This is a genomic window from Desulfovibrio litoralis DSM 11393 (assembly GCF_900143255.1).
Classification (GTDB): Bacteria; Desulfobacterota; Desulfovibrionia; order Desulfovibrionales; family Desulfovibrionaceae; genus Frigididesulfovibrio_A; species Frigididesulfovibrio_A litoralis.
In genome coordinates this window covers 1-51,324 of record NZ_FRDI01000005.1, presented here as the reverse complement: position 1 = coordinate 51,324, position 51,324 = coordinate 1, and the positions used below count along the sequence as shown (strand labels likewise).

Here is a 51,324-nt window from a genome sequence, read left to right as displayed (position 1 = left end):
TGAGCATCAAAAACAGGCATACACTCAGGGTAAAACTCTCTGTATTCATAAATCACTCGTCTTTTGCGATTTGGAATACTAAATATATATTTTTTTGCCAACCATTTTGCCGGAACTTCTTTTCCATGCGTAATCCATACGGCACTAAACCAATCTTTTTCGCTTAAAACCGTATTTATCCGCTCTACTGACCAACCTTGAGACCGCTTTTGCGTATTTAATCTAAGGTCTGTGTTCTCTGGTCTTGAAGCAATGGCAAAACGCATACGTTCAAAAGCCGAAAACGCACCGTGTATAATATGAAAGTGTTTAAAAACCAACTCTTTGTCGTTTACATGAGGTATTGCGGTTGTCTTTGGGCTTTCATTCGTTGTTGTTGCAAGAGCTTTTTGTTTAGCGACAGTTTGTGCCGACACTTTACTTGGTGTTGTTTCAGGCTCGCTTAGAGTTACTGAATTTAATTTAGTGGTTTGCCCGTAAATAGAAAAACGCAAATAAAGCGAAGCCACAAACTCTGAATCGTGAATATAAACTGTTTTACGCCCGCTGTTTAATAAAAACATATTTTGCAAACGCACAGCATCAGTTGTCTGCACCGTGTTGTTGTTTGTGGGTTGATCTTTTACGCCAAGCTCAACCTGATCAACATTCTTCGCATTACACCCAACAAGCATAAGCAAAATTGCGGACAATAAAATATGTTTAAACATAAAAAGACCCTTTTTAAAAGTAATACCACACTGACAAGACAGGCTTGGAACATATCGATCGCCATCTTAAGAGCCGTCTTTGCCCTTTTTCCTCAAAAAGCCCATGTATAAAGCAATCACATTGAACGCATCTTTTATGCAGAACAATTTGGTGATTTTTATATTCTGAATACAGGATAAAGAAATCAAACAATTTCAGCAAGCAATAAATATGGAGGCAGAAATTAATTTTATCGGTTTAAAAACCATATAAAACAACAGGATAACAGTATGAAACAAACAACCCTAGAAAAAGCTAAAGCCAGAGTTAATTTATTAGAGCAACATCGCCAACCCATGAATGAGGTTTGGGGTGAGTTGGCAAAATATTTAGCTCCGGGACGTGGGGCAAAAAATTTGACCTCTCAATATGACACTCTAAAAAGCAACAGCAGTTCAAAAAATATTTTTGATGCAACGGCGATTCGAGCCGTACGCATTTTAGCCTCAGGCATGCAAAGTGGCTTAAGTAGCCCGGCTCGCCCTTGGTTTCGCCTACGCAGTTTCGCCAACGAAACTCATAACTCAGGCCCAATAAGACGTTGGCTTGATGAAGTTGAAAATCGTATATATGCCTCACTTGCCCGTTCTAATTTTTATTCTGCAATTCATAGTTTATATACGGAACTGGCGGTTTTTGGTTCTGCCAATCTTTATATGGAAGCTTGTCCTGAATATAATTTTCGTTTTGAATGTTTGAGTGCGGGGGAATACAGTTGGGGTATCGGTGAAAATGGACGTATTACAAGCGTCGCAAGACACATAAAAGTTCCACTTTCTGTTTTGGCTTCTCGCTTTGGAGTCTCTCGCCTTTCAAGCAACGCCCAAAAACTACTTTCTAAAGATGCAAGCCAAAGCATAGAACTTGTTCACTTAGTAGAACCAAGACATCAACGCAAACCAAACTTTATCGATCACGCAAACTTGCCCTATGCGTCTATTCTGTTTGAGGTTGATAACAGTGCCACTGAACTCTTGCATGAGGGAGGTTTTTCCGAGTTTCCACATTTATGTGCAAGGTGGGAAGTTATAAGCGGAGAAATTTATGGACGCTCACCGGGTCTTGATACCTTGCCGGATATTCGCATGTTGCAAGAAATGAATAAAAGCCAACTATTGGCGGTTCATAAAATGGTTAATCCGCCCATGCGTGTTCCACTGGGTTTTAAACAGCGTTTATCTTTAATTCCGGGAGCGGTTAATTTTGTAACCCCCGGACAAAGTGATGCTATCGCTCCTTTGTATCAAATTCACCCTAATTTAAACGCCCTTTCAAGTAAAATAGAAGACGTACGCCAATCAATCAAAGAAGGGTTATTTAACGATTTATTCCTGATGTTTGCTGGTGGAAAGCTCAATAATCTTACTGCGACTGAAGTTTTGGAACGTAGCAACGAAAAATTGCTTTTACTCGGACCTGTGGTGGAAAGGCATCAAAGCGAAATTTTATCGCCATTAATTACGCGGGCGTTTGGAATTTTACAAAGATCCGGAGCTTTACCGGAAATGCCAAAAGAACTGATTGATGTTCCGTTAAAGATTGAATTTGTTTCAAGCCTGGCTCAAGCCCAAAAAATTGGAACAGCCAACAGTATTCGGCGTTTAACCGCTGATGTGGCGAGCCTTGCCGGTCTTTCGCCTACTGTTTTGGAAAAGCTTAATTTTGAACAAGCTATTGACGAATTGGCAAATCTCGCCGGAGTTCCTGCAAGCATGGTCAATTCAAATGACGAATTAAAAAATATTCGCCAAAAACAACAAGAACAAAGCACCAAAGCTATTTTTGAAAAAGAACTCTCAGGTTTATTCAACAAAAAACTCACCCCATTTTTAGATAAAGTTTTAGATAATATGTTTAAAGAAATGAATAATTCAACAAATTCCGAATCTCAAAACAAAGACAAAGATAAAACCAGAGAAGTAAAATGAAACTAATAAAAAATACACTCAACATAAAAGAAAAAACAGACAAAGATAACAGAGACTTAACTCAAGAAAACCATAAAACAAGCCATGATACCTTAGATGCAAAGTTAAAGTCTTTACTGGACGAAGCACAAAATTGGAATCCTGCCAAACTTATGCCCACAAAAGGAACAACTCAAAACACGGGAATCTCTTCTTTGTTTTGGTCAAACCCCGAAGACGCAACAGAAAACAGTAAAACTCAACTGGAATTAATAAGATATTTAGAAGATTTACGCCTCGTTTTAAATATGCCAAACGGAGCGGGTGAAAGAGTTTTAAAGCGTTGGCTTGCTACGGCGTGGAACGGTTATCCGCTCAGTTTAACTCAACATACTTGCCCACAAAATTACACGGAAACAAATTCACAACTCGGGTTATTAAACTATTGTCTTGAACGTCGTGCTGAAATCAGTTTAGCAAACCCATTGGCTTTAGTGCGTTTAAACCTTTTAGAATCAAAAGAACTCAGTCAAGAATTTATGCGTTCTGAATAAAGAGATGAAAGCTAAAAAGTATTATTACTAAAAACATATTCATTAATTAATCATTAAAATACAGCTAAATACCTTTTTATTAAACCTCAAGCCCAAGCCCAACGTTAAAGCACTGCTTTAACATTAAGCACAAAATAAACTGCTTTAAAGTTAACTTTATAAGCAGGTCTAAGCATTCGCCCATAAACAATTGGTTAAGTATTAAAAATTAACCGGTTATACACTTAAAGGAGTTAAAAGAATGGAACAAAAACCATTAACGCAACAAACAGCTCAATCAACAGGCAGTATAGTTCCGCCCGTTGTTTTGACGAAAAATCAAGAGCCAAAAGCTCAAACCTCACAAGATGAAAGCCATACAAGCATGCTTTCATCAACTTTGATGCAAAATATTACAGACAACGAAGCACAACAAGAGGCAAAACGCAAACGTGATGAATATCAACTGCGTTTTAATAATGCTGACTGTTTAAATCAGGTGGATAAGGGAATTTTAGAAAGATATTGCGAGTTTTGTTTTAACAATGGTCTTTCCCCTGAGTTGGCTCAACAGGCTATTGATTTTTATTTAGCCGAACAAAAACTAGCCAATCGTGAGGGTGCTGATCACTGTGAAGCTATTTTACGTCAACTTTGGCAAGGCAATTTTCAAAGGCGTTTAAATCTTGCCAGGCATGCCGCTCATGTCATGGATAAACGCTTAGGCGGAAGACTTGCCGCTCTTTTAGCTGCCGGTCTTGGGAATAACCCCGTGTTTGCAGAACTTATGGCTTTAGTCGGCGAATCATTGTCTGAAGACAGTTTAGGATTAAATAACACAGGTTCAGATTTATTTCGCCCTATGTCAACAGAAGAGTTTTTACGCACAGAAGTATTTAATAATACAAATAAATAATCAACATTTAAAGTAACACTTTAACAAAAAAGAGGACATTTTCATGGGAGAAACTTTAAAAAATTTAGCGACCCGTTTTGCTCGCAAACAACCACAACAAGTAGATCAATTAACCGAAGAAGCCCCTATTTTGGGTGTTATTCCTTTTGAACCCGCAAGTCATGATCTTTGGAATATGTATGAAGATGTGGAAGATATTACGGGTGCTGGCTGGGTAGAAATGAACGCCCCTTTACCCGAACTTGAACTTTCCAGCACGTTGAAAAAGGTTGATTTAGCTATTTTAGGCGGAGAAATCGAATGTCCCGAAGATACTGCAAATTTATTTGGCGGAAAAGAAGCTTATTTTTCAAAAAAACTGCCAAAAATTATTCGCAAATCTGGCATGAGTGCGGAACAACGTATTATTTATGATAATTTCCGTGCTTTTGCCGTGCAAAACAAAAAAGCTTTTTCTGCCGGCGGTACAGGTCTTGGAAACTCTATATTGGCAGTACGCTTTGTTTCCGGTGAAACTTGCGGGCTATATGGTCCACAATGTTTTAATCAAGGAACTTTGTTAAATACCCAATCTTTAAATGGCGGAGATTTATATAAAAGTACGAATCCTGCCAGAAACGGTGTTTTGGTCTACGGCTTACGTTTAAAGTCTTATTTGGGCATACAAATTGGCAATAAAAATTCTGTTTCCGCTTTGGTAAACATAACTGCAAGCAGTATCCCAACCGCTACCATGATTGACGATATGTTAGCCGAAGTTAGAGCCACCCCGGGGTCAACTTATTTGTTTATGCATGAAAAAACAAGAAATATGCTCTGCAAATATAAAGCAGATTCCTTGCATATCAGCTCAGGAAGCAAAGATGTTGATCGTATGATTACACATTGGAACGGCATTGAAATCGTTACTTCTTACAACTTTTTGGATAATGCGGAAAAAGCCGTTACTCTATAAAACAAGATAACCATCTTAATTTTAATAAAAAACAAACCTTAAAGTAAAATATTAAAAGGAAAAAATATGTACGGACACACTTTACGAGTACATGATGAATATTTAGCAAAAAATCAAGCCGTTCCTAAAAACACAGAAAGCGTCGGAAATCAAGGTGTAAGTAAAAATGCGTCTGCCCTTGGCTCTGCCGAAATAATGATGAGTGCGGCTCAAAACGTTGTTTTAAACGCCAATAAAAGTATTTCAATACGCGTGGAAGACAGTGCTGATGGAATTAGTTTTACCGCATTACCAGTCAGCTTTAAACGCACTATGGGGGCAAGCAGCAGAACATGGAATATTGGTGAAGAAATAGCCAGACTTCCTATCCCCAGTGATGCACGCACTTATATTAAGGTTTTTATCAGCACAGATGACACAGCCGCAACCGGAAATGTTGACATTGCCTTTAACTATCTACCTTAATTTTAATACTATTATATAAAATAAGGTTAAGATTAAAGTTAATATTTAATAACGCTGAACTAAAAAACTAAAGTTATAAGCAGGTGAATAAACGCACCTGCTTATAACCAAAAGGTATCTTAATTATGTCTACCACACAAGAAACTTTACCCGCACTCGGATATGAAGCAGGAGTTGTTGAACTTTGCAATAAAGCCCTACGCTATCTTGGAGCCGGAGAAATCTCAGACTTAAAACAAGATTTGAGAGAAGCCGAACTTTGTTCCACTCATTATTTCGGAACAAAAAGCGAGTTACTTGAACTCTATCCTTGGTCTTTTGCCACAAAAATTCAAAATTTAGCTCTAATAGCCGAAAACAAAGATGCTCTTGATGAACGTCCCGAGAGCCTGAAATATGCCTATCAGCTCCCTGCTGATTGTTTAAAAATTAGATATGTCTTTGGAAATCCACTATATTTAATTTCAGGACGTTATTTATATAGTGATACACAGCCCTTAAAAATTGTATTTACAGCTAATATTGATAATACGACGTTGTTTTCAGCCCTGTTTACTGAAGCTCTCGCCAGGCGTTTAGCCGCCGCCTTGGCTGTTCCTTTAGTCAATAACTCACGCTTGGAGCAAATGATGCAACAGCGTTTTTTTGAATCGTTTGAACAAGCCAAGCTTGCCGATGCAATGGAAGACGGTTGCAAATTTGGGTTTGAACATAGCTTCGGAACCGCCTCAGACAACGCAGGCAACAACCAAGACCATCTTGATACATGGATTCATGCGAGGTCTTAAATGAGTAAATTTACTGTTTCTCAGACTAGCTTTAATGCCGGAGAACTTTCTCCTTATATGAGTGCCAGACTCGATCAAGCCAGACGCAGCTCAGGTTGTAAAAGCCTGAAAAACATGCTGATTACGCCTCATGGAGCTGTTTTTAGACGTTCGGGTTTTCGTTTTATGGGCGAAGCCCTTGATCATAACCCTATAGAAAAAAATTCAAACAATAATACACTTTCAAGTATTTATAACATAAAAGTTAGACTGATTCCTTTCGTTTTTAACGAAGACCAAGCCTATTTGTTAGAATTTAGTGCGGGAAAATTGCGTATTTGGCATAAAGATGCTTTATTAAAAAATCCGACAACAAACCAAGAAATTGTAATAACAACCCCGTTCACCGACAGTGTTTTACCATATTTACGTTGCTGTCAATCCGGAAATACGATGTATTTGGTTAACCCTAAAGTCGCCCCTCAAAAACTTTTAAGGCTCTCAGAGACTGATTGGCAACTATCAGGCATGACTTTTTCCGGTACAATTCCTATTCCGCAAAACGTAAAAATAGTTAAAGTTGGCTCCGGTAGCGTAAAGCATGCTTATGTTGTAACAGCCGTCAATATATATGGTGAGGAAAGTTTACCTTCTGTTGAAATTTCAGGATTATGTGCCTCCCCTTTAACAGCTACAGCCTATATGACCTTAACGTGGAACACAGTTGCGGAAGCTACAACTTATAATGTCTATAAACAAGGCGGAGGAGCTGGCGTTTATGGTTTAATCTCGTCGGGAATTGTTGGATTGTCTTTTTCTGATAAAGGGCAAAGTGTTAATTTTAACAGTAAACCACCTAGGTCAAGTATTTTATTTAACGCCCCTGATTCTTATCCCTCTTGTGTTCAGTTTTATCAACAACGCTTGTGCTTTGCCGCCAGCAATAAAGAGCCACAAACTATTTGGATGAGTAAAGCCGGAACAGCCGAAAACTTTAATATCTCAAACCCGCTTCGAGATGATGATGCAATTACCCTTACCTTAGCATCAGAAAAGGCAAATGCGATTCGCTGGCTTATGTCCGGGAAAAGATTGTTAGTCGGAACAGTTGATAGCGAATGGGCTGTTTCCGGACGCGGAGGAACGCCTATTTCTCCGATGTCGTGTGAAGCAGAACGCCAAAGTGCAAGAGGTTCATCAGAGCTTCAACCACAAACGGTTGGAGACTCTGTTCTCTTTGTACAAAGAGGTGGCAATCTCGTACGTGAGTTAAGATATAACTTGGAAATAGACGGTTATGCCGGAGCCGATATAACTATTTTGGCAGAACATTTATTTCGCAATCGAGTAATCACGGATTGGGCATTTCAACAACACCCCTATTCCGTTGTCTGGTGTATCTTAGACGATGGTTCGCTAGTCGGTTTGACTATTATCAGCGAACATCAAATCGCAGGTTGGCACACACACACAAGCCAAGGACGCTTTGAAGGTCTTTGTACTATTCCGGGAGTTAACGGAGATGAGCTGTGGGTTGTAATTATGCGAGAAATTAAAGATAAAACAACGGGAAACACAATACAACGCAGGTATATAGAAAAACTTGAAACCCCTTTTAATTCTAATCATAGCCAAACAGGCTTTTTTGTAGATAGCGGAATTACCTATTTGGGAGAAGCAACAGACAGCGTAAACGGATTAGAACATTTAGAAGGCTTAGAAGTCTCAATTTTGGCCGACGGTTGGGTTCACCCAAATGTAACAGTAACACAAGGTAAAGTAAGCTTAAAACACAAAGCTCAAAAAATTCATATAGGTTTAGGTTATAAAAGCGATTTGCAACTTATGCCGATAGAAGCCTCAAATTCTTCCGGAATTTGTTTAAATACACCAAAGCGAGCCGTTAAAGCCTTTGTAAGAATCTTGGATTCAGCAGGTTTTTTAATTGGAACCAATGAAGAAACTTTAAAAGAAATACAGCTCAGAAAAGTACAAAATCGCTTGGGAGTTACTCTTCCCTTATTTTCCGGCGATTGTTCCGCATATTTAAAATCTTCAGTCAACAACACAAGCAGTTTGTTGTTAAGACAGGAAGAACCTTTACCTTTTACTGTTTTGGCAACGTCGTTAGAAATAGAACTTGGTGTTGATACTTAATTTAACCATAACCACAAAAGATATGAACATACTCAATAAGATTTTGGATATAAATAACAAACTCAGCAAAAACGATACAAAGATCAGGTTTGCAGATAAAAATGACTTAAAAGAACTATTAAAAGAAGGGTTACGCCCCGAAGACAAAGATGAATTTAATATTATCGAAGAAAAATTTGGAAACAACTTAAATGCAGAAGATTCTTTAGTTCAAGTCTTTAATTCGAGCGAAACAGTATTTACTTATTGTTCCCCTAAAAAAATCTTTGCTCTTTTCGGAGTAAAACAAACAAATCAACAGATTACAGAACAAATATCTTCGGTAATCAACTTAAAAAACAATAAAACAGCAAGTCCGTGGCTTGTTGGAACAAAAGACTTCAGCAGAAAGAAACAAGATATTTTATATCTTGGACCCAAAATAATTGAGCTTTTTTTAAACGAGTTTGAAATATTGTTTAACCTTACTGCCTTTAATATTGATAATATTTCTGAAACACAAAAGTTGTTTATAAAAAACAGATTACTTTGGTTGGAAAAATGTGGCTTTGTTATTGGAAAAGCGTTTACGGAACGCTCAGCTCGCAACAACAAAAAATATATTTTTTACCCATTTATAACCATTAAAAAGGAGTTTAAAAAATGTGTACAGAACTAATGAATATTCCTTTTGGAATTTTACAAGGCTATGGAAATATTAAACAACATCAAATTCAAGACAGGCGTACAAAAGAGCTAAGATCGCTAGAGCTTGAACGTGAACTTTCTCAAGAAAGAGATCAACTTAAACAAATAACAGATAAAGCCACCGAAACGGAATATGAAGCCTCAAAACAAAAAGAAAATCTAAAACGAAACGCCAGTCGTCAAGAAGGTGCGGCTCGTTCCCTGCTCTCTGCTTCCGGTGTTGTGATGAATACGGGTTCAGCCAAAGATCTTTTGGCTGATAACGAAAATGAATTAACCAGAACTCTAGCAGATTTGGATTATGAAAATCAAAAAAAACAAAAAGAATATCAATATCAAGCCAATAAAGTTAGGGAACAAAGTAACTATTTCAAACAACGCTTTGATATAACAGCTCCAACAAGCACAGAACAAAACCTAAGCTTTATAAATACCTTGGCAACAAGTGCCAATTCGTTTTCAAAATCAATCGGTGGAATAAACAGCCTGCTTTAAATTGATTACAAGCTTAAATAAAAAGATAACGAGAACAAAGCCACATTATAAAAAGGTAAAGTATTATGACTATAAATGCTAATGAACAAATATTAAGCGAATATACAGGTAACGGAACGCAAAAAAAATTTCCCATACCTTTCAGTTATATCAACACAACCGACCTTAAAGTTTCAAAAATTGACGCTCAAGGTAAAAACACACTGCTAAGTTTTGGACTTGATTACAGCGTTTATCCCGAAAAAGGTTTAAATGGCGGAGAACTTACAACTGCTCTTGCACCAAGCTTAAACACAACGCTTAAAATTGAACTTGATCCGATTATAGAACAAGAAATGGATTTAAAGAATAACGGAATTTTAGATGCCGAAGCCTTGGAAACCGCTTTGGATAAATTAACTCTTATTTGTAAAACTTTAAAAGCTAAGTTAAGTAATTTATAAAGATAATGTTGTGATCATTTTAAAATAAAAAAACAAAAGCCCTCTCTTGCAAATAAGAAAGGGCTTTTATATTATTATAAAACACTCTTTAAAACAAAAAAAACAGCCAAACTATTAAGTCTGGCTGTTTACTTTTTTCTTGAAATGGTCGGGGCGACATGATTCGAACATGCGACCCCCTGCTCCCAAGGCAGGTGCGCTACCAAGCTGCGCTACACCCCGATCAAGAAATTTGTTTTTAATCAAAATTAAAATAATATGCAAGCAAAAAAATCACTTTTTTTTATATTTTGTCTAAACTTATACATAACACATTGTTTTTAAATAATAATATTTTTTCGGTCATATTTTTGATAATTGTTTATATCGACAGTAATAATAAGACAAACTACTTTAAACTATTGCTGTTTTCGTAACCACCCAATCACCCTATTGTTATCTATAATCCATTGTTGACAATAAATTTATACTCGAGTCTTTTCCATAAAGATAATTTTTTTTTTACAAAATGAGTTAAGAACTTAGCTATAATAAAAAAACGGGTAAAACCTTTTTAAAATTTTACCCGTTTTTGTTATAAGCTCATTTGCTATAAGCTTTCCTGACTATTATTCCGGTTCACCGTGCCAGAGGTCAGTATTGTTAAGTCCAATGTTTTTAGCCAGAAAAACAGGGTTCTTTCCTTCTTTTTTCTGTTTTTGATAATCTTGTAAAACCTTATAAGCCGTACTGCTTAAACATAAAATTGTAATAATATTGATAATTGTCATTATCCCCATAAGTACGTCTGCTAAATTCCAAGCTAAATCATAACTCGCCAAAGACCCTAAGAATACGGTTAAAACAGCGGTACTGCGAAAAATTACAAGCGAAGTTTGTTTTTTCTGAATAAAAAACATATTTGATTCAGTATAATAATAGTTTCCTATAATTGAGCTGAATGCAAAAAAGAATACAGAAATAGTAACAACCAAAATACCAATGTCGCCAAATTGAGAATATAAAGCTTTCTGCACTAAAGGCATTGCTTTTAAACCTGCGGTTTCCACGCCTGATAACAAAATAATAAATGCTGACGTGCTACAAATAATGATTGTATCAATAAAAACAGAAAGCATCTGAACAAGCCCCTGTTTTACGGGGTGAGAAACGTGAGCCGCCGCCGCCGCATTAGGTGCACTTCCCATTCCTGCTTCGTTTGAAAACAAGCCGCGCTTAATACCATACATAATAGCAGAACCACTAAATCCACCAAAGATAGCTTCAAAATCAAAAGCCTGAGAAAAAATCATCTGCAAGACGCTTGGAAATTCACTTATATTTTTTACAAAAACAACCAAACCAAGGCTTAAGTAAATAAAAGCCATTAAAGGAACTATTACGGAAGTTAAAAAAGCAATCTTCTTTTGACCGCCAAAAATAACATACGCAGTTAGAGCCGCTAAAATAGCACCAAGTCCGGCATGCGTATTTTGATCTTCACCAAAATAATATGATAAAGCCGAAACAATGGTGTTCGCTTGTAAGGTGTTAAAGCCATAAGCAAAACACGCAATAAGACAAACAGAAAATAATACGCCGAGCCAACGCATTCCTAAAGCTTTTTCAATATAATAAGCAGGACCACCACGAAAACCATTTCCATCAGGCACTTTATAAACCTGTGCCAAAGTACTTTCAACAAAAGCCGAAGCCGATCCGATTATGGCAATAAGCCACATCCAGAAAACAGCACCCGCCCCGCCCAAAGCAATCGCTGTGGCAACTCCGGCGATATTACCTATTCCAACACGAGAAGCCGTTGAAATCATTAACGCCTGAAAAGAGGAAACCGCATGTTCGTTAGTATTTTTTTCTTTAACAAGGCGTATTGCTTCTCCCAAATACCTCAACTGGACAAAACCACACAGCACAGAAAAATAAAGCCCCGCAGCTATCAATAAGGCAATTAATATATAGCTGTAAAAATAAGTATTTATAACATCTAGCCATTGATTCACATAATTACTGACTTCGACAAACAACTCCACAAGCTCCCCTCTCTTTTTTTATTGTTACAAAAAATAAGCGCCACAACCAAGCAACCGAAATAAAATACAATAAATTAATAAAAAAGTAAAATTAAACCCAACCCGATTAAAGAACAACAAATAAAAATTATAGACAACATTGATAAGCATTCCAGACGTTTATAAAATAAGCATAGTATAAATTATATTTAAGCTAAAAAAAACTATAAAAATGTTCTATAGACCGTTTATTTAAAAAAAATAAAAAACTTTCACCCAAAACACACTAATAATATTGACACCTTTAAAAAATATGTTAAATAAATAGTAACCATAACTACTAGGGACAGTTATGATTAGATTTAAAAAAAATCAACAATTATAGAATGATAGGAGAGAATCATGGCTACTACACAATTACGCAATCCAAAGGGACAAATCGTAAGTATTTCCGTTATACCAAATATGGAGTTGGCGTTCGGTTTTGAAACAGGAACAGCTCTTTATTCACACGAAGATAATAATCTTGTTATCAGCTTCGCTGATGGCGGACAAATCATATTGGAAAATTTTTACGTTCAACCAGCAGACGCTATGCCTAAATTCGTTGTCGAAGAAGGCACAGATATGCCGGCAGAACAATTTTTAGCTCAATTTAACGACGAAACTTTATTGCCTGCCGCCGGTCCTACTGCAAATGCACAGCCCGCAACAGGAGCTGACGGAAGTGGTCTTAACGCATATCTTGACAATGCCGGCAATTTAATAGATGGCGTTGATCGTTTAAACGGTCTTGGTAATGACCAATGGTCAAGAAATACAGAAGTCAGTGAAAGCACAATAGCTAATGTTAGTTATGACGATAGTGGTTCTGAACCAACTGGACCTGAACAAACTCCTTATGATGCTCGTGCTGTTATGTATACTCAAGACACCACAACTCCGGCAGGAATTTCATTTTTTGGAATAAAAGTAAACAGTCCTCAAGATATTGAGTGGAAAGACCCTGCTTTTAAAAATTATTTTGATATAAATATAGATGCCAACGGTTTGCTTACACTTACCTTAAATCAAGCAGGTCTTGATTATGTAGCGGCAAACGGCACAGAAAATATTTATGGTTACATTACTCTTAAAAACGACAAGGGTTCTTTTAACGTACAAGTTATTTTAAATCAAAACGATGACATTTCTTCAAAAGATCTTAACGCAGAAGATCCTTCCAAGAACGGTGGTTACTCTCTTGATAAAGGTGGTCTAAAACACGGCGAATGGCACCAAGGTCAAGAGTTTAAAAACGGCACTTTAGAATCAAGCGATAAAGATGACTATATCCGCTTTAATAATACTGTTTCTGGTAGCACAATCAATGCCGGTTCAGGTAAAGATTCTGTATATCTTGGTGGACTTGATGGGAAAAATACCGTTATAGCCGATGACGGACAAGTTACTGTAGAAAAAAATCTTACCACAGGTACAGCTTATGCCATTAAGACAGTTGGAGAAGAAAATAGTGTTTCTGCCAATAAAGCTAACGTAGATATTAAAGCCGGTGGTGATGCAGGATATGGTATGTATGCCAATGCTGGAAGTAACACCGTTAACACAGGACAAGGCGATATTGCTCTTACTGTAAGTTCAAAAGACTATAGTGTGGGCATGGAAGCTTCTAATGGTGGGGCAAACACTCTCCAAGCTAACAACGGCAATGTAAAGATTGATATAGACAGTCTCAATGGTACTGGCAGGGGTATTAACTCTGATACCAACGCTGATAGCCGAAACACTATTACTGCTAAAAATATTGATATTGACGTTGACGCTGAAAAGTATGCTTATGGCGTAACAGGACAAGCTACACTTAAGGCAGATGGAGATATCACCATTGATGCCAATGCTAACCAATTAGGTGCCGGTGGCGTAAATAACACAGGTGACAGCTTTATTGATGCCGGTGGCAAGATTGTTATTAACGCTAAAAATCAAGACGCACAAACTCAATTTATGAGTAATAATTCTTCCACATATGGTGTTTCTAGTGTCAACGGTACATTAGATATAAAATCAGGCTCAACAATAGATATTACGGCTAGCACCACAGGCGACGGTTCTGCGGCTAGTGGTATTATCCAAAATTATGGTGGTTCAACAACCATAAATGCCAAAGACGATATTACTATAAGTGCTACAAAAACCAGTGCTAACGTTAATGAAACAAAGGCTGCGGCAAGCGGTATATATACATATGGAAATTCAAATAAAAACTCTATTTCTATAACCAGCGAAACAGGCAATATAACTATTAATGCAAACGACAATGCTAAATTTACCACAGGTCTCGGCGGTAGTGGTAGAAACAGCGGTGCTAACGGCATTAATATGGTTATGGGGAATGTTGATGTAAACCTAAACGCAAAAGAAACTGCTTATATTAATGTAAACCAAGAAACAGCTACTCCCGGTTCTTATGCTTGGGGTGTTAATAACCAAAGTATAGGAGACTTTAATCTTAACGCAAAACAAGCAGATATTAATATTAAGGCTGAGTTGGGTGCAAAAGGCTTATTTGTTCAAAAAGAGGCGGCTACAAACACAGTTACGGCTGAAACAGTCAATATGAATATCAACGTCAATAACGGTACTGCTACCGCTATGGACTCTTATGTCTCCGGATCTAGCGAACTAGCCGGTAAAAATATAATAAATGCACGCAAGGATGATGGCACAGGTAAAGTTGATATTCAGTTAAACTCCAATAATGGTGAAGTTTCTGGTATGAACGCTGCTCGTAGTGGTCAAAATATCATTGACACTGATAACGTAATCCTAAATATGACTGGTAACACCGCTACTGGCTTGGGTGCGAGTGGTCTTGGTGCTAGCAATACTATCAAGGGTAATGATATTAGCATTAACACAACAGGTAAAACAGGTGTAGCAACCGGTATTGGAGCCTCAAGCGGTGGCATTAACACCATAACTGGTGATACTGGTACTACTGACAAGCTTATTATTAGCACTACTAGCGGCACTGGTGGTAACGCTACTGGTATGTGGGCTTCAGGTGCAAGTACAGGCACAAACCCAACCGCCTCTCGTAACACCATTAACGGAATTGAAAATGTTACAATCGAGGCTTCGGGTGGCAAAAGTGCTTATGGTATTAATGCGACAGAAGGTGGCGTAAACGAAATTCTTAACGCTAATGATGTTAAAATAAATGCAAAAGGCGGTACGAGTAATGCTTATGGTGTTAACTCAACCATCAGTGGTCAAAACATCATTGAATCAACAGGGAATGTAGATATATCTGCCAACCATACCCGTACTTTTGTCAATAGTTATGGCATGTATGCTCAAGATGCAGACAGTAAGAACAGTGTTAATGCAGATGGAAATGTTAAAATTAACGCAACAAGCACAGGTGGTAACGCCTTTGGTCTTTTCTCAACAGTTGGTGGTACAAACACAGTTACAGCTGATGGGAATGTAGATATTCATGCTAAAGCGAAAGAAACTGGCTCTGGCGTTCACGTAGTAGGTAAGGATAGCAAGGTCATTATAGATGCTGGCGGAGATGTTAAAATTAGCGGTAGTGCTAATTCTATCTCTTATGCTCGAGGCATTGCGGCAGAGAATAAGGGAGATATTTCCATCAGCGGTAAAAATGTAACCATTGAGGCTACAAACACTGGTACTGGTTATGCCATATCTGTTGGAGCAATCGGCGGAACAACGGATATCAATGCAGATGAGAAACTTATTATTAATGCCACCAGTACAAAAGGCACTAGTTTTGGAGTACAGGCTAAAGACAGTGGTCAAAATACCATAACCGCTACTGATGTAGAAATTAACGTTAAAGGTAGAGAAGAAAGCTCTGGTTTGTCTGCTTCTTATGGTACAAACATAATTGACAGCGAAAAGGTTAAGATTAATGTTGATCAAACTGCAACAGGTAATAAAGTCAATACTTCTATAATCTCTGGAATGGATATTTCGAGCAATTATCTTAACCCTGACTACAAAAACGAAATCAAGGCTAAAGATATTGAGATAAAAGTTAATAGCCATGACTATAATTATGCTGCTGTTGGTATGAATAATACGGGTGGTAAAAACGTTATTACCGGTACAGGTGAGACAGATAAACTTCTTCTTGAAGTAACCGGAAATTCTTCTACAGGTATGAGCCCTTCTGTTGGTATGAAGGCATCAGGTAAAGCAGCTATTAACACCATTGATGGCGTTGAAGATATTACTATTGATGTTAAAGACAAGAGTAAAGGTGGAGCTGCCGGTTTATACGCCAACACAACAGGTACAAACCAAATTCTTAACGCTGAAAAAGTTAATATTATGGTTGAGGCACAAGAAGGACATACTCGTGGTCTTCATAGCGTTATCAGCGGTAGTAGCAATATTGTTGCGGGTACTGATCAAGATACGGATAGACTTGACATTAACGTTAAGTTGCAAGCTGCAGGCTCTGCTTATGGTGTAGAAGCACAAGGTGGTACAAACACTATTCGTGATATTGAAACTGTTAACATTGATGTTGAGAGATCCCATACTGAAAACAACTTTATCGCTTCTGGTCTATATGCTTGGTCAAAAGGTAAAAATGAAATTATCAATGCTAAAAATGTTAATATTGATGTAGACACTAACGGTTTTGCGTATGGTCTATACGCTTCTGAGAGCGATAACACTATCAGTAACGTAGAAAATATAAATATTAATACTACTAGCGGAAAAAATACGGCAACTGGCATGCATACAACAGCCGGTGGCAAAAACACTATTACAGGTAGTGCTAAAGATACTGATAAGATTGCAATTATCACTGAAGGTAATAGTACAGGTACAAACGTTGTTTCTGGTATGTATGCAACTAATACAGGTTCTACATTAATGTCATCTACTAACACCATTAGTGGTATTGAAGATGTAAAAATAAAAACAACCAACAATAATACCGGTGATACTTATGGTATTTACTCTTCTGCCGGTGGTAAAAACACTATTGAAGACGCCGTCCTTACAGATGTCAAAGCATATGGCAAGGGTACAACTAGGGGCGTTCATTCTGATAATAAGGGTAAAACTGAAATTATTTCCGATAATATTAACGTATTAGCTCAAAATACAGGAGCAGGCTTAGCTGTAGGTGTTTCTGCAAAAGATGCTCAAACTATCTTAACGGCTACTGGTGGAACTATCAATGTAGAAGCCAATGCTAATTCTAATGCTAATATTGCTTACGGTTTGGCAACAAATACTGATGGTCAAAACATCTTGACTGCCAAAGACGTTAACATAGATGCTACCAACACAAATGGTGGTGCTTATGGTCTAAGCGGATCAGGAACTAATGGAATCAATACTATTAACGCTACAGGTAATGTAGATATTGACGCTAAAGGTACAGGCGTAACTTATGGAGCGTCAGCTTATAGTAATGGCGGTAAAAACGTAATTACAGCTGATAGCGTTAATATTTCTGCGGAAAGCAGTAGTAATAACGCTTATGGTTTGCATGCTGTCTATGGCACAAACACCATTCAAGCACATGAAAACGCTACTACAGGTATAGAAGTTCGCATTACCGTTACTGCCGGAGCAGGGAAAGAAGCTCTAGCGATGTATGCAGGTGGAACTGCTGCTATCAACAAAATCACTGGTACAGAACATAGTGACTATGTGAATATCAAAGGTAACATTTACGCTGAAAACGGAGGTAAAAATATCATTAGCACTGGTGCTGGTGATGATACTGTTGTACTTGATGGTAAAGTATATTCTTCTGGTACGGGTTCTCCTACTGGCTTAACACTAGAAATGGGTGATGGGTACGACATTCTAACCCTTAAGGCAACAAGCTTCAACGACTTTGAAACTAAGTTCAGTGCATGGTTATTACAAATGGCGGCTAATCCTAAGTTTGGTGTTGAATCTATCGAAGTTACCAACTGGAGCAACTGGTCCCAGGCAGATCAAGCAAGCTTATTGGACTTCTTCAGTAGCAACTCTCAATTTGCAGGCATTGATGTTCCGAAGACCGTAACTGATGATTTTGTTGCAGGAACCGTTGACCACACTAACCCTACATTTATTGACAGACAATCAAGCTTTGATGGAATTAAAGACGGAGCTGATAGCGTTCATAACTTTAACTCTGATAAGAACGATACAATTCGTGTAGACGGAGATGTTAGCCATACAGATTTAACCTTTGCAGACGCAGGGCACGACAGCTTAAATATAAGCGGTGCGTTACATGATTCATCAGTAAACACTGACGTTTCCTACAACGGCACTCTTAATCTTGAAGCCGGAAGTTTAGATAACAGCAACCTTGACTTGCTTGGTGGAATAAACAACATCAATATTCATGGTGAAATAGACAACTTCTCTTCTGTAACTCTTGGTAGCGGAAACGATACCCTTAATGTTCAAGGAGACTTCACCGGAACTATTAATATGGGTGCCGGAGATGACACTGTTATGTTACACGGAAACGCAGATGGCGGAACTGTTCATGGCGGAGACGGAAATGACACCATTATCGGTGATGCCGGAAACAACACACTTTATGGTGATGCCGGAAACGACATCTTAAACGGTGGCGACGGAAACGACGTTCTTTACGGAGGATTCGGTGCTGATACCTTTGTTTGGGAAGGTCCACACCTTGGCGGAACAGATACTATCATGGATTTTAATATCGCTGGTGGTGATAAGATTGAACTAGAACATTTGTTCTCTGACACCTCAGACCTAAGTCAACTTTTACATGATCATCGTCTTGACCTTAAGGTTAATCAAGGTAATAACTCTGCTTTAGAACTGACTATTAAGTCTTCTGGTGGTGAAACTGAACAAACTATTATTATTCACGGTTCTACACAAGACGGTTCAAGCCTTGGCGTAGCTTATGCTGATATTGGTAGCGACCAAACTGAACAGTTGGCTCTTTTACAACAAATTATTATCTTGCAAAACCAGTAAACAATAAACAATAAACTAAGCCCCGATCTGTAATGGTCGGGGCTTTACTATTTATAAAAGAATAAAAAAATGAATAACAAGTGCCTAATCATATTGCTGGTAATGCTTCTTGTTCCGATAACTAACACATTTAGTTGGACTAAAGTAAACGCTCAAATGGTTCAAGCTGATAATATACACATACAAGCCAAAATACTTTCTTATATCTCAGAACACAACGGCGAAGAATTTGATTACGCCTTTGTTTCAAAACATTTTAACCTATCAAAAAAGCAAATTTACAAAATTTTATTGAATTTAGAAAATGAGAAAAAAATTGTCGCTAAACAACATCGCCTGCGTAAACCTATACTTCTTTTCAACAATGATTACGAAAATTATTACTGGAAAGTATATATCCGTTCAGAAGCACATCCACGTTCGGAACTGGGCAATTAAACAATTTTTATTATTAATACTTTTTTACAACAGTAAAGCAAAGACCGTAAATTGAAGAAATTATAGCATTATTAAACAAGTTAACTCTTCAGAATTTGTGGTTCAATTCTCGTTTTTTGTTGCTTCTTTAATCTTACTTTTAGCAGAACGAAAGATAAGCCCCAAAAACCAAAGACCAAGTATAATAGCAACTACAACAAAAAACAAAAGAGCAAAAATAGCTGTTGTTATTACTTCATATTCAGTTCCCCCGCCGTCTCCGAGAAAAATTCCAAGTATAAAAGCTAAAAAAAGACAGGACAAGACGGCTTTACCGAATAAACCCCAACCACTCGAGTTATTAGAGTGATTGGGGTTTTCGTTTTTTTGATTATCCATTGTGGTGGTAGTTCCGGAATATTTTTTAAATAGAAAGATTAAACACCCTGCCCGAACCTGAATACATAGCAATCATTTTATCATCATTACCTTGGATCAACGAATCGCTGGGGTTACTTTTACCTGAATGTAGTCCGTCAATATTATATACGGATAGAGTTCGCCCTGAAAAATCATCAACTCTGGTGTTTAAACCTGAACGATCCATACGATCAAAAGAACGCATAAAAATGCCCTCTGACCCACTATTTTCAGCATTTAAAACAACAGTATTCAAAAAAGTATCAGATAAATTTACAATAGAAACAAAAGATAATGTATTCATGAGCTACCCCCTACCTACAACAAATCATTCGTGAATTTAAACAACTTCTGCTTTAATATAAAGTAAATTATTTTTATAAAAAGTCAAATAAAAGCTTATTAAAATAAAAGACATTGGTTTTAAATAAACAAAGTTACCGACTCAAAAGCTTTTTGGCTTAAATTATCATGAATTTCACCATGATCAAGCCCACCGGCTTTTAATTGTTCCGGCGAACCAAGATGTGCTAAACCATGGGCTAAAAGCCATAAAAAGTGTTCTCTTTCATCTTGTCCGTATAAAAAACTTTCACGCTTGACCGTATCAACAGACAAAACTAATTCTCCAATCAATTTAACATATTGCAACTTTTCTAAACTATCTTGCTCCCCGGCGGGAAACGATAAAACATTGGTTGGACCAGACAATGCAAACAAACTGTTATTATATTCTTCTATTGTGTTATCATCAACTAAGCACACATTTAAGACCCAACCATGAGCATCTTTATAACCCAAGGCGTTTAACATTACGCTTAAAATTTGTTTTAACTCTGATAAATCTAAAGGAGTAAGTAAAAGCACAGCTCTTTGGGCATTAATATTAATTTTCATAATCTGTAATCAATCAATGCAAAGTCAATCTGTCGGGTTTGTGTTGCTCCGCTTCCGTTTTGTTATCACCAAGACTTAAAGGAGCACTTGAACCGACTTGAGTTTTATTTTGAATATTATCATATTGTTTGATTGTTTTTTCCGCTGTTTTTTCTTCAGCAACTTTTTTGTTTTTATCAGGATATTCAATACGTTGATGGAAAATTCCCGTTAAAATACGTACAAAAGTTTCAGAAAGCTTATGAATATCTTTTAAAGTTAGCTCCGCCTCATCAAGTTGACCCTCTGAAAAAAGATTTTTTACTATCGTATTTATATGATTGGTAATTCTACTTGGTGTCGGATCAGAAAGCGTCCTACTCGAAGCTTCTACGACATCAGCCAACATAACAATAGCCGCTTCTCTGGTTTGTGGTCTTGGTCCGGGATAACGATAATCGCTTTCTCTGGGGTTTTCACCCAAGTTTACTGCTTTTTGATAAAAATATTTTATTAAGCTAGTTCCGTGGTGTTGTGCTATAATATCAATTATTTCCTCGCCCAATTTATGCTTTTGTGTAAGTTCAATTCCCTGTTTGACATGAGAAATCAAAACTAACGCACTCATCGACGGAGTAATTTTATCATGGCGATTTTCTCCACCAAACTGGTTTTCTATAAAATACTCGGGCTTATTGATTTTACCCACATCATGATACAAGGCGGCAACCTTACAAAGCAAACTATTAGCACCAATAGCCTTAGCACCAGCCTCAACCATATTGGCAACAATAACAGAGTGATGATAGGTTCCGGGAGCAGTCATCATCAACTCTTGGATTAAAGGCTGTTCCAAGCTCATCAGCTCCATCAATCCAAAACGAGTCGTATGTCCAAAAGCCATTTCCACAATCGGAGATAAGGCAAAGATCAATAACAAAGACAAGATACCGTGCGTTATTACCGCAATCAATTCAGCCATATAGTTTGGGCGAATTTCAATACTAATAAAAGTTGTACTAAGCCATATGGCTATAAGCCCTAAAGTTAAAGGAATAACAGACCAAACAACATCATGCCGATTTTGGGCTCTCATAATCAGCCAAGTATTCCACATTGAACCTATAAAATAAAATAGAAATAGCTCTAAACTTCCTCCTGCTGCCATTGAACACAAAAAAGCAAGCAAAAGCCCAACAACAAAATAGCGTCTGGTTGAAAAAATTAAAGCCGCTAAACCCGCCGCACCAACAACAGGCACTCCGTAAGCAAGAGAGTTTGACGTAACAAAAGAATTTGCTTCAACCATATTAGATGAAACAATAGCCACACTCTTGGCAATTAAAACAAAAAAACCAATTAATGTTGCGATAAATAAAATATCTCTTTCCTGCACAGTACCTGATTTACGTCCGCTTGGTGAAAAAAAGATACCAACACTCAAAAGAACCGTTAATAAAAAGATACCAACCGTTAATTGAAAATTAAAACTATTCTTTTCTTTTTTTAATAAGAGCTGTATTTTTTGTTGTTGTTCAAGGGTAACTCTTTCACCTTGACGCACTATTAACTCCCCTGTTTCTATTTGAGAATAAACAGGTTCAAGGGCATTTACAAGTTCGGTATTGCGTTTTTTTGTTGCTTCTAAGTTTGGAAACACAGTCGGGCTAATTAAGGAATTAATCAACACACCAAGCACTCGCCGACTCAAACTTGAAAGTTGTGTTTCAGATTTAAGGCGATCTATAACCTCTGTTTTAAGCGTATACAAATCAGGAATATCTAAAGCGTTTGGCAAAGTGCTTTCACTTCCGTTATCCAAATTACGGATTAAAACACCGCCTTTATATTGAGCAAAAATATTAGTATCGGCAACAACACCTTGCAACAATCTTTGTTCCACCAAAGGAACAATTGTTTGCAAACTAAGTTTTTGAACCTCTTTATTGGCTAAAGACGATAAACCTCGAACAGTTAATTCTTCACCTATATCTAAAGCCAAACTGTCATTTAAGGCCATTAAAGTTACGCTGTCCGACTCGTTAATTGCTGAAAATATTTCTTGCATACGTTTTTTTAAATTGGAAATATGACTTGCTTCAAAATCACAAACCAAAGGCTGTATGGCAATAATAGAGTCGTTTCTTGTTTTTGTTCCTATCGGATCGGGAATAAACAAATTTTGTTTGGCGATAACATCATGCGGAGCGACCTCTCCGGCAACCAAAATTTTGGTTTGCGAAACAAGCTTTCCGCCCAATAAAAAAGCTACCAATACAAACACAGAATACAAAGTAATTGTCGCAAAATTTGTTTTAGAGCGAATATAACGAACATATTTTTTAAAGGGCTGTTCTTTCGCAGGAAGTTTATTAATCATACTCATATGTTATAACCTTTCAGGGTGTATTACTCGCCTGAAAATTTTTCATAAGCTAAAATTATTTTAGAAACTAACGAATGCCTGACAACATCAGTACTATCAAAATGGATAATTTTAATTTCATTTATATCTTTTAAAATTTTTAAAGACTGAACCAACCCGGATCTTTCAAACATATTATTGTTTTTAGGCAAATCAATTTGAGTTATGTCTCCGGTAACAACCATTTTTGAACCAAACCCCATACGCGTTAAAAACATTTTCATTTGTTCAGGAGTTGTATTTTGAGCTTCGTCTAAAATAATGAACGCATCATGTAAAGTTCGCCCCCGCATAAACGCCAAAGGTGCAATCTCGATAACACCACTCTCAAACAAAGCGGTTACCTTATCAGCTTCAAGCATGTCATAAAGGGCATCATATAACGGACGCAGATAAGGATTGACCTTTTCTACCAAATCGCCGGGTAAAAAACCAAGCTTTTCTCCGGCTTCAACAGCCGGTCTTGTCAGTATAATACGCTTTACACGTTTGGCAAGGAGGTAAGAAACAGCAAAAGCCACAGCCAGATAAGTTTTGCCCGTTCCGGCCGGACCTACTCCAAACACGATATCATTTTCTTTTAAAGCTTCAAGATAGGCTCGTTGATTTAGCGTTTTGGGCGAAATATTGCGTTTTGGCGAAACGATAAAAGAGCTATCTTTAAAAAAGCTATATAAATCAAGACCTGGGTTTGTTTTTAATGCAGAAACAGAATAGACAATATCATTAAATTCTAAAGGAAAACCACTACGAATAACTGTATATAATTGAGATAAAAGACGCATTGTCAACATGACGAGGTCTTTATCGTTCCCGCTTATATGAATACTGTTCCCGCGCGTAGCCAGCTTAACTTTATTTTGTTTAGATATTTCTTTTAAATTTTTTTCTTGAGGGCCAAAAAGTAAATTGCTTGCTTTATGGTCATCAAAATCAATCGTTTGGCTAAAATTGAGTGTTGTTATAGTGTTCTCCATTTAATAAACAAACTTTTTTCATTAAAAAAGCTATTGAGTTACTCAGTGCAAAAGAGTTTTTATTCGCTCCAAGACTAATTTAACTTTGTCTATAGCTACCTGATTTTTTTTATTATGACAAGCCTAATAAGCCTAAAAACACTAACTCACTCTGAAAAAAACGGAACATTAATTGCATTAATAATTTTATATAATATTTTTCTTAAAAACAAGACTTTTTTTCCGCCATAATTTTTAACTTTAAGGAGCGTCTTATGAGCTTACAAGTAAACCCGTATCTTTCAACCGGTTCAAATTATACAATGAATTTTGGAGCAAATAAAAATAACGCCAACAACTCAACCTCAACCGGCAACAGCCTTGGTTCTTATATGCCCGAGGGGTTAGAACTTGCTTTAACGAAAGCATTGGAAGAAATTTCCGAGTTAAAAGACGGATCACCTGTTACTATTACTGATATTATTGCCTACCTCAAAAACTTGGAAAATGCTTTTACCGAAAAAGTAGAAAAAGATCTTAAAGCCCTTGGTCTTACTGATTTTGATTTTCAGATTGCTTTAGACCCTAAAAAAGAAAACGAACAAGCAATTACGGTTTCAGCCAAAAACGAAGAAACAAAAAAACTTGTTGAAAGTTACTTTAAACAAAACCCCGGAATTGTTGAAGAGTTTAGAAAGATTCAAGCTTTAAAAAATCTTGAAAAAAATCTAAGCCCTGAAAATGAAGTAGATAAACTTAAAGGAACAAATATCCGCACAATAAAAGCAAACTATCAAGCCCAAGCTCTGGATATATTTTTTAATTCAACAACAGATACAGGTACTTCATTGTTAGCAGATTTCAGCGGAGGACAAACAACTTTTTCTTCCGGCATTGATTATTTTGTTTAACAATTAAAATAAACAACCATAAGGCTTAGATAAAACTTGCAACAAGCGATTTTATCTAAGCCTTTCTTGTTCTTTACAAGATTATTGGGCTGTATTAATAAAAGCTATATTTTATAAAAAAGTGGTACTTTATGAATAACACAATTACAGCCGAAATCTATGAGACCAGACGCGAAAAACTTAGAAAAAAAATGCATTCAAAAGGCTTAGACGCTTTAATAATAAACTATGATGCCAATAGATTTTATCTTTCAGGTTTTGAGCTGAAAGATTCTCAAAAAAATGAAAGCTCCGGTTTATTAATTATAACAAGCTCCGGCAAAGATTGGCTGTGTACTGATTCAAGATTTTATGAAGCTGCCAAAAGACTTTGGGACGAAAAATATATTTTTATATATAAAACAAATCCTGCGGAACAAATTGGCGAATTAATCAAAAATAACATTACAGGAAAAATCGGCTTTGAAGCCAACACAACAAGCGTTAACTTTTATCATAAACTGCTCTCTTTTTTCAACACCAATCAAACCCTTGTCCCCTCTGACGGACTGGTTGAAGAATTAAGAATAATTAAAGATAACCATGAAATTGAGTTATTAAGTAGGGCTTGTAAATTAAATCATGAACTAATGAACGCCGTTCCTCAAATGTTAAAAAACGGTGCTAGTGAAATACAAATTGCATGGGACATTGAACAGTTTTTTAGAAACAAAGGGGCAAGTGGACTATCTTTTGAAAGTATTGTCGCAATAGGAAAAAACGCCGCCCTTCCTCACGCTATACCTAGCAATGAAAAAACAATTGACAACTGCCCTGTCCTTGTTGATGTCGGTTGTCGTTTAAACGACTATTGTTCTGATCAAACTCGCACTTTTTGGGTTGGAGATAAACCAACTAAAAGTTTTAAAGAGACTTTTTCACAAGTTCAAGAAGCTCAAATGGCGGCAATAGAAATTTTACGCCCGGGTTTATCCGTTAATGAAGCATATTCCACAGCCCTGAATATTTTTAAAAAATATAAAGTTGAACAATATTTTACCCACGGTCTTGGACACGGAATCGGATTGGAAACCCACGAAACCCCTAGTTTAAACGCTACAAGAACTACAATTCTCGAAGCGGGAATGGTGATTACCGTAGAGCCCGGTTTATATTACTCTGATTGGGGCGGCGTTCGTTTGGAATTTATGGTATTAATCACAGAAAATGGATATAAAATACTATAAATATAAACCTTAGATATTTTTAATAGGCTATTTACTTTTTTTTAAAAAAAGTTTAAAAGACAAATAGAAACCTATATACGTTTTTTTGGTTAGTTAAACTTTACCTACAACATTAGGAGATTGCTATGAAGGTATCAGTCGGTCTTGCAAGAGAAAACCCTGAAGAAAGACTTGCTAAAAGAGGGGTTAACCGCAGAGATTTCTTAAAATTTTGTACAGCTGTAGCTGTTACTATGGGAATGGGACCAGGCTTTGCAGCGGAAGTTGCTCTAGCTTTAACTGCTAAACGCAGACCCTCTGTAGTATACTTACATTTTGCCGAATGTACTGGCTGCACAGAATCAGTATTAAGAACAACAAACCCATTTCTTGATGAATTAATCTTTGATACTATTTCGCTAGATTATCAAGAAACCATTATGGCGGCTGCCGGTCATGCCGCTGAAGAAGCCTTAGAAAAAGCCGTTTCTTCAAAAGATGGATTTATCTGCATAGTCGAAGGAGCTATTCCAACCGCTGAAAATGGTATCTTCGGAAAAGTTGGCAACCACACAATGCTAGATATTGCCAACAGAATTCCTACAAAAGCACTCCACAACATAGCCTACGGAACTTGTGCCGCCTATGGTGGTATTCAAGCTGCCAAACCAAACCCAACCGGTGCTAAAGGTTTGGAAGATGCCGTTCCTTCTTTAAAAGGAAAGGTTATCAATATCCCAGGTTGTCCGCCTAACCCAATTAACCTTGTCGGAACAATCGTTCATGTACTTCAAAACAAAGCTGTTCCCCCTCTGGATAAACTTGGTCGTCCAAATATGTTTTTTGGTGAAAGCGTACACGATAACTGTGAACGCAGAGAACACTTTGAAGCCGGAAACTTTGCCCCTTCTTTTGAATCAGAAGAAGCACGTAAGGGATATTGTTTATATAATCTTGGCTGTAAAGGTCCTGATACTTACAACAACTGTCCAAAGGCTAAATTTAATGGCGTAAGCTGGCCAGTACAAGCCGGTCACCCATGCATTGGCTGTAGTGAACCAAATTTCTGGGATAAAATGACTCCATTCTTCGAAAACTAAGAGTTCTTTTAATCTAAGATTTTTTTACTTTTAGCCATAACAAGGAGATGACCATGGCAACACAAAAAATAGTAGTTGACCCGTTAACCAGAATTGAAGGGCACTTACGAATTGAAGTTGAAGTTGAAAACAATAAAATTAAAAATGCTTACAGCGTTTCTACCCTTTATCGCGGAATAGAAACAATATTAAAAGGCAGAGACCCAAGAGATGCCGCCATGTTTACCCAACGTGTCTGCGGTGTTTGTACATATACACACTCTTTGGCTTCTACTCGTTCATTGGAAAATGCAACTAAATTTGATATTCCAACAAATGCCAACTATATTCGTAACTTGGTACTTGGTATTCAGTTTTTGCATGACCACTTAGTTCACTTCTATCATTTACACGCTTTAGATTTCGTTGATGTTACTGCTGCCCTTAAGGCTGACCCAGTGAAAGCATCGAAGCTTGGAGTGTCTACTCCTGAAGGTTTAAAAGCTGTTCAAGCTAAATTACAAGCTTTCGTTAAAGGTGAACAACTTGGTATCTTTACTAATGCTTATTTTATCGGCGGACACCCTGCTTATAAGCTAACGCCTGAACAAAACTTGCTTTTAACCTCTCACTACCTTGATGCTCTACGCATGCAAGTAGAAATTGCCCGCGGAATGGCGTTATTTGGTGGTAAAAACCCTCACCCTCAATTCCTTATTCCTGGCGGCGTAACCTGCTATGAAGGTCTTGAGCCTCAAATAATTAAACATTACGAAGAAATATTCCAAAAAGCTAAAAAGTTCATTAATGATTACTACTTAGCAGACGTATTGCTCGTTGCTTCCGTATATGGTGATTGTGCTACTTATGGTGGAACAAAGAACTTAATGGCCTTTGGAGAATTCCCAATCAATGGTAAAATTGACAGCGAAACTGCTTTTAAAAGCGGTATAATTCTAAACCAAGACTTAAGCAAAGTTCACCCATTTGATAAGGGAAAAATTGAAGAGCATGTGCGTCATAGCTGGTATGTTGGAAAAGAACCTCATGGTCCTTTTGATAGCGACGGCGGACCTAAATTTACCGACTTACACGGTGAAGATCGTTATTCTTGGTGTAAAGCCCCTAGATATGACAATCTAGTGATGGAAACAGGACCTTTGGCAACTGTTGTTTCAAACTATGCACAAGGTAATGAAATCATCAAAAAGCTTGTAGGCGCAGTTCTCAAAGCAACAGGCTTAAAGCCAGAACAACTCTTCTCTACCCTCGGTCGTACTGCCGCTCGTTGTATAGAAACAGTTGCAATTTCTGAAATGATTCAAGACTGGATAGACGGCTATAGAGATAATATTGCTAAAGGCGATAAAGTTATTAACTTCCCTTGGACAAACCCGGGTAACGCTAAAGGCGTTGGCTTAGTTAACGCTCCTCGTGGTGGTTTAAGCCACTGGATAAATATCGAAGAGAAAAAAATTGCCAATATGCAATTGATTGTTCCGACAACTTGGAACTGTGGTCCTCGTGATGCAAAAGGTTTAGTAGGACCAGTTGAGGAAGCTTTAATTGGTGCTCCGGTCGTAGATGCTGCACGTCCTGTTGAAATATTACGTGTCGTTCACTCTTTTGACCCTTGTATCGCTTGTGCTGTTCACGTTATTGACCTTGAAAATAATAAAACACGCGAGTTTAAAGTTTTATAAATCCTAAATAAAAAAACTGAAAAGAGGTGAGTTTGACTAACAAATTCACCTCTTTTTATATATTAATACAATCTTAATTAATAAAGAATAATATATTGAACTATTCTAAAAAATAAACTAAGATAAAGACGTTATCTCAATAATTGTTTATGAATTATATGTAATAAAATATATAATATAATAAGGTTAGAATATAATTTATGAAAAAAGTTCTTGTTCTTGGTGTTGGCAACATTATTTGTAAAGACGAAGGTCTTGGCGTTCATGCCGTTAAAGAGTTAATGAATGAATACGATTTCCCTAACAATGTTGAATTAATGGACGGCGGAACGTTGGGCGTAAGCTTAATGGGAAAATTAACAGACTGCGACCTGCTTATCGTTGTTGATGCCGTACTTGGTGGACATGAACCAGGTAGCGTATATCATTTAATCAATAATGACCTTAGAAAAAGTAAGGCCTTTAGAGACTCAATGCACCAAACAGATTTGGTTGATACTCTCTTACTTTGCGAGTTGGCAGGAAAAAGACCTGAATGTATTGTCATCGGAATGGAGCCTTATAACTGGCAAGATTTAGGGTCTGAGTTAAGCCCTAAAATTAAAGAGCGTCTACCTCTTTTAAAACAGATGATTATTGAAGAGTTGAATACTCAAAAAATTAAAGTAGTAAAACGCTAAGTTAGACATCTTAATCTAATAGAAAAATGAACGATCCTGTTATATCTTGTTTTAAAGACGATTTTAAACGTTTTTTCAATCTGTTGGAAACACAAATTATCATTATTCCTGATTCCCTTTGGAATAAAACACTCGGAGGCTACCCTCTTTGGCAGCAATTTTTTCATACCCTTGCCTGCATAGAGCTTTATGCCTTACCGGATAATCAACCTTCTGAACAAACTTTTCATACTAAAGAAATAGTAATGCTTTCTGGTATTACAAATGATATTATTAATAAAGAAGATATGTTGATTTTTGCTCAAAAAATGAAAAAACAAGCTCTCAATTTTATAGAAGATATGAGCCTTGAAAAACTCACCAAAAAACACAACAGAACCTCTACCGCCCTCAAAAAAGAATGTACAAATCAATACGCATTAATTGGATTGATTCGTCATATTTGTTATCACCTTGGCTGTTGTGATGCTCTTTTAAGAGAAAACGGAATAAAAGGTGTATATTAAAAAATCTCGCTCTTACCCTTAGAAACTTCATAGTGAAAAAAACATTACTATTGAAATAACTTTTGGGTTTAAAGTATTTAAGAGAACTATTTATTTAAAATTTGAGTTTTTTAACCTTACCTCTAAAATCTAAAAATTAAACGCCAACTAAGTTGATATTGTGTTGAACCTTATATAATTTCACACAGCCTCAAAAAAGCAAACTTATTTTATAAATAAACTTTTTATAAGCTTTGTTGCCTACTAAGTTTATTTTTTACTTGAAAAAAAATGATTTTAGGGTAACTATCATAAGCTAAATATAGCAAAGTAAGATTAGACTTAAAGCCCGTTTGCAATAAAAAATAAAAGTGCAGAGAACTGGCTATTTTTTTCTTATTTATAAATTTGTAAATTTTGATCTTAACACTAAAATAATACTATTTAATTTGTTTAAATATAGTATTGAAACGGACACAACAATGAAAATTCGGAACAAGCTTTTGTTGATAACGATCATTCCTATTGTATTTTTGCTAGGTATTATAATGTTCTTAAATCAACAAACCCAACGCCGACAGGCTGTTGACTTAGCCAAAGCTTTTGCCGAAAACCTCGCAAGATCAGAATCTTTGTCTTTTATTGATATGCTTAACAGCGGATACACTATTAGTCGACAGATCGCAACGACCGCTGCCACATTTAAAGAAATTGGTAACACCGAACGAGGACAATTAGTTGAAGTCGCAAGAAATACTCAACGCGATAATCCTGATTTTTTAGGCTCATGGATAATGTTTGACCCTGATGCTTTTGATGTTAACGATTCTAAATATATGCCCAGCCAGTTTGAAGCTATAAAAGATAATCCTGAGGCGTTGGCAGAAAGCATGAAAAAACTATATGGTCCGCTGGCAGATTATACCCCCGGAGACGTAGCCTCTAGCGAAGGAACTTTTAGCTCCTTCTGGGTTACAGATGAAAATGGACAAATAGTGGCTTCTCCTGCCGGTGAAAATGATAGTTTTGAGGAGCCTTATTATGCCCTACCCAAACAAACAAAAAAGACTTCCTTTCCTGATATATACATGGAGGAAGATGTTAAGGAATTGGTAAGCACGATTGCTAGTCCGATTATTGTTAACAAAGAGGCCATTGGTGTTGCCGGAGTTGATATTAATCTGGTTGCTCTACAAAAGCGTGTGGAACAAATTCGCCCTATGCAAAGTGGCTTTATGACTGTTTATGCTCAAAATGGGACAGTTATTGGGTCAATAGACAAATCAAAACTTGGCGAAAATGCTTTTGAATCAATGCCCAAAGAATTAAAAGATGCTATTATGAATAGCCAAAAATATTCCTTTATAAGCCAAGTAAATGGTGAAGACTTTTTGCACTTTTCCTTACCCTTATCATATGGAGATGGTAGCATAAGTTGGAGCTTTGTAATGAGCCTGCCTATGGATAAAGTAATGGCCGAAAGCAACGCTGCTATATTAAAAGAACTTTTAATTGCTATAATAGGTCTTTTGGCAGTTATTACTCTTATTGTTCTACTTATGCGCCGTATTACTCAATCAATAACTATTGGTATTGAATATGCCGAAGCGATAGCCTCAGGCAACCTACAGGCGGAAATTTCCATAAAGAGTAATGACGAAGTTGGAAAGCTTGTAAGCTCTTTACGAAAAATGACAGAATGGATGCGTAATACCCTTTCTGAATCAAAAGCACTCGCAGAATCAAACGCCATAGCACACAAGCAAACAGAAGAATCGTTAACTGTTCTTGCTGTTAAGGCGGAAGAAGATGACAAAAGACATCAACAAGTAAATATGCTTGCTGAAAACCTTGATGCTATTTCTCAGCAATTACAAACATCTACGATTGCTCTTGAGCAACAAGTTAGTCAAGCTCAAAAGGATTCTACTAAAACACGAGAAGAGTCTGAAAAAAACAAAGAGGCTGTTGGAACACTTGAAAATATCACGATGCAAGTACAGTGGCAAATAGATGAAGCAACAAAACATGCGGAAGAGGCGAAAACTCAAGCTGTTCAAAGCACAATTATGATGCAATCCGTACATACCCTTGTAGAACGGACAGCAAATAATAGTCAAAACTTACAAGATACTTTAACAGAACTAGCTCAAAAAACCGCCGGAGTAGGAAATATAATTGTTGTTATTTCAGAAATAGCAGATCAAGTTAACCTTTTAGCCTTAAATGCCGCTATTGAAGCCGCTAGAGCCGGAGAAGCCGGACGTGGCTTTGCTGTTGTAGCAGACGAAGTACGCAAACTTGCAGAAAAAACCATGCGTTCGGCACAAGAAGTTAAAGATGTAACAACAGCCATACAAACAGGCACTCAAGATGCTGTTGCAGTAATGTCTCACTCACTGGTAGAAATTACAGAAAGTGTAATACAGTCAGAGCAGGCACATGCCTCTATTAACAAAATCATGCAACTAGTTGAACAAAGCGTAAGCGAGGTTCATAAGATAAAAGATGCCTGCCAAGCACAAACAGAAGCTAACCAGTCTATCGTTACAGTATCATCTTCTGTTGAACATATCGCTATAACTACAGCCGAAGAAATGCAGGCAGCGATTGAAAGACTCCATCTTTTGGCACCAATATTAAGCCAACTAGGTGAAAATACAAGTTCGTTGCGGGCTATCTATAAAGATAAATAAGATGATTAAGCATAATTCGTAATACTCCCACCTTTCATAATTACAATGTTATAGCTTGAAGTTGTTTCAACGCCAACTAGCCCAATAATCCTTCAACTATAAGTAAATTATAAACATTCTTGATACTGCCATCTATTATATTAACTTTGTTATAATTTGATTCATCATATTTGTTATCACCTTGGCTGTTGTAAGGCTCTTTTAAGAGAAGAGATATAAAAGGTGTATATTAAAATCTAGCTCTTACCCTTAGAAACTTCATAATGAAAAAGGCTTACTATTGAAATAACGTTTTTTGTTTAAAGTATTCAATAAAATATTTATTTAAAATTTGAGTTTTTTAACCTTACCTCTAAAATCTAAAAATTAAACGTCATAACCAAGTTGATATTGTGTTATGACGTTTAATTTTTTTGCTTAATAAGTTATGAATTAAAAATTCATATCTCACTTGTAAACTCCCACCAATACCTTTTCTTTCACCCGTATAAGCTTGTAATCCAAGATCAACACTAAAATAATGGTTAAGCATAGGTTTAAGAATACTACCAAAATCTCCAACGCCTGTTCCACTCTTTAAACCTGGGGCGTTGACAGCTGTGAGGTGGATATGAGGCGTGTTGACAGTAACGGCGATAATTCCTGATATAAAGTCGGATATGCCCTATGGTGCAGAACAATTACCAGCAAAACTTAATCAATACTACTTGTTAACTACTCCTACCCCTCGAAGGTGGAGTTATGCAAAATGGCTAAGACGACAAAATTTGATCATTGCATAAGATTTATGGGGTACGTTATTGACGATACCCCATAAGATTCTTCCAACTAATTAAATCGTTAAAACTCTTCATAAGAAATCATAACAACGGCACAACGGCTGAACTATCGTATTTTCAATAACAACAGGTTGTTTTACTGCATCGGCAACATATATACCAAAAACTGAATAAATAAGTTATTTTTTATGAAAGAACCACCTCAACCGTATGTTCCTGCTTGTCATTCACCATTGTGATTGTTGGAATTTCCTGTAATACTCCGTCCACCGTTACATGCACGGTGCCTATCTTTTCAGGTCGTTGTACCACTGTAATATGATACATTGTTGCCTGATACCTGTAATGTGTGGTAAAACCATTCCAGTTGGTCGGCAGGCAAGGGTTGCAGTGCAACTGGTCGCCCTCACGCGTAAGCCCCAACAACGATTCTGTCATCAAGCGATATGTCCAGGCGGCTGCCCCTGTGTACCATGTCCATCCGCCACGCCCAACGTGCAACGGTGCAGCATACACGTCCGCAGCCATGACATAAGGCTCCACTTTATACACCGCCACTTCTTCAGGCGTTCTGCCGTGGTTAATCGGATTGATTATGTTCAACACTTCCCATGCCCGTTCAGCATCGCCTAATTGAGCAAAGGCCATGGCCGCCCATACGGCAGCATGGGTATATTGCCCGCCGTTTTCCCTTACGCCGGGGGCGTAGCCCTTAATATAACCAGGGTTCATGGCCGAGGAATCAAAAGGTGGCTCAAAAAGCTGCACAAGCTTGTGCTTTCGGTCAACAAGGTGCTTATCCAGTGAATCCATGGCCTTGAGTGACCGTTCTCTATCCCCTGCCCCAGAAAGTACAGACCAGCTTTGTGCGATAGAATCTATGCGACATTCCGGATTCAGGATCGAACCAAGCGGTGAACCATCGTCAAAATAGGCACGGCGGTACCAATATCCACCCCACTCGCCATCCCAAGCATGTAAAGAGATATTGCGTCGCAACGTGGCGGCTTCTTCCAGACAAAGTGCTGCAAAATCCATATCGCCACGCTTGGCGGCAACGCTACTAAAGGCAGTAAGTACCGTATGTAGGAAAAAAGCCAACCACACACTTTCGCCCTGACCATTCCTACCCACAAGGTCCATGCCGTCGTTCCAGTCTCCAGAGCCCATAAGAGGTAAACCGTGCACCCCAAAGCTAAGTCCGTTATTTATGGCTCTGGTACAATGTTCATATAGGCTGGCGGATTGTTCGGAGCGTCCAGGCAGGTCATAGTATGATTCTTCATCCGCCTTCAAAGGACGCCCATCGATAAAGTAGACGGGTTCATCTAACACCCCGGTGTCTCCAGTGGTCAAGATATAGCGACAGACAGCCAACGGCAACCAAAGGTAGTCGTCAGAACAATGGGTACGCACCCCTCGGTCTAAGGGCGGGTGCCACCAGTGCTGCACGTCGCCCTTGGGAAATTGATGGGCTGCACAAAGGAGCAGGTGTTCCCGCACAATATCAGGTCTAGCATGGATAAGTGCCATCGCATCCTGCAATTGGTCACGAAAGCCAATAGCCCCACCAGATTGATAGGTTGCACTGCGTCCCCAAAAACGGCATGCCAGGGTTTGGTAAACCAGCCAGCCATTGGCCATCAGGTTGAAGGACTCGTCTGGCGTTTCCACATGAATAGCCCCCAAAGTATACGCCCAGTGTTGCCATACTTTGTCCTGGGCAGTGCGTGCTGCTTCTGCCCCAGCGTATCGGTGAAGCAACGCTCTGGCATCGTCTAGGTTTTTCCCCACACCCAGTTTGAAAATAATCTCTTTTTCCTCACCTTTTCCCAGCGTAAACACAACCTGAATGGCGGCACAGGGATCCATTGCGGCTCCCACTCTACCAGAAAGCTTTGTGCGAGACATGGCAATCGGAGTGCTCAAACTGCCGTTACGTCCAATAAATTCCGTCCGATCGCCGGAAACACTTGTTATGGGAGAATCCACCCCAAAAAACGCCGTGCGGTGAGGAAATTCCGTATTATACGGATTGTGAGCCAATATCGAACGTGAATCTGGGTCTATTTCTGTAACTACATGCATGCAAGAACGTGCACGCAAATCACCAAGCACCCATTCCACATAGCCAGTGGCAGAAAGATTGCGGGAACGCCCTGAAGCGTTGCGTATTTTCAATGAAGAAAACTTCACCGCCCCATCAAGGGCCACATAAATACGCAGTTCAGAATAAATGCCGTCCTCCGTATGTTCAAAAACACTGTAACCAAAACCGTGTCTGGTCACATAGGGGCTGGTTCCAGGGCATGGTGCGGGCGTAGGCGACCAATAGTGCCCACTGTTTTCATCACGCAGGTAAAAGGCTTCTCCTCGCCCATCAGTTACAGAATCGTTGCCCCATGGCGTCAGGCGAAATTCGTGGGCGTTTTCACTCCATGTGTAGGCTGGACCACTTTCCGAAACAACTGTCCCAAAATGCGGATTGGCCAGCACATTCACCCAAGGTGCTGGGGGCAACTGCCCCGGTGCGTTTTTTGAACCCACAGATGTGGTTATGACATATTCCCGTCCATCTGGGGTAAAGCCCCCCAACCCATTATAAAACAACAGGTCTGGGCGGACTGCTGACAGTGTTGCTGGCAATGTTGCTGGCTGTTCTGCAACATATCGTTCAGAAATAGCCAAGGCGGGGATAACGGGTGTTTTTAATCGAAATCCTTGAATTTGCTCAGACAAAGTACCCATCGCGTCGCTTAGTATAACCCTGGCAACGGTCTGAAAAAGAATACGGTCTTCGTCCACTATCCTATCCGCAGCTCGCACGAAAATCCCCCCTGGCCTATCTATCAAATTCTCGCCGTTTCCTGCGGTAATGAGTCCCATAATCTGATCATGCAGCAACTGGCGGTAACCAGCCTGGTCTTCATTCCATATCACCAAGTCCACGGCTAAACCTTTGAGTCGCCAATATTCATGGGCTTGCAGGAGTTGACGCACAAGGTCGATATTTTCAAGGTCTTCAATTTTCACAAGTACTATGGGTAAATCACCAGAAATGGCATATCCCCACAGACCAGATTGCCCCCGTCTGTTTTTGATAAGCACACTTTCAGGTGCCCGAAGTGAGGAGTTTGCATAGATGATAGAGCTTGCCAGACGGTTGTACAAATTGGCGTCGGCTTCCGATGCCCCCAATTGGCGCAGGAGAACCTGCCCGTGTGTCCAGGTCATATCAAATGCCCTGTCGGCAATATTCCTGTCGCGGTAGGTATTAATAAGGTTCACCGCCTTTTCACGAGTTTCACCAATACCGGTAATTATATCTATGGTAACAGATTGTTCCGCATTCAACGTTACACGGGCACGGATGGCAACAATGGGGTCAAGCACAGAACCTTCGCGGCCGGATAGAGCGGAACCAATACCCGTCTGCGAAGGTGCACCTTGGTATGTGGGGTCCATGGCCTGCGGGTTTGCCGTACTACGCCCCCGCCCAATAAACTCCTGTCTATCCGTTTCATAACTCATTGCGTCGGCTTCAACACCATGCACAGCCATTGTGTGCAACATCCATGGTGTTTTTTCGTTTGCCGACCTTGGGCGACGGGCACACAAAATAGCTTGTTGTTCTGGCACTATTTGGGTTTGCACAAAAAGCTTGCTGAATGCGGGGTGTAACTCATCTGCCAGGGGCAGGGACAAAACAACCTCCGCAAAGCTTGTCACCTCTATGCTGCGAGAATGCGAAGAACGGTTGGTAATGCGAATTCGCCTTAATTCTATATCGTCTTCCGAAGAAACAACAACTTCCATATGGGTGTCATAATCACAATCCATACGATTAAATTCTACCCGCCCTTCTGAGAATATGGCCTGAAACTTGGTGGAAGTTTTGCACAACGGCTGGTAAGCGGTAGACCAAAACTCACCACTTTCCAAATCCTTGATATAACAAAACGTACCCCAATTATCACGGGTGCTGTCTTCGCACCAACGAGTTACCGCCATATCCCGCCAACGACTATACCCACCCCCAGCCTGAGTGAGCATAACATGGTAACTTCCGTTGGAAAGCAACTGCACTTCAGGATGCGGAGTATCAGGGGTTTCAAAAATACGCAAAGGCGTTGCCTGTGGGCCGGAAACCCGTATACGTTCGGGGTGCGTGCTAGTGTGAGCGTAAGAGTTGGAAACCTCCGGCACCCGTTCTTGTAGTAGCAGCATTGTTGCCTGGAATAATGGTTCTGCGGTAAAGCGTTTGAGCATAGGGGCACCCAGCAACAGGTGGCCAAAGGCCAGCAGGCTCATGCCCTGATGGTGAGCCATAAAAGAACGGACTACACTAAATGTTTGACCCCGTGGCACACGTGAAGGCGTGTAATCTATGGCTTCATACATGCCAAACTGTCCTTCAAAATTTTCCGCTGCTAAGCGTTGTAAATTCATGCAGGCCTCGCTAGGGGCTACCAACAATGCTAGGGCTGAAGCATAGGGAGCAACAACCAATTCTGCGGCCAAGCCACGCTTTAAACCAAGGCCAGGAACACCAAATGCCCGATACTGGTAATTCAAAGAGGCATCAAAAGCGTTGTAACCGCATTCAGAAATTCCCCATGGTACGCCTTGCAGCTTACCGTAGGCAATTTGCTGAGAAACAGCCACCTTGCATGTTTCATTTAAAAGCGTGTTCTGAAATCCAGGCATAACAAGAAGAGGCATCAAGTATTCAAACATAGACCCGCTCCAGGAAAGCAGAATAGGCTCACCGGAAGAGTTGGTAAGGAGACGCCCTAAGGCAAACCAGCTTTCCTGTGGCAACATTCCTTGGGCAATGGCCACAAAGTTAGTGAGTCTGGCTTCGGAGGCCAACAGGTCATAGAATCCGGCATCCTGCCTGAGTTCATTGACATTGTAGCCAATACTCAAAAGGCGGCGTTCAACACTATACAAAAAATCATAGTCCATTTGGCTGAACGACACGCATTGCTGGCATACATTGGCTAACCGTACTAGCCTGTCATTGGCTTGCATACTGCCTGTGTTTATTAACCCTTGCAGTGCAATTGCCGCATTGGCATTTTCCCCTAGCGTGGTATGCCATTCCGCAAACCTTGGGGCCAGTTTGACTTCAAGTTCTACCAATTCACGCAAGGTAAGCAGCCTATCAAGTTCTGGGAAAATATCAACAAAACGCTGTGCTATAGGTAAATGAACCCACGGGCAAAGCAATCCAAGCTCATCTTGGGCGTTGCGACATTGCCGTTCAAAAGCTAGCACCCACCAGAAGAACTCATCATTCGAACTCTCACCTAATTCCACCTGTAAAGAAAGAACTTCTGCCACAAGGGTGCCAAGTTGGCTAAGGGCAAGCTGTGTGGCACTCAGTGTGGAAGGTGGGTCTTGCACAATTGTGCTCATCTGATGCCGTAACATAACGAATGCAGAAAGTTTTGTATCTATCTGAAGTGTCGGTTCGTGCATTTCAGAAGTGAGACAATCATGGGCAATGTCCAGAGTATCACAAAGGTTTGTGAATATTTGACCTTCAAAAATAGATCGGTCGGGAATTTCCGCCAAACCAGAATGCAAGGTTAAAAGGTGCCCAGCAAGGTTGCCACTATCCACCGAAGAAACATATAAAGGGGTTAAGGGCAAAAGAGATTGAGTGTCATACCAGTTATAAAAATGTCCGCGAAACCGTTCCAGGCGGTTCATTGTTTGAAGTGCTTTTTCTGTACGTTCCACAAGCTCACCTACCGTGAGCGTCCCAAAGTCGTAAGCACAAAGGTTGGCCAAAAGTGCAAGCCCCATGTTGGTTGGCGAGGTACGATGGGCTATTCTGGCAACAGGCTGTTCTTGATAGTTATCTGGAGGCAGCCAATTATCTGCCGAACCAACAAATGTTTCAAAAAAACGCCAGGTTTTTCTGGCAAGTTTTCGAAGAAAAACGAGTTGCTCCGCTGTCAATCCTTCCTGTTGTGGCAACAATGGCAAGCTTACCCACCACATAACGGCAGGGGAAACAAGCCAAAGCACCAATAATGGCAAAACGGCAAGCACGGAGAGCACCCCACCCGGGTTTACAAAAAACAGAAGTAGTGCTCCGACTATTGCAATCACTGGGCCAATCCACATAAACCTGAAAGCACCACGCAGGCTAGTGTCGTCGTGGCGGTTGGCCACAGCGGAATGGTTCCACTCTAACAAATGCTTATGGGAAACAAGCACACGCCATGCAGTGCGACTTATGGCCTCCATACTGTAAATGGCTTCATGTGGCAAACAAATAAGGGAAATCAACGCCTGAATACAATGTCGTCCCACCAGATGCACTGTGGTGCTTATGTGCTGGCGCAAACTCATGTCTGCCGATTTATGGAACAGGCTCAGGGAAGAAGAAAACACAAAGGGCAGGAAAATAAGGGCCACCACCGCCATAGACCATAACAGGGGTGAGGAAGACACGCTCCAACCAATAATCAATAAACATATCAATGCTGGGGCTGTTAAGCTACGACGTAGGTTATCAAGAATTTTCCAGCGGGATAAAGCAGATAGCGGGTTTTGGCATAGTTGCCCAGCAGGAGCTGGCACCATTGGCAAGATCCAACTGGCTATCTGCCAGTCTCCACGAATCCAGCGATACCGCCTACTTACATCCATGCTGTACCGAGCGGGATATGCTTCATACAGTTGCACATCACTAAGCAGCCCAGACCGGGCGTAGCACCCTTCCAAAAGGTCATGACTCAAAATTCTGTTGGCTGGCAAACGCCCACCCAAGGCCTGTTCAAAAATGGTAACGTCGTAAATACCCTTGCCAATAAACGAACCTTCTGCGAATAGGTCTTGGTAGGTGTCCGACGATGCCCTAGTATAGGGGTCGATTCCTGTTTCGTTTGAACACAGTTGTGCATAACGTGAACGGGTGCTACCCGGTAGGCTGGCTGTTACCCTGGGCTGGAGAATACCATATCCCGCCACAACACGTTTCAGACTTTGGTCGTAGCAAGGCAGATTCAGCGGGTGTGCCATGGCACCTATAAACTTCCGTGCCGAATCACGAGCTAATTGGGTGTCAGTATCAAGGGTGATGACATACTTTACCCCAGAAAGTACCGCTGTGTCGCCTGTGATATGGGAAAAATTATCCCGCTTTCCGCTAAGTAAAAATCTGTTTAAATCGGCTAACTTCCCGCGTTTTCTCTCGTATCCCATCCACAATGATTCCTGGGGATTCCAAAGACGCGGGCGCTGAAAAAGGAAAAACGAATCACCATATTCCCCATTATATTTGCGATTCAAGATCTCAATCTTGGTTTGAGCGGCTTCTAGCAAGGGTGCGTCTGTCGGGGTGTTTTCGGTGAGTGCATCGGCAAAATCCGTGAGCAAAGCAAAATGCAGATGCTTATCGCGGTTGGCTAGAAAGTGAACTTCTAGGTTCGTTACCAAATCTTCCACATTTTGGGCACTCACCAACATGGTAGGAACAACCACAAGAGTTCGCATTTTTTCTGGTATTCCTTGCGAAAAATCAAGACGCGGCAAGGGGCACGGCGTAATCAACATGGCTGTTAGCCAGTTCACCAAAGCACATGCTACATGCCCCCCACCCATCCAAGAAAACAGCCCAATGGCATACAGCTGCCACCCATTTACGCCTTCGCGTGCGGCTAGGGCAACAAAACCTGCCGCCACAAGACTGGTAAGTAATAAAAGTCCCCCACTATACAACAGCAAAGGGAAGGATTGGCAAGATCGCAGAAAATGAGTGCCAAACGGCAAAGCAACCTCTGCACTTTGCTCCAGCAGAGGCAAACCTTCACCAATAATATAATAGCCCACATGCCAGGTGCGTTTATCACATTCCCGCACAGGCACGTGCAAACTGTTCTGACGCATTGCGGCTGCCTGAGCCAGATCAATTGCCTTACGGGCAATATCGTTTTCAGAATAAGGGCTTGTTTTCGCCAATTTTTCCAGCACATGGCGGTAATGGTCACGGGTGGCAAAATCCATATCGCCGTAAGCACCGTCTGGGTCTTCCTTCAGAGTTTGTTCAACATAGCTCAGGGTTTCAACAAAATCCTGCCAATTCATGGAATCCAGAATGCGCAGACTACCTATGCAATTACTCATGGAAACCTGGTTGGCAGACTGGTTTTGGTTTTCCTGACGCACCAGTTGTTCAGTAGTAAGCCCTTTTTCCGCAAGGCGCTGTTCAACCCAGGTTAGCGGAAGAGCAAGGGCTGGTCCAAGCCCACGTAAACGGCGTACAAGTTCAGCAACAAACGAACTTGAAAGCGAAGGAGTGGAACGAGCCATATCGGCAATGGAAAGAATGAGGTTCTTCGGTTTTTTATCGGCTACTGTTATCATTTGATCAGCCCATGCATTGGCACTGATACGTTCCAGCCTGCTTTCGGCTATTCTACTGGCCACTTTCCGCAGTTTATCAACCAATGATAATCGCAACATAATGGGAATCGCCCAAAGTTCACCCAGGTTCAGTATAGTTACCGACTGGTATGCGGCCACCATATTCCGCAGGCTGTCTGGGTCCATACGACCATCACCATGTGATATAGCCGCAAGGCTAATTGCGTAAACACGAGGAAGACCAGCCGAAAATGTGTTTAAAAGATGTGGCAATTCCTGACTATACCCTTTGGGCAAGTGCCGTCTGGCTGTGCGAATTTGTTCTTCAATCACATAAAAATTATCAAGTAACCATTCCCCGGCAGGCGTAATGCGCTGCCCAGCATCAATATCTGTAACCAGCAGAGCATGAACGTCAAAAAGCACGCGTTCGTTTTCATCAAGTCGAGCAAGAAGACGGCTACGAGAACGCCCAGGCTTTAGTATGTGTGTGGCGGCAAGGGTTTTGCTGTGCTGTGCTTGTTGTTCGGCATTCAGCAGTTCCAAACGGAACGGTGGTTCACTTAGTGCGACATCGCCTTGGTCAGCCGATGTGGAAAACATGGCCATGATACGGGAAGGTATTGTGCTAAAATATGCAAGAGTAAAATTCATAACGGAGACCTCCTTGTTCTGTGTAATTCGAATTTCACAACGAAAATGCTGGAATTCTGATGAAACGGACGCACCTTAGAACAACACTGATTGTGTTGGATGCAATCCGGAAAGGCCAGTTGTATACGCGTTTCTGGCTACTAATGAATTTTTGCGTAGACCAAAGCACATGAGGATCGCTAAGGTACCCATAGTTCTTGTGGCTTTCGCTGTAATGCGATTTTTCGGAACGATTTTAATTCTTCTGCCATGAATAATTCGCAGAAGAGTAATCACAACTGCACTACCAAAAGCACGTGAATGAATCCGCTTATGGTGTAGTATGTACCTCTTTATTCCGCTAAAGAATGACCAGTTAAAGTAACAATAGTCGCATTCATAAAACCTGTCTGTACGCTGAAGCACTTAGCAATAAATACGTTTATAAAAGTGATTGATAAAAGTACGTCAAACGCAATATAGGAATGAATAATAACAAATTGCCTTGTAAAACTATTGTGCATTTTCTCAAATTATTTATCCAAAGGTTGCCATAAACAAAAATACAATGCCTTTGAAAAATGAACTACTGACTGCTTTGCCACACCTATTTGGGAGCAAATACTGAGTTAGTGTTGAAAAAACGTATCCCATAAGTCATAATATGAATCACTGTTTATAGTCATGAAACTTATGGTGCAAAACGTATTCATGCAGAATTAAAGTCTAAATCTATTTTTGTTGAACTATCTAGAACCAGACAATTACGCACACTGCATCAATAAAAAATAAACAATATTATTATTTATTGAGCAAAGCAGTTATATAAAATATCTTTACCTGCCTTGTGTAGAGGAACTAATTCAATTTGGGCGGTTCTACCAGTGAAAATCATAAAAGCAACATGATTTTTATTTCTTAAGAACAAATAACTACGGCCTACCTTGCCAAAATGTGGTTTACTTTGTCCTGTCCCATCGCTTTTTTTATTCATATCTTCTATTTGTGTTGCACATTTTTCAGTCGTGGAAAACACAACTAAAACTACCACATGAGGAAAGGAAGAACTGCTTAATTCATACATGTTGACTGATTTTATATTCTTAAAAAGGCATGTGTTATTAAAGGTTTTTTTAGTAAGTTGTTAAAACCATCAACACGATCAAGGCCTATTTTTTTTAAATCTATGTTTTGCATAAGCTCTGGATTTGCAGAAGAGTAGCTTTGTATAGTGTTATCTATCTCTATATCAAAGTCAAAAGTATCTATGTCTTTAGCGACGCCACATTTATAGGTGAATATTAATAAAAACAATAAGGTGCAGGTGATGCATCTGAAAAAACGTAGTTGTTTCAGGTTCTTACCTTATAATTTTGTGTGATTGTAAAAGCGAAACACTCGCCAGATTGCTGAACTAGTGGTCTTATATTAGTTTTTTAAGATTTTTCAGTATTTTCTAGTCTGGCAATAATTTTATCAAGCTGTTGTGTCTGTGATATAACTTCATCTACGATGTTTGCAGATTTTTTCATGCCATTCATTGTGTTCATTGCTATACCATTTACCTGCTCAAGGCTTTTGGTTATATAAGCACTATCTTCTTTGAGACTGGATACAGCACTTGCTATGCTTTCAACTTGTTGAGAATTTTCATCTGAAAGTTGCATAATATTTTGCAAAGCTTCACCCGAGGTGTTGGCAATTTTTGTGGCTTCTTCTACAGCAGCCACAGTGTTTTGTGTACCTACAAAATTTTCATGACTGGTACTTTGTATACAAGTCAGTGCATAGTTTACATCTTTGGTGGCTAACATGGTTTTTTCTGCAAGCTTTCTTACTTCATCTGCCACCACAGCAAAACCTCTTCCTGCCTCACCCGCTCTGGCAGCCTCTATGGCAGCATTTAAAGCCAATAAGTTTGTTTGGTCTGCAATATCACTTATAGTATTAAGGATTTTTGTAATACTTTCTGTCTGCTGAGTCATGGTTTCCATAGAAGAACTCATTTTTCCGGCAATATTATTAACCTTGTTTATAGCTCCAATAACATTGTCAACGCTGTTGGCACCTTCTTTTGCCATTTTGCTAGCATCTATTACACTTTGTGAAGTTTTTGCTGTATTGTTTGATACTTCTGCTAACAAAGCCACCATGCGAGTTATGGCATCATTGGTTTTTTGCAGTTGTTTGTATTGGGTATCTGCTCCCTGGCTGGTTTTTTCAATATCTTCAACAAGATTTTGTGCCACATGGTTTAAAGCCACAGATACGCCAGCCGCATTATTGGCTTCTTTCAGAGTCTGTTGTAAGATTGTTGTTATTTTTTCTTGTTGTTCAGCGCTTTCTTGCATGGCTTTTTCAGCCAGATGCATTTGTTTTACGGCTTTTTCTTCTTGCTCTTTAGCAGTATTAATCTGTATTTTTAGTGAATCCACCATCTTCCGCAGGGCGTTTGCTAGTGTGCCTATTTCATCACCACGTTCTATAGTTAATTTTTCATCTAGTTTACCTTGGCTTAATTTTTCTGCAAAATTTGCAGTTTCCTTAAGTGGCAAAACTAATGAACGAACCATAAACATGCCAACAATAACACCGGATATAACAAGAATAACAGAAAAGCCTATGCTCATATAAATAGAGTGCCATATATTCTGTAAAATTTCATTACCACTGGCTTCAGTAAATAAAATCCAATTAAGTACCGGGATATGTCTTGTTATGACAAACCTTGTATCTCCATTATGCTTATATCTAAACGAATAAGTTTCGTTTGTTAGAATATTTTTCCATTCATTTGAATAAGCAGGCAACATATCTTTTAAAGGGGTGTTAATGCGTTCCTGACTGTTGAAAAATCGTAACACACCCTCTCTGTCTGTTACAAAAGTAAGACCATTTTTGCCTATGGTCATAGAGTTAAGCTCGCGGGCAAAATTTTGCAAATCAAGAGAAATAGATATTAGACCGGCATATTTGCCATCAACTTCCACTCGTCTGTTTATAAAAGCTTTCGTTCCCCATTTAGGATCATTTACATACACCGTAATGCTAATTTCTGCATTGCTGTCTCTAAATGATGAAAACCACTTATCTTTTTCTGATATTTTATAGCTATAGTCCCTTTTGTCGCCAATAAGGTCTGTATATTGTCCTGTTTGCTGCGAGACAAAGTTTGCCCCAAGTGTACCATAATTTTTTTTGATGTTTGTAAGCAAACGATAAATGGTTTCTAATCCTTCTTCGTTTGATTCTCCGCTTTTTATCCAATCAATTAATACAGGGCTTTGTGCGGCTAAGGTAAGGGCTCTACTGGGCTCCATTATTTTGCGGTCAATAACACTTAATATATTATTTGAATATTCAGGCAATTGTTGATCAATAAGCTGCTTTTGCATATCTTTTTTATAATAATGCGATGTTAAGGCTATTATTGGAACAGATACACACACCAATAAAAATACAATTAGAATGTTTATTTTATTGGCTATGGTTATGTTTTTCATATTTTCTCCAGAAAAAAGATACAACAAAAGATATAAGGGCTTTTCGGATAAACTTTTATTTCCTTTAATCTATTCTATTGATAAGACCCATCACTACCCAGTTTTTTATCTGTTTCATAAAACCCTAACTCCCGCTCAATCACCCTACTCACTTGCCTTTCTTCTCTGGCTTTTTCTAGTTACTTTTTTGTTGGTAAAAATGCTGTTCCAGTGCGTTAATAGAGGTACGATTGCGTGTAGATATTGTTCAAGTTTTCCAATTGTTTATTAATGAGCTTTGAGTGTTTTGTAAAGTGAGGCTATTGCACAATAGGATCAAAGCGCCTTCCTTCAGAAAGACACTCAAAAAAACACGAATTCTGTTAATTTATAAACCTGCATTTTGTAAAACTATAAGTATTTTCGATACTCATGCGTTGACAAATCAACATTAACAGGCTAGTTGTTATCAGTTATTTGACCGATAACATATCACTCACACAAGTAGGTGCTATGCCCACACCCTCAGGTACATTTGTTTTTTATGAGCGTCCTGCACTTTCTAGTCTTATCTTTGTGGCCTTGATAGCAGTAATCAGCCTCTATGTACTGGTTTCCACACCAATAAATGCTGATAACATGATTGGCTTTTTATTACTGGGGTGTTGTGTTATGGCTATTGCATGGTCTCCTATGCAAGCATATCTGTCCCCTCTTTTCACATTAAACCAGCAAGCTTTTATTTGTCATGATCTGGGAAGGGTCATCCCTTGGGCTGATATAGAAAAATGGGAAGTACACACTATCTGGATTGGTGCCAGAGGAAACACCATGGCGTTTGAATTGACGATTGTCCTACAGGGCAAAAGTCGTGAGCTACTACCCTGTAAATACTCACGCACACGCATAGAAAGTAAGTTAGGTTATAATGCGGAAAGGAACCCTAAAACCTTAAAAAATTCTAGGATTCCCATACAACGAACAAAAATAATACTCCGTTTTGAACGCTTTCCCAAAGACATGGATAGAAATACTCTTACATCAATGTTGGCAACGTATAAACCCACTTACAGTAAAGACTCATAGCTAAGTAAATATCGCCAACCATGGTTATTATATTTTGTTATGACGTTTGTTTTTTTTTGCTTAATAAGTTATGAACTTATAGCCCCATTAAAGCATATTTTGTTACTTGATAATCTTCTAGGCCACCAGTGCTTCCTTCTTTACCCATTCCGCTTTCTTTCATGCCACCAAAAGGGGCTTCGGGAGTAGTAAGAGCAACTTCATTAACGCCAACAAGTCCAAATTCTAAGGCTTCAGCAATTAACCATGAACGTCTTAAATTTTGAGTAAAGACATAAGCAGCTAAGCCTACAGGCACTGCATTAGCTAATTTTATGACTTCTTCTTCTGTTTCAAACGTATAAATTGGAGCAATAGGACCAAAAATTTCTTCTTGGAATAAGATATTTTCAGGAGTTACATTTGATAACACGGTTGGTTCAAAAAAAGTACCGCCAAGTTCAGATCTCTTACCGCCGATTACTAATTTAGCCCCTTGTTCCAAAGCTTTTTTAAGCAACGTTTCGATATCCTTAACGGCTTGTTCATGAATCAAAGGACCACAAGTCGTTTGAGGGTCAACGCCGTTGCCAAGTTTGAGTGTTTTTACTTTTTCAACAAATTTTTTTGTAAATTCAGCAACTACGCTTTTTTCTACAAAAATACGGTTAGCACTAATACAAGTTTGTCCTGCATTACGGAACTTACAAGCAATAGCATAACTAGCCGCTCTTTCTAAATCAGCATCAGCAAACACAATATAAGGAGCATTTCCGCCAAGTTCCATTGAAGTACGTTTGACTGTGCCTGCACACTGTGCAAGCAAGGTTTTACCTACGGCTGTTGAACCTGTAAAAGTTACCTTTCTGATTAAAGGGTGAGTAGTAAAAACATCACCAACAACTCTTGAATCACCGGTAACAATATTTAAAACGCCTTTTGGAATACCTGCTTCTACGGCAAGATAACCAAGAGCCAACGCCGAAAAAGGAGTTTCTTTGGCCGGCTTGGCGATAACAGTACAACCCGCCGCTAAAGCAGGAGCAAGTTTACGCATCAATAAAGAACTTGGAAAATTCCAAGGAGTAATCGCTGCAACAACTCCAACAGGTTGATGATAACTAATAGGGCGTTTGTTAGGCCAAGGAGAAGGAATAACTTCGCCACAAGCTCGTCTTGCCTGTTCTGAAAACCAAGGCAAATAAGAAACACCGTTTAAAATTTCACCTTTTGCCTCAGCGAGAGGTTTTCCTTGTTCACTAGTCATTATTAATGCCAAATCATCAATATTATCCAAAATCAATTGATGCCAACGCATTAAAACAGCTGACCTTTCAAGAGGCATTAACTTACTCCAAGTTTTAAATGCTTCTTGTGCTTTTTCTACCGCAAGATTGAGAGTTGCTTTATCAAGCTTAGGCACAGTACCGATTTTACTGTTATCAAAAGGGTTTACAATTTCAAGAACACTATCTTGAGCTTTAACCCATTCACCGTTAATCAAACATTCTTGACGTAACAAATTTTGGTTTTTTAACTTAATCATTTGCAATGTTTTCCTCTTCTTTATTCTAATGATATTAAGCTTTCACTGTTCAGAATTAAAAAAATATGACAAATAAAACATTATGCTTGAATTAACATAATATCAAATAAAACATTTTTTCGCAATAAAAGTTCACTCTAAAAAAACTATATTGATCTTATTTGATATTTGATTTACCAGAAATATCTTCAACTACAATCTTTAAAATTAAAACAGAGTTTAAATTATATTCGCTTTTTTCCTCTTTATGAAATCCATGTTTTTTCATAAATACATCTAAAGCATTTTTTTTATCTTGGTCATTATCCAAAATAAATATTTTCCCTTCGCCGACTACACTTTTAAATTTTGCAGTCCACTCGCAAGCCTGTTCGGCAGGAATTTTTTTATACGCACAATCGACCTCAAAACAAACATTGTTATTTTGTTTAATTATATCTATTTTTCTACCTTCAAGGGCAGAATGTAAATAAAAATAAAACTGTGAGCCTATTAATTCATAAGCAAAATTCATCGGCACTAGATAAGGCTTATTTTCTAAACATAGCCCTAAACGTAGAACCTCGCATTCATCTAAAATAGCTGTAATATCTTTATATTCTTTAAGCTCTCTGTCTTTTCTTCTCATTATTTTATCCTTTTTTAAACATTTTGATATGTTATTACAAGCTAAGGCAAAACTCCAAGTTTCTTTAAACAATTTTTTCCTAAACTTATACGCCTTTCAAAATATGTATTATCTAACATATCAATATTTAATGCAAAAATATAAACACGCCCTTCTTTTTCTACCCAACCGACCCACCAACCAAGAGAGGGATTATATTTATCAACGGCTCCTGTTTTTCCAAATAAAGCCCAATTCTCACCCTGCTCAAGTTTAAGAATTTCTCTTACGCTTTGTTGAATCTCTTTATCAACTGGCAATTCTCCCAAGGCAAGACGCTTTAAAAATTCAACTTGTTCAACAGCACTGATTTTTAAAGGTCCGTCAAGCCAAAAACGATCAATAGCCACAACACCCAGACCTTTTCTGCGATGCATCAATGGCTTTAGCACTTCATCATTGCCAAAGTTTAACTTATCAAGTAGCTTCCACATATTTATTAACCCAATACGCCTTGCTAACTCTTGATATATAGGTACATTAGACATTTTAATGGCATCACGCAAGCTCATATCGTGTTCCCAAGCTTTTATCGGTTGGGGCTGTCCGCCATATGGCAAAACTTCATCAACATTTTTTACAGCTCCAACAGACAAGCCAATTAGAGCGTTTGGAATTTTATATGTTGAACCGGGAATAAAACGAGTTTCAGCACGCTTTTTATTGTATCCCTTTAATATATTTTCATTTACGTCATACAAAACAAAAGTGCCTTCTTTAATACCAAGTTCCGTAAAAAGAGGTTTAAGCTCCGGAGATTCTTGCCAACTTAAAGCAAAAACCAAACTCGGCGACAAAACAAAAAAAGTAATAAAAATCAAACTAAACAAAAAACGCATAAAACGCCTCCTCAGACCAAAACATATTATAAAAACTGTAGATTAATGTTAAAATGAATCTGTTACAAGCTTGCTTGCCACTATTTTTTTTATGCTCTATTATAAGAAACAAACAAAAATAAAGGAAGATATTTTGGATTTAAAAAAAAATTTATCTTATATTGCCATTGATTTTGAAACCGCCGATTATAAGACTGATAGTGCTTGTGCCATTGGTATGGCAAAAATTCAAGATGGTAAAATTATCAATACATTTTACAGTCTTATCCGCCCGCCTCGGAAAAAAATCTATTTTACAAATATTCATGGTTTAAGTTGGGATATGCTTAAAAACAGCCCTGTATTTTCGGAATTATGGAATAATATTTATGAATATATTCAAGGTACTACATATTTTATTGCACACAATGCTCCGTTTGACCGCAGAGTATTACATGGTTGTTGTCAAAGTTCAAATATACAAATCCCTACCCAAGAATTTATCTGTACTTTAAGTATCGCAAGAAGCAGTTTAAAATTGCCTTCAAACAGTTTAGATAATGTTTGTAAACATTTAGGTATTGAATTTAAACATCACCATGCCGAAGATGACGCAATCGCAGCAGCTAAAGTTTTTTTATCATTACAAGAAAAAAACACTTCATTATAACATATTGTTATAACAATAAAAGACAATGCTCATAACTAGAACTGAGGTTTATTTTTGAGCATTTTAAGAATGAGTTTATAGGCGTCTTCTTGTCTATAATTAAACCTAAATTCACATTTTTTGTAGCTCTTCCCCCCCCACCAAATAAAAAATTAAAAACGACGCAAAAAAGCCCCCAAAGTTTTAATAACTAAGGGGGCTTTAGAAGAAAGTGCAGGCATCGTCCTACTTTCCCACGCATGAATACGCAGTATCATCGGCGAATCAGGTCTTAACTGCCAGGTTCGGAATGGGGCTGGGTGTGTCACCTGATCTATGGACACCAACACAAATT

34 protein-coding genes, 1 tRNA gene, 1 rRNA gene and 1 pseudogene are annotated in these 51,324 nt (G+C 38.7%); 21 read left to right on the top strand and 16 right to left on the bottom strand.

The window, feature by feature from the left end:
- Positions 1-710: hypothetical protein (locus tag BT999_RS12515; protein ID WP_178139326.1), on the bottom strand; the 710-nt coding region annotated here is incomplete at its 3' end.
- A 270-nt stretch (positions 711-980) separates the two neighbouring features.
- On the opposite strand from BT999_RS12515, the gene BT999_RS06675 reads away from it, so the two are divergent.
- The 10 genes from BT999_RS06675 (at position 981) to BT999_RS06630 (ending at position 10,075) form a co-directional block, all read left to right on the top strand.
- Positions 981-2,678, top strand: a complete 1,698-nt coding sequence (locus tag BT999_RS06675) for a portal protein (RefSeq protein ID WP_072697009.1) — start codon at positions 981-983, stop codon at positions 2,676-2,678.
- Positions 2,675-3,211 carry a hypothetical protein gene (locus BT999_RS06670; protein ID WP_072697008.1) on the top strand — a complete coding sequence of 179 codons (537 nt, stop codon included), beginning with the start codon at positions 2,675-2,677 and terminating at the stop codon, positions 3,209-3,211. The genes BT999_RS06675 and BT999_RS06670 overlap by 4 nt, the downstream gene beginning before the upstream one ends.
- Before the next feature lie 241 nt (positions 3,212-3,452).
- Positions 3,453-4,106 (top strand): hypothetical protein, encoded by a 654-nt coding sequence (locus BT999_RS06665; RefSeq protein WP_072697007.1) that lies wholly within the window; start codon positions 3,453-3,455, stop codon positions 4,104-4,106.
- A gap of 43 nt (positions 4,107-4,149) precedes the next feature.
- A complete protein-coding gene (locus tag BT999_RS06660; RefSeq protein WP_072697006.1) occupies positions 4,150-5,061 on the top strand; it encodes a major capsid protein in 912 nt (303 codons plus the stop codon).
- A 66-nt stretch (positions 5,062-5,127) separates the two neighbouring features.
- Positions 5,128-5,526, top strand: coding sequence for a hypothetical protein (locus tag BT999_RS06655; protein WP_072697005.1), 399 nt, complete (start codon positions 5,128-5,130; stop codon positions 5,524-5,526).
- Between the two features lie 125 nt (positions 5,527-5,651).
- Positions 5,652-6,314, top strand: coding sequence for a phage connector family protein (locus BT999_RS06650; protein WP_072697004.1), 663 nt, complete (start codon positions 5,652-5,654; stop codon positions 6,312-6,314).
- Positions 6,315-8,450 (top strand): phage tail protein, encoded by a 2,136-nt coding sequence (locus tag BT999_RS06645; protein WP_072697003.1) that lies wholly within the window; start codon positions 6,315-6,317, stop codon positions 8,448-8,450. It abuts the gene before it with no gap.
- Between the two features lie 22 nt (positions 8,451-8,472).
- Entirely contained in the window at positions 8,473-9,108 is a 636-nt protein-coding gene (locus BT999_RS06640) for a hypothetical protein (RefSeq protein WP_143145508.1), read from the top strand.
- Positions 9,093-9,632, top strand: coding sequence for a virion core protein, T7 gp14 family (locus tag BT999_RS06635; protein WP_072697001.1), 540 nt, complete (start codon positions 9,093-9,095; stop codon positions 9,630-9,632). The genes BT999_RS06640 and BT999_RS06635 overlap by 16 nt, the downstream gene beginning before the upstream one ends.
- 65 nt (positions 9,633-9,697) lie before the next feature.
- Positions 9,698-10,075, top strand: coding sequence for a hypothetical protein (locus BT999_RS06630; protein WP_072697000.1), 378 nt, complete (start codon positions 9,698-9,700; stop codon positions 10,073-10,075).
- A 145-nt stretch (positions 10,076-10,220) separates the two neighbouring features.
- Here BT999_RS06630 and BT999_RS06625 read toward each other — a convergent pair.
- Together BT999_RS06625 and BT999_RS06620 are read right to left on the bottom strand one after the other, a co-directional pair.
- Positions 10,221-10,297: transfer RNA gene (locus BT999_RS06625), tRNA-Pro, on the bottom strand.
- A gap of 386 nt (positions 10,298-10,683) precedes the next feature.
- Complete coding sequence (locus BT999_RS06620; RefSeq protein ID WP_218587507.1) at positions 10,684-12,105, bottom strand: alanine/glycine:cation symporter family protein; 1,422 nt, start codon at positions 12,103-12,105, stop codon at positions 10,684-10,686.
- A 381-nt stretch (positions 12,106-12,486) separates the two neighbouring features.
- On the opposite strand from BT999_RS06620, the gene BT999_RS06615 reads away from it, so the two are divergent.
- On the top strand, positions 12,487-19,095 hold the full coding sequence (locus tag BT999_RS06615; RefSeq protein ID WP_072696999.1) for a type I secretion C-terminal target domain-containing protein: 6,609 nt from the start codon (positions 12,487-12,489) through the stop codon (positions 19,093-19,095).
- Between the two features lie 69 nt (positions 19,096-19,164).
- Positions 19,165-19,533, top strand: coding sequence for a hypothetical protein (locus BT999_RS06610; protein ID WP_072696998.1), 369 nt, complete (start codon positions 19,165-19,167; stop codon positions 19,531-19,533).
- A gap of 102 nt (positions 19,534-19,635) precedes the next feature.
- On the opposite strand, the gene BT999_RS06605 is transcribed toward BT999_RS06610, so the two are convergent.
- The 5 genes from BT999_RS06605 to BT999_RS06585 all read right to left on the bottom strand — a co-directional run bounded on the left by BT999_RS06605 (position 19,636) and on the right by BT999_RS06585 (position 24,210).
- Positions 19,636-19,911 (bottom strand): hypothetical protein, encoded by a 276-nt coding sequence (locus BT999_RS06605; RefSeq protein WP_072696997.1) that lies wholly within the window; start codon positions 19,909-19,911, stop codon positions 19,636-19,638.
- 25 nt (positions 19,912-19,936) lie between these two features.
- A complete protein-coding gene (locus tag BT999_RS06600) occupies positions 19,937-20,236 on the bottom strand; it encodes a hypothetical protein (RefSeq protein WP_072696996.1) in 300 nt (99 codons plus the stop codon).
- Between the two features lie 119 nt (positions 20,237-20,355).
- Entirely contained in the window at positions 20,356-20,829 is a 474-nt protein-coding gene (gene ybeY / locus BT999_RS06595; protein ID WP_072696995.1) for an rRNA maturation RNase YbeY, read from the bottom strand.
- Between the two features lie 13 nt (positions 20,830-20,842).
- Positions 20,843-23,194, bottom strand: coding sequence for an HD family phosphohydrolase (locus tag BT999_RS06590; protein WP_072696994.1), 2,352 nt, complete (start codon positions 23,192-23,194; stop codon positions 20,843-20,845).
- A 23-nt stretch (positions 23,195-23,217) separates the two neighbouring features.
- A complete protein-coding gene (locus BT999_RS06585) occupies positions 23,218-24,210 on the bottom strand; it encodes a PhoH family protein (RefSeq protein ID WP_072696993.1) in 993 nt (330 codons plus the stop codon).
- Positions 24,211-24,464: 254 nt separating this feature from the next.
- On the opposite strand from BT999_RS06585, the gene BT999_RS06580 reads away from it, so the two are divergent.
- The 7 genes from BT999_RS06580 (at position 24,465) to BT999_RS06550 (ending at position 32,948) form a co-directional block, all read left to right on the top strand.
- Positions 24,465-25,100, top strand: coding sequence for a hypothetical protein (locus BT999_RS06580; RefSeq protein ID WP_072696992.1), 636 nt, complete (start codon positions 24,465-24,467; stop codon positions 25,098-25,100).
- A gap of 131 nt (positions 25,101-25,231) precedes the next feature.
- Entirely contained in the window at positions 25,232-26,326 is a 1,095-nt protein-coding gene (locus tag BT999_RS06575) for a M24 family metallopeptidase (RefSeq protein WP_072696991.1), read from the top strand.
- A gap of 125 nt (positions 26,327-26,451) precedes the next feature.
- Positions 26,452-27,405: a hydrogenase small subunit gene (locus BT999_RS06570; protein ID WP_072696990.1), complete on the top strand. Its 954-nt coding sequence runs from the start codon at positions 26,452-26,454 to the stop codon at positions 27,403-27,405.
- 53 nt (positions 27,406-27,458) lie between these two features.
- Positions 27,459-29,087, top strand: a complete 1,629-nt coding sequence (locus tag BT999_RS06565) for a nickel-dependent hydrogenase large subunit (RefSeq protein ID WP_245790994.1) — start codon at positions 27,459-27,461, stop codon at positions 29,085-29,087.
- Between the two features lie 200 nt (positions 29,088-29,287).
- On the top strand, positions 29,288-29,767 hold the full coding sequence (locus BT999_RS06560) for a HyaD/HybD family hydrogenase maturation endopeptidase (protein WP_072696988.1): 480 nt from the start codon (positions 29,288-29,290) through the stop codon (positions 29,765-29,767).
- A 26-nt stretch (positions 29,768-29,793) separates the two neighbouring features.
- Positions 29,794-30,273 (top strand): hypothetical protein, encoded by a 480-nt coding sequence (locus BT999_RS06555; RefSeq protein ID WP_072696987.1) that lies wholly within the window; start codon positions 29,794-29,796, stop codon positions 30,271-30,273.
- Positions 30,274-30,800: 527 nt separating this feature from the next.
- Positions 30,801-32,948 carry a methyl-accepting chemotaxis protein gene (locus BT999_RS06550; RefSeq protein ID WP_072696986.1) on the top strand — a complete coding sequence of 716 codons (2,148 nt, stop codon included), beginning with the start codon at positions 30,801-30,803 and terminating at the stop codon, positions 32,946-32,948.
- Positions 32,949-33,913: 965 nt separating this feature from the next.
- Here the strand turns inward: BT999_RS06550 and BT999_RS06545 are convergent.
- From BT999_RS06545 to BT999_RS06535, 3 genes are all read right to left on the bottom strand, one after another.
- Positions 33,914-42,763 carry a glycoside hydrolase family 94 protein gene (locus BT999_RS06545; protein ID WP_084650627.1) on the bottom strand — a complete coding sequence of 2,950 codons (8,850 nt, stop codon included), beginning with the start codon at positions 42,761-42,763 and terminating at the stop codon, positions 33,914-33,916.
- Between the two features lie 784 nt (positions 42,764-43,547).
- Entirely contained in the window at positions 43,548-43,826 is a 279-nt protein-coding gene (locus BT999_RS06540; protein ID WP_072696985.1) for a hypothetical protein, read from the bottom strand.
- Positions 43,827-44,178: 352 nt separating this feature from the next.
- The gene (locus BT999_RS06535; protein ID WP_072696984.1) at positions 44,179-46,245 is read right to left on the bottom strand and encodes a methyl-accepting chemotaxis protein; all 2,067 of its coding nucleotides are present in this window, start codon (positions 46,243-46,245) and stop codon (positions 44,179-44,181) included.
- Positions 46,246-46,896: 651 nt separating this feature from the next.
- On the opposite strand from BT999_RS06535, the gene BT999_RS06530 reads away from it, so the two are divergent.
- A complete protein-coding gene (locus BT999_RS06530) occupies positions 46,897-47,310 on the top strand; it encodes a hypothetical protein (protein WP_143145507.1) in 414 nt (137 codons plus the stop codon).
- 76 nt (positions 47,311-47,386) lie between these two features.
- Here BT999_RS06530 and BT999_RS06525 read toward each other — a convergent pair whose 3' ends face one another.
- The 3 genes from BT999_RS06525 to blaOXA form a co-directional block, all read right to left on the bottom strand.
- Positions 47,387-48,835: an NAD-dependent succinate-semialdehyde dehydrogenase gene (locus tag BT999_RS06525; RefSeq protein ID WP_072696982.1), complete on the bottom strand. Its 1,449-nt coding sequence runs from the start codon at positions 48,833-48,835 to the stop codon at positions 47,387-47,389.
- Between the two features lie 157 nt (positions 48,836-48,992).
- Positions 48,993-49,535: a pyridoxamine 5'-phosphate oxidase family protein gene (locus BT999_RS06520; RefSeq protein ID WP_084650626.1), complete on the bottom strand. Its 543-nt coding sequence runs from the start codon at positions 49,533-49,535 to the stop codon at positions 48,993-48,995.
- On the bottom strand, positions 49,505-50,332 hold the full coding sequence (gene blaOXA, locus BT999_RS06515; RefSeq protein ID WP_425429657.1) for a class D beta-lactamase: 828 nt from the start codon (positions 50,330-50,332) through the stop codon (positions 49,505-49,507). Before blaOXA ends, BT999_RS06520 begins: the two co-directional genes overlap by 31 nt.
- A gap of 142 nt (positions 50,333-50,474) precedes the next feature.
- On the opposite strand from blaOXA, the gene BT999_RS06510 reads away from it, so the two are divergent.
- Positions 50,475-50,990: a 3'-5' exonuclease gene (locus BT999_RS06510; protein WP_072697102.1), complete on the top strand. Its 516-nt coding sequence runs from the start codon at positions 50,475-50,477 to the stop codon at positions 50,988-50,990.
- Between the two features lie 35 nt (positions 50,991-51,025).
- Here the strand turns inward: BT999_RS06510 and BT999_RS12405 are convergent.
- Both BT999_RS12405 and rrf read right to left on the bottom strand, forming a co-directional pair.
- Positions 51,026-51,112 (bottom strand): annotated as a pseudogene (locus BT999_RS12405) (IS1595 family transposase); the annotation flags it as partial.
- Positions 51,113-51,202: 90 nt separating this feature from the next.
- A 5S ribosomal RNA gene (gene rrf / locus BT999_RS06505) occupies positions 51,203-51,317 on the bottom strand.
- Positions 51,318-51,324 lie beyond the last annotated feature (7 nt).

Bases quoted from the DNA above. Each gene is read 5' to 3' on its own strand.
- BT999_RS06675 (WP_072697009.1), top strand. From the start codon at position 981: ATGAAACAAACAACCCTAGAAAAAGCTAAAGCCAGAGTTAATTTATTA.
- BT999_RS06670 (WP_072697008.1), top strand. From the start codon at position 2,675: ATGAAACTAATAAAAAATACACTCAACATAAAAGAAAAAACAGACAAA.
- BT999_RS06665 (WP_072697007.1), top strand. From the start codon at position 3,453: ATGGAACAAAAACCATTAACGCAACAAACAGCTCAATCAACAGGCAGT.
- BT999_RS06660 (WP_072697006.1), top strand. From the start codon at position 4,150: ATGGGAGAAACTTTAAAAAATTTAGCGACCCGTTTTGCTCGCAAACAA.
- BT999_RS06655 (WP_072697005.1), top strand. From the start codon at position 5,128: ATGTACGGACACACTTTACGAGTACATGATGAATATTTAGCAAAAAAT.
- BT999_RS06650 (WP_072697004.1), top strand. From the start codon at position 5,652: ATGTCTACCACACAAGAAACTTTACCCGCACTCGGATATGAAGCAGGA.
- BT999_RS06645 (WP_072697003.1), top strand. From the start codon at position 6,315: ATGAGTAAATTTACTGTTTCTCAGACTAGCTTTAATGCCGGAGAACTT.
- BT999_RS06640 (WP_143145508.1), top strand. From the start codon at position 8,473: ATGAACATACTCAATAAGATTTTGGATATAAATAACAAACTCAGCAAA.
- BT999_RS06635 (WP_072697001.1), top strand. From the start codon at position 9,093: ATGTGTACAGAACTAATGAATATTCCTTTTGGAATTTTACAAGGCTAT.
- BT999_RS06630 (WP_072697000.1), top strand. From the start codon at position 9,698: ATGACTATAAATGCTAATGAACAAATATTAAGCGAATATACAGGTAAC.
- BT999_RS06615 (WP_072696999.1), top strand. From the start codon at position 12,487: ATGGCTACTACACAATTACGCAATCCAAAGGGACAAATCGTAAGTATT.
- BT999_RS06610 (WP_072696998.1), top strand. From the start codon at position 19,165: ATGAATAACAAGTGCCTAATCATATTGCTGGTAATGCTTCTTGTTCCG.
- BT999_RS06605 (WP_072696997.1), bottom strand. From the start codon at position 19,911: ATGGATAATCAAAAAAACGAAAACCCCAATCACTCTAATAACTCGAGT.
- BT999_RS06600 (WP_072696996.1), bottom strand. From the start codon at position 20,236: ATGAATACATTATCTTTTGTTTCTATTGTAAATTTATCTGATACTTTT.
- ybeY (WP_072696995.1), bottom strand. From the start codon at position 20,829: ATGAAAATTAATATTAATGCCCAAAGAGCTGTGCTTTTACTTACTCCT.
- BT999_RS06590 (WP_072696994.1), bottom strand. From the start codon at position 23,194: ATGAGTATGATTAATAAACTTCCTGCGAAAGAACAGCCCTTTAAAAAA.
- BT999_RS06585 (WP_072696993.1), bottom strand. From the start codon at position 24,210: ATGGAGAACACTATAACAACACTCAATTTTAGCCAAACGATTGATTTT.
- BT999_RS06580 (WP_072696992.1), top strand. From the start codon at position 24,465: ATGAGCTTACAAGTAAACCCGTATCTTTCAACCGGTTCAAATTATACA.
- BT999_RS06575 (WP_072696991.1), top strand. From the start codon at position 25,232: ATGAATAACACAATTACAGCCGAAATCTATGAGACCAGACGCGAAAAA.
- BT999_RS06570 (WP_072696990.1), top strand. From the start codon at position 26,452: ATGAAGGTATCAGTCGGTCTTGCAAGAGAAAACCCTGAAGAAAGACTT.
- BT999_RS06565 (WP_245790994.1), top strand. From the start codon at position 27,459: ATGGCAACACAAAAAATAGTAGTTGACCCGTTAACCAGAATTGAAGGG.
- BT999_RS06560 (WP_072696988.1), top strand. From the start codon at position 29,288: ATGAAAAAAGTTCTTGTTCTTGGTGTTGGCAACATTATTTGTAAAGAC.
- BT999_RS06555 (WP_072696987.1), top strand. From the start codon at position 29,794: ATGAACGATCCTGTTATATCTTGTTTTAAAGACGATTTTAAACGTTTT.
- BT999_RS06550 (WP_072696986.1), top strand. From the start codon at position 30,801: ATGTTCTTAAATCAACAAACCCAACGCCGACAGGCTGTTGACTTAGCC.
- BT999_RS06545 (WP_084650627.1), bottom strand. From the start codon at position 42,763: ATGAATTTTACTCTTGCATATTTTAGCACAATACCTTCCCGTATCATG.
- BT999_RS06540 (WP_072696985.1), bottom strand. From the start codon at position 43,826: ATGTATGAATTAAGCAGTTCTTCCTTTCCTCATGTGGTAGTTTTAGTT.
- BT999_RS06535 (WP_072696984.1), bottom strand. From the start codon at position 46,245: ATGAAAAACATAACCATAGCCAATAAAATAAACATTCTAATTGTATTT.
- BT999_RS06530 (WP_143145507.1), top strand. From the start codon at position 46,897: ATGGCTATTGCATGGTCTCCTATGCAAGCATATCTGTCCCCTCTTTTC.
- BT999_RS06525 (WP_072696982.1), bottom strand. From the start codon at position 48,835: ATGATTAAGTTAAAAAACCAAAATTTGTTACGTCAAGAATGTTTGATT.